Below are 57,671 nucleotides of genomic sequence, written 5' to 3'. Positions count from 1 at the left end.
AAAGAATTGTTTTGACGTAGCAGTGCTACGTCTCTACAAGGTTTCTGGGTAACGCATATTTCATTTCTGGAGATGTCTATTTTCATTTTGACGGTTGGAGAGACGCGATAAATCGCCGTCTCTACAAGGAATCTATCCATCAATTATTTATTGTCTTTTACCAATGGTCTGCGATCGCCTCTTTAAAACTAGCTAGGCAATATTAGCGAGTCGGAGTACCTTGACCTCATACTACGATAATTCGATCAACATATAGTATGATATTTGCATTTATTTGTACTAGAAACAAAAAACTCTTATTCCTCCGTGTCCTCTGCGCCTCTGTGGTGCGATTTTCCATGACCTCTGCGTAAGTCTTGAGGTCTGATGATGTGTTGGCCTAACTACTATCGCTTGTCAGGAGGCAGGTCTGTTGAACAGAAAACGAAATTCATCATTCATTCAAAAAGTCAAGCAAAAACTTGTTTCACCCATCGCTTGGTTAGCAGTGGTTGCGTTTAGCATTTTGCTAGTTATTAGCACAACGATCGCTAGCAGTTTCGCCCAGAACCCTGCTCAGGAAGCAGGTGATACAAGTACACAAGCCTATGCGGGATTTAAAGGCAAAATCGGCAGAACTTTGGCAGAATCAACACCTTGGTGGACTCCACAACCGCCATCAGCCAAAACATCTCTAGCTTCATCCTCTACCACCGCAGCGCCAAAAGAGGCCCCCAATATTGTTGTTTTCCTAATTGACGATCTGGGGTTTTCCGATTTAGGCCCCTACGGCTCAGAAATTAGTACACCGAATATTGATAAATTAGCAGCTAACGGACTGCGGTTTAGCAACTTTACCACCCATCAGCTTTGTTCTCCTACAAGAGCCTCCTTACTGACAGGATTAAATGCCCATTCTGCGGGTGTCGGTTGGGTTGCTGAGGGACACCCTGGTTTTCCCGGTTATGCGGGTGAAATTCAGAGTAATGTTGTGACTCTGGCAGAAATTTTACGTAGCAACGGCTATTCTACCCTGCTGACCGGTAAGTGGCATTTGACTCAGACTTACGATCGCACCGCCACCGCTTCCTTCAATTCTTGGCCGTTACAGCGGGGGTTTGAACATTTCTTTGGTTTCTTAGATGGATTGGAACATCCCCAGACACCCCATATTCTCTACGAAGACAATACACCGATTTCAGTCGATCGCTATCCTGAGAATTTCCTCACCACCGATTACTGGACAGAAAAAGCGATCGCATTACTCAAAGATGCAAAAACGAAGTCTCCAAACAAGCCATTTTTCTTGTATTTTGCCAATAATGCTGTTCATTCACCGTTTAATATTCATCCAGCAGACCTCACCAAATATCAAGGCAAGTATGATGCTGGCTGGGACGTGCTACGCCAGGAACGCTATCAGAAGCAACTGACATCAAAGCTAATTCCTGCTGACACTCAACTACCACCCCAAAATCCAGGGGTTAAAGCTTGGGATACACTATCGACTGAAGATAAAAAGCTATTTGCTCGTTATCAAGAGGCCTATGCAGCCTTCGTTGATAACTTAGATCAAAACTTTGGCAAACTCTATGATTATCTAGAGTCAACCAAGCAACTCGACAACACAATTATTATTGTTGCTTCTGATAATGGCGGTTCTGGAGAAGGCGGGGCAAATGGTACAACGAATGTAGCTCGTCATTACTCCGGTTTACCAGACGATAAAGCCCTAGATATCAGTCGGTTTGAGTTGATTGGTAGTCCTCAGACTGCGCCTCACTATCCCATTGGTTGGGCAACGGTTTCTAATACACCCTTAAAGCGTTACAAGTTCTTTACTCTTGGGGGCGGTAGACGGAATCCATTGATTGTTTCCTATCCAGCAAAAATCAAAGATCAGGGCGCTACCCGCACACAATTTACGCACATCACAGATATTACACCTACCATCCTGGAATTAACGGGGATTAAGCATCCTGACAAGTTTAACGGCAAACCCACGAAACCTCTGGAAGGTATCAGCTTTGCCTATCTCTTAAATGATGCCAATGCGCCGGAACAAAGAACTGAACAATACTATGAGAATTCCGGTAATCGAGGGTATTACAAAGATGGTTGGTATGCTGTCACCGAACATCAGACTGGGAAACCATTTAGTGATTCCGAGTGGCAATTATACAACCTGAACAAAGATTACTCTGAAAGCAATAATGTGGCGAAGGAGTATCCAGAAAAAGTCCAAGAACTGGCAGCAGCCTTTGATGCGGCAGCATTTAAGTATCAAGTTTATCCCCTGTTAGAATCCCCCCAACATGGAGGAGTACCGCCTTATATCAAGGAGAAAGTCAAACCGAAGACATTCCATACAGGTGACTCGGTACTGGAACCGGATATTTTGCCCTTGGTGAGCGATCGCGATTATACCATCCAGGTGCAGGCTCAGTATAAAGCAGGCGATCGCGGGGTGATTCTGGCCCACGGTGGACAGGAAGCTGGTTACATTTTCTATATTGACAATGGCAAGCTGTTCTATGAACACAATAACTATGGTCAGTCGATTAAATTTCCCCCAGTCTCGTTACAGCCAGGTAAACTTAATATCAATTTGAATTACGATGCACTGGGCAAACGCCAGGGTTCTGGAACACTCTCTGTCAACGGCAAGCAAGTCGCAGCAGGTAAGCTGGGACTAACCTTTGGTGGCTTTCCTTATGAAGGATTGGACATCGGTAAAGATGCCCGTAGCCCCGTATCATGGGATCTCTACAAAAAATATGGGGTCTTTAAATACACTGGTGCGATCGAGCAAGTCAAATACGTACCGGGTTCCCCCGCGCCTGATGCCAAAGGGGAGTAGGGGTTAACAATTCAAAATTCAAAAATAAGTAGCGTCTCTGCTTCTCAACTAGTTAGAGTTATTTTTGTTTGTAAAGTGCGCTTCCATTGGAAGCGCACTTTTGTTTAGCTTTTTTAACTTGTAGTACATTAACTCGTTCTATATAATACAATAACCTCAGCTTGACAGTGAGAAAACTAAAGTAGGTTTCAATACGGTTCGATTAAAGTTTTTTGATGAGAATTATAGATCGCAAAGATACGATAAATCGTCATCAAGACGAAAGACTGATTATTGTAAAGACGGCGATTCATCGCGTCTCTTATCTTAACCGAACAGCATTGAAGTAAGTTTCTCGCTGAAGTTTAGATTTAAAATTTGAAATTTTGTTGTTAAAAGTTAAAGAGGATATTTTAAAAAGCAATCATTGACAATAAATATCAACTTAAGATAAAAGCCAGTCTAGAACCCAACTTTAGCAAATAATTGGAGGTAAAATGGTTTCTAATCAAAATATAACTGATGTAACTGATGATGATTGGAATTTAAGTGCAAGTAGGACACTAATTCAAGCACTGATCAAAGATTTTTACAAGAATAATTTAAATAGTTTTACAGATCCTCTTAAACAAGAAGGATTAATCGCAGCAGGAAAAGAAATATCTCAAATAATTATCTTGTTTAATCGACTGCAAAAACTCATCAATAGAAACGCACCACAGAATATTTGGTGGGATAGAATACCGAGGCTATTTATACCCGACAATAGGGATAAAACTCAAAGAGAACTGACTGAACTATCTAAAGCTTTAATATTTGCCATAGAAGCTCTGCGCGAATCATCATCGAATATAAATATTGCTCAAGCTATTAGATTTGACGTTGAACAAATCGTTTGCAAATATGAACATCCCTTGACAGGATTTATTATTAACCCATTTCTATCAGTCCACCGTTCACCATCAACGACGACTAAAGTAATTTTTGGACTTATAAGTGCCGTTTTCATCTATGGAGGAATTACTTCTTCTTCTATCGCCGGACTTTGGATTTTTTCAGAACTTGTTAATTATTATAATAACAATAATTATAATATCAATAGGAAAGTATTACAAAATGAAATAAAAGAAATTCAAAAATATACAGATAACCGAGTAGAGCAAATTCAAAATAATGCTGAACAAAAAAGTCAGCCAGAAAGCACAAATCCGACTTCTGCAAATGATATGAATAAATTGAAGCAAAGTAAAGAAGAAATTAAAGAGTTAAGTATAATATCGCAAAAAAATGCAGAATTTAAGAGTACAGAACTAACAACACTAAATAGTAATCTTGCTGAATTAAATGCACAATATAGCAAAAGGCAAGCTGCAAACGAGAAGTATAATGAATTTCTTCTCCAACTAAGTTTAGCTATTTCGGCAGGAACATTAGGTAGTATTATCAGTATTTTAATCAGGATTGAAGAATTTCAGAAAAAGAAATATTCTGATCCACTAACTCCATTTCTTGTTGGTGCTTTTAAACCAATGATTGGAGGAGCATTTTCTGTTTTATTTTTAGCCTTAATTAACTCTGGAATAATCTTAATGTTTATTAATCCAAGTGTCTTTAAGCTCAATCCAACTACTAATCAAGAATCATCTCAAGACCAACAAAGGTCTTTAATTTTTGTAATAGCATTCGTTGTTGGTTTTAGTGAAAGACTTGCGAAAGATTTCATAGGTAAAGCAGAAGAAATAGCAGGTGCTAACCGAGATAACCCTGAATATAAACCAGTTACTCAGGAATTATTAAGCGATGTAGATAGTTTAAATACGTTGCCAATAAAAGCAGCTAATAGTGCAGTTGCTTCAAATAAACTGCCAAATAAAGTAGATGGTAATGATTTGCTAAATATTGCAGATGATTTAAACTCTAGCAAAGGCGATCGCTAATCCCAATTTGAAAAATAATTGCGACAGATAGATTAAATAAATTTAGGGGCTTGTATCCTTTTCGTTTTCGGTCAGAATCAATTAGGTGACTGAATTAAGCTCCAGGTTGTCTGATTATAAAAGACAACCTGGAGCGATGCTAATTGCTAATGTGGATTCAAGACTGGCGATAGCAGGCAAACTCCATTGAAAAAGTAGCCATACCAGAAGTAAGCGATCGCAATTCTGTAGAATACCCAAACATTCGCGCTAGCGGCACTTCTGATCGAATCACCGTGTATCCCTGCATTGTCTCGGAACCCAACAACAAACCGCGACGGGACGATAAGTCACCTTGAACCCTTCCCATAAACTCGTTAGGTGTTTCCACCTCTACAAGCATAATGGGTTCGAGGATGTAGGGTTTTGCTTTAGCGATCGCACCTTCAATTGCTTGATGGGATGCTGATCGGAAAGCCAATTCTGAAGAGTCAATTGGGTGATATGAACCACCATCCAAAACGACTTTCACCCCAGTTACCGGATAGCCTTGCAGCTTTCCTGATTGCATCGCCTCACGGAAACCCTTCTCACACGCCGGGATATATTCTTTGGGAATCGCACCCCCAACCACCCGATTCTCAAAGACAAACGACTCATCTGTAGGTTCAATCCACCCAGTAATATGGGCATATTGACCAGGGCCGCCTGACTGTTTCTTAAATCGGTAGTCAAAGGTAGCTTGTTGTCCAATGGTTTCGCGGTACGCCACCGCAGGAGTACCAATGAAAACCTCGGCATTATATTCCCGTTGGATGCGTTCGAGGTAGATTTCTAAGTGGAGTTCGCCCATCCCAGAAATCAGAGTTGCTCCCGATTCGGGATCGATGCTTAACCGAAAGGTGGGATCTTCCCTTTGAAAGCGATTGAGTGCCTTGGAAAGGCGATCGCTATCTTCCTGTTTCTTGGGCGTAATTGCCAGCGTAATTACTGGTTCCGGTACAAACATCTTCTCTAGAGATACCAGTGGTTCCTCAGAACAGAATGTATCACCAGAAGCACAATCCACACCCAACAGAGCCACAATATCCCCAGCCACGGCAACTTTTAGCTCTTCTCGCTTATTGGCGTGCATTCTCACCAAGCGACCGATTTGCACTCGCTGTTCAGTCCGCGAGTTGTAGACGGTATCGCCGGGTTTGAGTGTCCCAGAGTAAATCCGGGTATAGGTCAACTGTCCAAAGGATTCAACGGTGAGTTTAAATGCCAATGCCACCAAGGAAGCATCGGGGTCAGGGGAGAGAGTGATTAGGGATTGGGTACTGGGTACTGGGGATTGGGAATTGCTTGTCCTAGTTCCCAGTCCCCAATCTCCAGTCCCTAGTCCCTTGACTTCTCTATCCACAGGAGATGGTAGATAGAGCGCAACTGCATCCAATAAGTTTTGCACTCCTTTATTTTTGAATGCCGAACCCAGCAATACAGGTGTGAATTCGAGGCTCAAGGTTGCCTGTCGAATGGTTTGCCAAATTAATTCTTTGGGAATCTCCTCACCTGCCAACAACATCTCGGTCATCGATTCTGAGAACAGTGACAAAGCATCTAGTAGCTTATCGCGTGCCTGTTGCGCCTCATCCCTAAGAGGTTCGGGAATTGCCTTTTTCACCAAGTTTTCCCCATTTTCGCCCTCAAAGTAGTCGGCGGTCATTTCCACCAGGTCAATTACTCCCTGGAATTGGTCTTCACTGCCGATAGGATACTGGAGTAATACCGCATTTAGTTGCAAGCGATCGCGTATTCCCTGTACTACACGAAATGGATCTGCCCCCGTCCGATCCATTTTATTGATGAACGCCAAACGCGGCACACGGTAGCGCTTCATTTGCCGATCCACCGTAATTGACTGGGACTGCACACCCGCCACAGCACACAGCACCATCACTGCCCCATCCAATACCCGCAGGGCGCGTTCTACTTCAATTGTGAAATCTACGTGTCCAGGTGTATCAATCAGATTAATTTGAGTATCGTGCCACTGGCAGGTGGTAGCAGCAGAAGTGATGGTTATACCATGCAGCTTTTCTTCTGGCATAAAATCCATCGTTGCACCCTTCCCGCCTCCCCGCACTTCCTCGATAGCGTGGATTCTGCCCGTGTAGAAGAGAATTCGCTCTGACAGCGTAGTTTTACCAGAGTCGATGTGGGCAGAGATACCAATATTTCGGATGCGTGTTCGGGGAATCATAAAATTTCCTTTTGTTCAAGCGACAAACAGTCACCAACTGAGTGGTGACATATTTTGTATTATACATGTAGTACAATTAAAAGACAAGACTGATAATACAGAAAAACCGTTGATTTTTGCCCTAGCTGACGTTTAAAATAGGTATTCAAGCGGAGGAAATGAAAGCTTGAAATTGATATTGGTAGCTCCCGACTCTTTTTTGTGTGCAGCCTTTCAACAGCATTTTAATTATTTACCCAATGTAGAAAAGGTGAACTTTTTTCTGACTTTTATACGCTAGATGGGAGTGATGCTAATAAACAAAGCATTAATAGTCCCTGAAAAAGTTCGTTTTTTGTCCCTTTCAAACCGAATTTATCAGCATAAATGCTTATTGACATAGGAAGTTTGAGCTTAACTTGACACCTATGCCCACCCCACAAGAGTTAATTGAATATTTTTTTATGAAGAAGGGGAAGGGGGAAAGGTAAAAACCTCGCCCGAAGTCAAGCGAAATAATCCAAATTTTATGAGGAAGGTAAAACCCTCGCCCCTTGTGGGCGACCTGCTCATCCCTTTCCCCTTTAATCCTTTTCCCTTTTTTTATTTGGAAGTCCCTAACCTCTCCCCCAAACCACCCTACGGTGTACACAGAAATCTGAAACAATTTATTCATCTGGGTTTAAGCGTAGGCTTTAAACCTAACTATGTAACGAAAAGTAAAAGCGCTGAAAATCTTGCGATTGCAACTCTTGGAGACGCTACGCGTAGCAAGCAAGATCCCCGTAGGGGTACACTCTACTTAGTTACGTACCCTGCGGGTCACCCAAAGTATTACGTGATAATACAGCTATAAATTTTACTCACCTACGTAGATGAAAAGAATAGAAGTTGAGCAAAGAACTATTTTAATTGGTTTGGCTGGTAGCCACGGCTATGGTTTAAATCGTCCTGATTCAGATTTTGATTATAGGGGAGTATTTATCGCACCCAAAAGGTACTACTTGGGATTTGACCACATAGAACAAAAAGATGCTGGTTGGGATGAACCAGGAATATTTCCATTCGTCGATGGTAACAAAGACACGGTTATATATGAATTAAGAAAAATCCTCCAGTTATTAGCGGGCGCTAATCCCAATGTTTTAGAATTACTCTGGTTAAATAATTATCCTTTTTTAAGCGTAGTCGGACAGCATTTAATCGATCATAAACAGCTATTTTTGAGCAAAAAGGTAAAACATACTTACACTGGTTATGCCTTTGCCCAAATTAAAAAGATGGAAACTCATCGTAAATGGTTGTTAAAGCCACCGCAAAAAAAGCCAGTACCATCAGACTTTGCTATAGAAGACGAAGCACCCCTCAGTAAAGATGAGCTAAATGCTTTTCTGGAGTATCTTTATAACTTAATCAGAGGACGGATTGAATTTCTAGAGGAGGCGGAACAATTATATCAATTGTTGACAGCAGATATTGATTTTAAAGGAGTGCTAAAACAATATACTTTACCCGATGAAACTTTAGAATATACCCAAAAGTTAACCAATAGCCGTAAAGATTTTATCCGTCTGCTTCAGAAAAGCCAAAGCTATCAAATAGCTTTAAGAGAATGGAAGGCTTACTTATCTTGGCAAGAGAATAGAAATCCGGCTAGGGCAGAAATGGAAAGAAAGTCGGGTTTTGACCTCAAACATGGGATGCACTGCATTAGATTGTTACGCAGTGGAGTAGAAATATTGCGCCGAGGTGAAGTGGTTGTAGATAGGAGAATAGCTGGTGATGTTGAAGATTTAAAAGCTATTTTAAAGGGTGAGTATTCTTATGAGCAGGTGATGAAAATGGCAGAAGATTTGGTCGCCGAAATGGAAGTTGTTTGCGAACAATCTGCTCTACCTCATAAATCTGATTTAGAGAAAATTAATGAGTTGTGTATGGAGTTGGTGGAAATGCAAAAATGGAGTCATTAGTCATTGGTCATTGGTCTATTGGTGCTTATAACTCAACACAGTTCAGAATTAGCAACAAAATCCTCATGTAGAGACGCGATTTATCGCGTCTTCAAATACCAATTACCTACACCAATTAAACCTTAACTGAACCGTATTGGCTTATAACTAACAAAGGACAAATGACTCATTTTAAAGAGTGTACATTAAATCAGCAAAGCCATAGAGGCTGATGATGAGTAATAGAGATGCTGTTAGTTGGGTAATTCGCGTCTGTGGTGAGGGGGCGATCGCTTCCCGCACTAAGATAGAAACAGATGCTCCAACTACTAAGCTCAAGCCTAAGATTAAATAGGGTATATCGGGTAAAATACTGGCTATTGCCAACATGGCGATCGCTAATAAGAGCATCAATAATTCTACAAACCTGGGCGGGTTGTATTGGCTAGATAAAACAAAGCTGTTGAACCAAAAAGACCAAAATCTCATATTTTAGTGCTGAGTGCTGAGTGCTGAGTTAGGAGTTAGGAGTTATATACCCAGTTCTGAGTGAGGAATTAAAGTTGTGAGTTATATACTCAGTGGTGAGTGCTGAGTTAGGAGTTATATAGCCAGTTCTGAGTGCTGAGTGAGGAATTAAAGTTGTGAGTTATATACTCAGTGCTGAGTGAGGAATTAAAGTTGTGAGTTATGAAGCAGCTTTCTATTCAAAACTCTTAACTTCTAACTCCTCACTCCTAACTTCTAACTCCTCACTCCTAACTTTTAACCCCTAGCCCCTAACTTTTGACCTGTGCCGTTTTTTTGTACCGTGTCACTTTCTGGTAGTTCGACGCCAAAGACGCGGCTAAAAACTTTGGCGACTTTGTAGCCAGAATCAATCGATTCTAAGGGGTCTTTCCGCAGTCTGTGACGCAAGCATAGCGTAATTACGCGATGGATATCATCAACTGTAACTTCAGTGCGTCCTTCATAAGCTGTTAAGGCTTTGGCGGCGCGGTTACTAACAATGTCACCCCGTAAACCATCTACATCCAGTTCTGAGCAGACTTCAGAAATTTTCACCCGCAAATCGTAGTCAATTTTCACTTCTGGTAAAAGCTGTTGAGCATTGACAATTTGCTGTTGTAATGCTTCTTGCTGGGGTTTGTAGTTTTCGAGAAATACTGGCGGATTTTGGTCAAAATCTGCTCGTTGTTCTACGATTTGCACCCGCAAGGTTGGTTCTTTGACCGTGTGAATTTCAGCGTGCATCCCAAAGCGATCTAGCAGTTGGGGGCGTAGTTCGCCTTCTTCGGGGTTTCCAGAACCCACAAGCACGAAACGCGCCGGGTGACGGATAGAAATGCCTTCTCGTTCTACAGTGTTCCATCCACTGGCAGCGGAGTCGAGTAACACGTCTACAAGGTGGTCATCTAGTAAGTTGACTTCATCTACATAGAGAATGCCTCGGTTAGCCTTTGCCAGTAGTCCCGGTTCAAAGGCTTTGACACCTTCAGATAAAGCTTTCTCGATGTCGATTGTGCCACAAACTCGGTCTTCTGTAGCTCCTAGCGGCAGGTCTACCATTTGGACTTTCTTGTGAGCTACGGGAATTTCTGCCCCTTGTTCTAACAGTTGGCGGACTTCATCGCTCATCAAGTCGGGGTCGCTAGGATCGCTACTAAAGGGGTCATTGGCAACCACAGAAATTTCTGGCAGCAGATCCGCCAGCGCCCGGATAGTTGTGGATTTTCCGGTGCCGCGATCGCCCATAATCATTACACCCCCAATTTTGGGGTCAATCACGTTCAATAGCAGCGCCAGTTTCATTTCTTCCTGGCCCACTATTGCCGTAAAAGGAAATACTACGCGACGCGCATTTGCCGTGGATTGAGCAGTTGGACTCACTAAATTACCTTAACAATATTTTTCTTATTACAATTCTTTATTGTGACACAGGTGGGACGTGGGGGAATGTGAAGATCAGGGAGATGAGGGAGAGAATAAAATTACCTCTTTCCCCTCTGCACCCTGCTCCCTGCCCCTCTACCTCTTTTCATTTACTGGGCACTAATGATTACTAAATACGTCAAGCACCTTATAGTTCTGCCTTGGTTATTCTGGTGCAAAAGTTCCATAAGCAGGGAACAAAAAACTACCAACTTATCAATCCTGTAGTAAGCATAAATACTGTGTAAACTATATATGCTTAGTAGATTCATTTATAAAAACGAGTAATGGCGTGTGTGGGTAGTTAATGCATCATTCAAATCTATGAAATCATCTTTTAGTATTCAAAATTGGCGGCGTAGATGCCTAGCAGTTTGTCGTCAGACATCGCTCAAATATCTTTTTCCCTTTCTCATTTTAATATCCTTTGTTACGGTATTGTTAGTAGACAGTTTCACTCCTGCCATCGCACAGATACCCCGTCAGGAAATTCGCGGGGTTTGGATGACCAACAATGATTTTGACACTCTCAAAAGTCGCGATAAAGTACATGATGCCGTGAGTCAACTGCGGCGGCTAAATTTCAATACAATCTATCCTGTGGTATGGAACTCTGGCTATGTAATGTATCCCAGTGCCCTAGCGCAACGTGCAGGTATTCAACCTTTTGTCTATAGGGGTTCAGATGGACATGATATTCTTGCAGACCTCATTACTCAAGCCCATCGCCAAGGATTGCTAGTAATTCCCTGGTTTGAATTTGGTTTCATGGCTCCCCCAACCTCAGAACTGGCACTAAATTATCCCGATTGGTTCACACAAAAGCGAGATGGTAGCCAAACTTCAATCAGTGCGGCAGGTGAGGTAATGTGGCTGAATCCGTTTCATCCACAAGTGCAACAGTTCCTTACCAATCTCGTGCTAGAAACTATCACCCAATATGATGCCGATGGCATTCAGTTTGACGATCATACAAGTTTGCCCTACGAATTTGGCTACGATAAATATACAGTTGCCTTGTACACCCAAGAAACTAATAATGCTCCCCCCAGTAATCCTCAAGATGAGAGCTGGGTAAAGTGGCGAGCAGATAAAATTACGGCGTTCATGGTACAACTTAACCAAGCTGTAAAGCAGAGAAAACCGCAAGCGATTTTCTCAATTTCTCCCAATTACTATGATTTTGCTTACAAGTTTCAACTGCAAGACTGGCTGACTTGGATGCGGCAAAATATTGTAGATGAGTTAATTGTGCAAGTTTATCGTCCGAATCTGCAAAGTTTTATAGCCAATATTTCCCGCCCAGAAATTCAAGAAGCGCAACAAATAATTCCAACTGGAATTGGCATTATGACAGGGTTAAGAAATAACCCAGTTCCCATGCAGCAAATTAAGTCTCAGGTGCGGGCTGCCCAAGAACGCGGTTTAGGCGTAACCTTCTTTTATTATGAAAGTCTTTGGAACGATGGCCAAGAATCTTTAGAAGAGCGACAAGCTGGATTTGAAAATCTTTTTCCATCTCCCGCACTCCGCGCCAGAGTTGAATAACTTTTCTGTTGAACGTGAGTTCAACAGATGGTAATAACTCTTAATACGGTTCGGTTAAGGTTTTTTGATGAAAATTATAGATCGCAAATACGAGATAAATCATCACAAAGACGCGATAAATCGCCGTCTCTACAATAGTCAGTCTTTCCTCTTGATGGCGATTTATCGCGTCTCTTGCCTTAACCGAACAATATTGAATAACTCCCAATACTTGTCGGTTAAGGGGGAAAGGGAAAGGGGAAAGAAAAAACCTTTAACCTTTAACCTTTTCCCAAAACCAAATTCCGAGTTAAAAATGCTTAACCGAGCAGTATTGGAATAACTCCCTACTCCCTACTCCCTACTCTTAACTCAGCCTGACAACTTTCTACCGAAGTGCCTTGTCGCATGGCATTAACTAAAGCCTCATAACTAGACCAATTTTCTTGGAGTAGGGTTTTTGCCTGGAGGGCATGAAACCGTAGTTTCTGCTGATAAGCTGATTCAGAAAAGCCCAAAATTGTCAAGACTCCTATCAGCTTGCTTTTATCATCACTTCCACCCTCAGCATTATTAAAAACTAGGGTTTCAGCAGCAATACCCGCCATCCAAACAGTGCAGTAGCGGTCTAACATTTGGGCACTGATTTTACCTATTTCTAGTTGAGATGCTAATTCGCCATCATCAAAGCTAACGCCGCCTTGCCCAGGTTGACCCTGTTTCCAAGCTTCCCAAGCGCTGAGTGTGTACCCAGTAACGGGAATATCCAATAGGTAAGCAACCAAAAAATGCCCTGCTTCATGGTGGACGATGCGATCGCGATGTTCTTTTGAAAAACCAGCAATCCAATCTAAAAAAATAGTACCACCCTTGCCTTGCAAGCTGAAACTATCTAATGTCGCTATGCCTAAGATAGTGAAGGTAGCAAGTGCCGGTACTGCCGGTGATAAGTTTAAGAATGGCCCCAGCAATACCGATAGGGTCATCAGAAAGATAGATATTGCAACTAAATTTAGGCTAGTCTGGCTCATTGAAACTTTTCTGATAATTAAATTGTGCCAATTACTAGCAAGATATGTTGCTGATATTTGACACAATCGGTGTCTGAATATTCTGTAACTATTAAGCCAGGAAACCTGCAAAAAAGTCCAGAGTTTCTTTCAGTGCTTTAATGAAAATATCAATTTCCTCGCGGGTGTTGTAGAAAGATAGACTCGCTCGTGCGGTTGCAGCAAGACCTAAGTAACGGTGTAATGGTTGAGTACAGTGGTGTCCAGAACGGATGGCAATGCCTTCTTGATCTAATAATGTAGATAAGTCGTTGGCGTGAACTTCTCCGGCGGTGAAGGATGCAAGAGCGGCTCTACCCTCGCCTTTCACATTTGGTTTGGGGCCGTAAATTCTAATTTGGGGAATTTGCTCTAATTGTTGGAACAAATAAGCCGTTAATTCTGCTTCGTAGGCGTGGATTTTATCCATGCCGATACTGCTAAGATAATCTATCGCAGCCCCAAGTGCGATCGCTTCTCCAATTGCAGGTGTACCAGCTTCAAATTTATGCGGTAATTCTGCATAAGTGGAATGGTCTAAATATACCTCTGCAATCATCTCACCACCACCAAAAAATGGCGGCATAGATTCTAACAATTCCAACTTGCCATACAGAAATCCTATCCCAGTTGGGGCGCACATTTTATGACCGGAAGCTACCAACCAATCACAATCTATTTGCTGTACATCTATGGGGAAATGAGGAACACTTTGACAACCATCGACTAAGAATTTAGCACCGTATTCGTGAGCGATCGCACCAATTTCTTGCACTGGATTAATACAACCCAAAGCATTAGAAATATGCACCACTGATACTAATTTAGTTTTGTTTGAAATCAGTTTTTTAAACTGCTCCAAATCAAAAGTTTCTTCTGGTGTCAGTTTTACAAATTTCAGGACTGCACCTGTTTTTTGCGCCACGAATTGCCAAGGTACAATATTACTGTGGTGTTCCATCACCGACAGAATAATTTCATCCCCAGGCTGCAAATTGTTCATTCCCCAACTGTAAGCTACTAAGTTAATCGCCTCAGTTGCGTTACGGGTATAGACAATTTCCTGACGCGATGCAGCATTAATAAATTTGGCAACTTTATCTCTAGCACCTTCGTAAGCATCGGTAGCTCTAGCACTCAGAGTATGGGCACCGCGATGCACATTAGAATTATATTGCTCATAATAATCCCGTAGGGTATTTAAGACGAACAAAGGCTTTTGCGATGTCGCAGCATTATCGAGATAAACCAGAGGTTTATCGTTAACTTCCTGATGCAAAATTGGGAAGTCAGCGCGAACTTTATCAGCAAGGGTTTTGGTAGTGGTGAAAGTCATTGGTAGATTAGTCAAACAATTTTGGATTTTGGATTTTGGATTTTAGATTGGAAAGTTTCATCTAAAATCTAAAATTTGGTCAAGAGTCAAGCGATATGGACTTAAGATTATTGACTGTGTTTAAAAGGATTTCTCGCAGAGAAGGAACTGGTATTTGGTTGATGATTTCGGCAGCGAAGGCGTTGATTAACAACTTTCGAGCATCATTTTCATCAATTCCCCGGCTTTGCAGATAGAATATTTCGTCATCTTCCAATTGGCTGACGGTAGCACCGTGAGCGCATTTGACATTATCGGCAGTAATTTCTAATTGGGGTTTAGTATCAACTCTGGCTTTAGATGATAGCAGCAAATTCCGATTCAACTGGGTTGCATCTGTCAACTGCGCTCGCTTGGGAACTAAAACTTTACCATTGAAGACTGCGTGAGCGCGATCGCCTACAATACACTTATGTAGTTGCTTACTCGTACTGTGAGGATAATTGAGTGCGATCGCACTATGAGTATCCGCCAACTGCTTACCAGAAATTATCGTCAAACCGTTGAGAGTAGTTTCAGTCTGCTCACCAGTTTGCAAAATTTCTAAGTTGTGCCGCGACAACTTTGCACCTAAAGTTATGGCGTGACTTGTATATCGACTATCACGAGATTGTGCGATCGCAGTCTTCCCAATATGAAAAGCCTCTGCACCTTCACGCTCAACCCTAGTGTGACTCACTTGGGCATTGTCACCAACCCAAATTTCCGTAACCGCGTTAGTTAAGTAAACTTCTTCCTCTGCGCTCTCTGCGCCTCTGCGGTTCGTATAATCCTCAACCAACGTCACCTGTGAACCACTTTCCGCCACCACCAAACAACGCGGCTGCGAAATCGTCAGCGTCTCACCTGAAATAAATACCAAATGAATTGGTGTCTCAACTACCACATTCTTCTTCACCCACACCACAGCAGCATCAGTTATTCCAGCCGTATTGAGAGCCGTAAAAACTTCCTGCGCTCCCTCAGCTTGAGCTAAATACTGCCGTATACCCTCCTGCTCATCCACAGGTAAGCCAGCCAAATTACTCACCACAATACCAGATGGTAAATCTGAAACTGCTGATAACTCCGGCGCATAAACGCCATTAACAAATACCAAACGACTATTAGCTGCTTCTGGCAAAATATCAAATTCTAGAGACGCAAAATTTCCCGTCTTTACATTAAATTGCAGCTTTCGCAGAGACGACAAATCAGTAAATCGCCATTCTTCCTCGCGAGTGGTGGGAATAGTCGAGTGGCGTACCCAACTAGCAGCACCTTCACGTAATTCCTGTAACCATCCCTCTGTTTTGGATGCAGTTACCTGATTTAACAATTCAGTTAGATAGACATCTTTATCTAACAGAGTCGATGTCAAATTGACTAAATTCGAGTTAGGTATTGGACTAGGAGATACTTGAATACTCATTATACACCCACCTCAGCTGCAAACTCTTCCAGCACCCAGTCATAACCGCGAGACTCTAATTCCAGCGCCAGTTCCTTACCACCACTGGTAATAATTCGCCCTAGTGCCATCACATGCACAAAATCAGGCACAATATAATCAAGTAACCGTTGGTAGTGAGTAATCAAAATTGTGGCATTTTCTGGACTTGCCAGTTGATTTACGCCATTGGCCACAATTCTGAGCGCGTCAATATCCAAACCCGAATCAGTTTCATCCAAAATTCCCAACTTTGGTTCTAGCAAAGCCATTTGCAGAATTTCATTCCGCTTTTTCTCACCACCAGAAAACCCTTCATTCAAACTGCGACTGAGAAAACTGGGATTCATCTTCACCACATCCAGCTTTTCCTCAATCAAATCGTCAAAATCAAAAGCGTCTATTTCCTCTAAACCTTGCGCCTTGCGCCGAGAATTGTACGCCACCCGCAAGAAATCCAAATTGCTCACACCCGGAATTTCTAACGGATACTGGAACGCCAAAAATACACCACTTCTCGCCCGTTCCTCCGGTTCCAACTCCAGCAAATTCTGTCCCTGAAAAATCACCTCACCGCCAGTCACCTCATACGCCGGATGCCCAGCCAACACCTTAGAAAAAGTACTCTTACCAGAACCATTCGGCCCCATGATCGCATGAATTTCACCCGATCGCACCTCCAGATTCACACCCTTCAGAATCGGTGTCCCATCAACATTAGCCGTCAGATTCCGTACCGACAGCACAACTTCACTATTTTCAATAATCATCTTCTCTCTTCCCTCTCTGCGCTCTCTGCGCCTCTGCGGTTCGTTATTCTTCCAGATAAACACAGAACGCAAATATATCTGTGTTTATCCTTGCTTCCACTTATCCAACACTGCCTTCCAACTTCAAACTCAACAACTTATCAGCTTCCACAGCAAACTCCATCGGTAGCTGATTAAAAACATCCTTACAAAAGCCGCTAATCATCATCGAAATAGCATCTTCAGAAGAAATACCCCGTTGAGCGAAGTAAAATAACTGATCTTCCCCAATCTTAGAAGTAGAAGCTTCATGCTCCACCTTCGCACCGTTATTTTGTACCTGAATATAAGGGAAAGTATTAGCATGGGCATTATCCCCAATCAACATTGAGTCACACTGAGAATAATTTCTCGCCCCTTTTGCCGTCGGATTTATTTTCACCAAACCCCGATAGCTATTACTAGATTTACCTGCCGAGATTCCTTTAGAAATAATTGTGCTGCGGGTATTCTTACCAACGTGAATCATCTTACTACCCGTATCAGCTTGCTGCATGTGATTTGTCAGCGCCACCGAGTAGAACTCACCCACAGAGTTATCACCCACCAAAACACAGCTAGGATATTTCCAAGTAATTGCCGAACCTGTTTCTACTTGAGTCCAGGAAATCTTGGAATTTACGCCCTGACACAAACCGCGCTTGGTGACAAAGTTGTAAATACCGCCTTTACCGTTAGCATCTCCAGCGTACCAGTTTTGGACGGTGGAGTATTTAATTTCAGCATTATCGAGGGCGACGAGTTCCACCACAGCAGCGTGCAACTGGTTGCTGTCATACATCGGTGCAGTGCAACCTTCCAGGTAAGAAACATAACTACCTTCTTCGGCGACAATCAAAGTCCGCTCAAATTGTCCCGTGTCACCAGAGTTGATGCGGAAGTAGGTAGATAGTTCCATTGGGCATTTTACGCCCTTAGGAATATAGACAAAAGAACCATCGCTAAATACGGCGGCGTTCAAGGCGGCAAAATAGTTGTCAGCGATAGGAACAACGCTACCCAGGTATTTTTTGATTAATTCTGGGTGTTCCTGCAACGCTTCCGAAAATGAACAGAAAATAACGCCATCTTCCGCTAACTTTTCTTTAAATGTCGTAGCGACAGAGACGCTATCGAAAATCGCATCGACAGCGACATTTGCCAGTCGCTTCTGTTCAGATAGGGAAATGCCTAACTTTTCAAAGGTTTCTAAAAGAGTTGGATCAACTTCATCCAGACTGTTTAGTTTTTCTTTCTTGCGTTTCGGCGCTGAGTAATAAATGATATCCTGATAATTTATTGGCGGATACTTGACATTCGGCCAAGTTGGTTCCGTCATTTTTTGCCACTGGCGATAAGCCCTGAGGCGAAAGTCCAGCATGAACTGCGGCTCGTTCTTCTTAGAGGAGATCAAGCGGATAACGTCCTCGTCTAGTCCACGCGGTATGGTGTCGGACTCAATGTCGGTGACAAAGCCGTACTTGTAAGGTTGGTTGACTAAGGTTTTGACAGTGGCACTCATCAGTAATAATCTCTCGTGTTCTGAACTTGAATCTCTATAAGGATGGGAGTCGGACTTTTCTTTAGCCGATTCCCCATATCGCATTACGGAATGGTTACACGGCTGCTAGAATAGTGGTGGAGAGCAAAACAACAGCTATGTTGTTTAATGTATCTTCATTTTACGCTAAATTAACAACAACAATGTTGTCAAAGTCAAACAATTTTGGATTTTAGATTTGCAACTTTGGATTCAAAGAGACCACAAGGGTACTTGGCTCAAGGATTTTAGATTGACGATCGCGTAGTGGGGCATATACCAAAAAACTTTTTTAATCCAAAAAAATTCAAAATCCAAAATCGGCACGGTCAAATTTTCAAAGAAATTTTTGGGACGTTCGCTGAACGTCTCGCACCAAATGAAGATGGCGACTACTCACCAGTCCTCAACCAAGCAAGATATCCTAGAGTATCTGCACAAACACGAAAAAGCAACGGCTTTGGAGCTAGCTGAAGTTTTAGACGTTACCCCCCAAGCGATTCGTCGCCATCTCAAGGATTTGGAGACGGAAGAGCTAGTTTTGTATGCGACATCGGTACAGGCGGCGGGAATGGGGCGGCCACAGCACGTTTATCAACTGAGTCGTCAAGGACGTGATCGCTTGCATCGCACAATGAGCGATCGCTTTGGTGATGGACACGGCAATTTTGCGGTTTCGCTGCTAGACACCTTAGCCGAAACGGTAGGACACGATCAATTTAAATCGATTTTAGAGAAACAGTGGCAACGCAAAGCTCTAGAGTATCGCGATCAGGTAGGTAGCGGTTCACTGCGAGAACGGGTAGCCAACTTAGTAGAGTTGAGAAAAGCGGAAGGCTTCATGGCAGAATATCACCCCGTTGATGTGAATGACAGCTTTGAGTGCGATCGCTTTATTTTTATAGAACATAACTGCGCCATTTCTAACGTTGCCGAATCTTTCCCCAGCATTTGTGGTCACGAATTAGAAATGTTTGCGGCTGTATTACCTGATTGTACCGTAGAACGCACCCACTGGATTATCGATGGCGAACATCGTTGTGGCTATTTGGTACAAGTTCGTCATTAGTCATTAGTCATTAGTCCTTTTTTTAATACCCAATGCTCAATGCCCAATCAAGTTTAAAATAGCTTTTATGGACGTACTACCACAGCAACCATCAGCACAATTTTTAACCCTGGAAGAGTCAGCAAAAGTAGACGCAGCCTTGTTGTCTTCCCCAGAAAAGTTTTTAACAAGATTGACAATTTCATCACTGAAGCTTTTAAAGCATATTGCCCAAGAATATGATGTTGCAATTGAAGATTTGACAGCACAGCAATTAATTGCTTGGTTTGAAGAAGATGGCAAAATTCGGCGTGAGCAGGGAATTGAAGCTTCATACCTGAAATGGTGAACTAGATATAAACTAATACCCAGAACCCCGACTGATCATCAAAAGTCGGGGTTCTATTTTATTAGGCAATATGGTTCAGAGTTTTTGAACCGCGATCAATCGCCGTCTCTACAAGTGTTTTGGGCTTATCTGAACTGTATTGCGTTATCAACTTAACGTTGGAAACCGCTAGATGTTAATGTTTCCTTAAAGCTCTAATAGTTAGTGCTTAAACCTATATGAGTATTTTTGTGAGGCTTACAATCATTTTGTAAAAATCAATGCAACTACAGTTATTTAAGTGGGCGATTCTTCCCGTTGCGTTTGTGGCTGCGAGCCTCCTTAGCGTACACGCAGTAGTGGCGGAAAAGGGTGAAAGCGTTGGAAGGTTTGAGAAGGGCGAAAGGTTTGAACCAGGTGAAAGGGGCAGAAGGATCAAACATCTCTTTGTCATAGATATGGAGAACCACAACTTCACGCAACCTAGCAGCGATACAAGTGCGCCCCACCAGATATTTGGCAATCCCGCAGCCCCGTATCAGAATAGCCTCATTACCCCCGGAAATCGGGATGCCGCTCAGGTTTCCTATGCTGGTGCTTACCATAACGTTCTGGCTACACCATCCGGCAATAATCCGAGCATCCACCCGTCCGAGCCAAACTATATTTGGCAGGAAGCCGGCGATAACTTCGGCGTGTTGAACGATAATGATCCTTACAAAAATCCTGGGGGCACTAACCAGAATACGACACTCCATCTCAGTGCTTTACTTGAGAAAGCTGGTATCTCTTGGAAATCCTACCAGGAAGACATTGACCTGACAAAAAATGCTAATGGTCTGCTTACCAACACGGTTCTACCTAGAAACCAGTGGACTGTCCCTCTGAGCAGCTTTAGTGGTACATCACCTGATTACACTAACCCTTACAACGGTAGTCATCAATATAATTTCGCTACTAAACACGACGGTCATCTGTTTTTCACTGACACCAACGGTGGTAATGACCCAACACCAGCAAATCCTCTAGCAACTAAATATGCACCATTGCAACAATTAAAGGAAGACCTAGCTCATAATAGAGTTGCTACTTACACCCTGATTACACCAGACCAATTCAACGATTCACACACGGCGTTGACTAATGGCTTTGACTATCATGGAGTGCATTACACAGGCGATCAGTCCGCAATTGCCCAGGGTGACAATTTTCTTGCCACGATCATTCCAGAGATCATACGCTCCGATGCTTACAAGGATGATGGTGCGATCGTAATCTGGTGGGATGAGAGTGAAGGCACTAACGCCAACGACTTCAGCCACACCATAGAGGAAATCGTAATCTCACCTCTGGCCAAAGGCAACGCCTATGAAAGCTTCGTAAATTACACTCACTCGTCCGACCTGAAGAGTTGGGAGGAACTATTCGGTGTATACGCACCAGGCGGCGGATTTTTGGGTGATGCAAACTCACCGAACACCAACGACCTCTCGGATCTCTTTAAGAAGGGCGCACTCACCTCGAAGGGGCGGAGGGAATGGACAAATAAACACGATTAATTCGCGCCTTAGAGGATTACTTTAAGGCAACAACAGTTCAACCCAAAAAGCATCCGCGTTGACATCAAAATAAAACCCTTGAATGATTGTTTTTAGTTGTAACCAAATATTTTCTTATTGTTGTAAGCCGCCATATTCACCACTGCTGGGCAGTTTGTTTAACTATCTCCACAAGCCTCAGCACGGTTGGGGATGTCTCATTTTTTCGCCAAATCATCGCGATCGCTACACCAACGTCTGCAACGAACGCTACTTTTGGACTAGGTTCTTGTAATGTTTTATAAACTACGCCAATCCGTTGCAGGTTTTGCAAAGATGCTGGCACGATCGCAATGCCCATCTCGGCTGCTACCAAACTAACAATCGTTTGCATCTGAATGGCTTCTTGAACAACCTTCGGACTAAAGCCTGCTTGCTGACACAGACTGATAATTAAGTCATAAAGCCCTGGTGCTAATATCCTGGGAAATAAAATAAATGGTTCATTGACTAGCGATCGCCAACAAACATCAGATTGATTCGCTAACAAATGTGCTTCAGGTAATGCCACCATCAGAGGCTCTTGAAAAATTGTTTCGCAACTAAATTTATTGTCTTCCACAGGTGGACGTAGAAATCCCACATCCATTCGACCTTCTCGCAACCACTCTAACTGTTGATCTGTAGTTAGTTCATGCAACTCGATGCTTATACCAGGAACGTGACTACGAAAAGTTCGTAGGATCGTTGGCAAAATATTATATGCCGCCGAACTGACAAAGCCGACCACCAATTGTCCAATTTCGCCCCGACTGGTTTGCTGCCCGACTTGTATTGCCTGTTGTAATTGCCTCATAATTTGCTGAACTTCACCCAGAAATATTTGCCCCGCTTCTGTTAACTGTACATTTCGTTTCGTGCGGTAAAACAGTTCAAAACCCAATTCCTTCTCTAGCTGACGAATTTGTTGACTTAGGGGAGGTTGAGCAATATGTAATCGTTCTGCTGCCTTTCCAAAGTGTAGTTCCTCTGCCAAGGTGACAAAGTAGCGCAGGTGTCTTAGTTCCATCTGTTTCTTGAATTCATATCTTTAAAATATTAGTTAATGTGAAAATATATATTGGACATAATTAAAAATCTTTTTTACTGTGATGAATAGGCGGCGATCAACCGAAGGCACATGGTTGATGATCGGAAAATCAACACTCTGTAATTTCACCACTTATGAACAATCTATCGATAGCTAATAATTGGGATACTGCTCTTTATGAAGATAAACACACCTTTGTCTGGCAGTATGGCGAAGACTTATTGCAATTACTCAACCCTCAGCCAGGAGAATCCATTTTGGATCTCGGCTGTGGTACTGGAGTGCGATTCGTTTAACCTAAATGAGTAGAAATACTCAGGGACGGTTAGCTTGGTTCATAGAACCATGACAACTGAATGACCATGTAGGTGTAAATCCTACCCCGCAGGTGCAGCGGTGACAGCATCTTCCCTACGGTAGCGACTAGCCATCAATCCGTAAAGCGGGAAGAAAAGGAGTCCTAACTAGCAGCCTAAGCTGGTTCCCTCCAAGCAAGAATCCATGAGTAGCGCAAGCGAAGATACGTTTTAACCATCGTCACGCACAACCAGCGAAATAAGGCTATATGCGCTGGAGCCAAAAGGCAAAGGATAAAGGGACTGGCACTTTCCCGTGTTTGACCAGTAAGCACTCCCAAATAACCCCGGTGGAGAGTATCAACTCTAAAGATTCAATCAATGGTCATTCGGAACGAAGTAACCTATCGTCCTCTCTCAGCCAGGTCGATAACTGAGCAGGTGCTAACCGCATGAGGAGATAGGCAGGATTGAGTCAGAAGCGAATGCCGCACTGTAATGGTGAGGATATGCTGACGGACTCACGATGAATTGGATTGTAAAGTCACAGTAGCAATAAATATGTCTAAAACGCGACCAGTCAATCTTAAACCAGCAGAAAAAGCAATCCACCAGGATTTGCCAACCCTGATGTTAAAGAAAGACAAATCGACGGTGGAATGGAAACACATTAACTGGCGAAAGTTAGAAAAACGTGTTTACAAGTTGCAAAAAAGAATTTACAGAGCCTCATCTCGTGGTGATGTCAAAGCAGTACGCAGACTCCAGAAGACACTGATGAAGTCTTGGTCAGCAAAGGTTTTATCGGTCAGAAGGGTAACACAAGACAACCAAGGCAAGAAAACGGCAGGTGTAGATGGCATTAAAATGCTGACTCCAAAGCAACGTTTCGACTTAGTTGCCAAAATAAAATTAGGCTCAAAATGTCGCCCAACTAGGCGGGTATGGATTCCCAAGCCTGGAACAGAAGAGAAGCGACCATTGGGTATCCCTACAATGTACGACCGAGCCTTGCAAGCACTTGTCAAGATGGCGTTAGAGCCAGAATGGGAAGCGCGATTTGAACCTAACAGTTATGGGTTCAGACCAGGACGCTCATGCCATGATGCGATTGAAGCAATATTTATTGCAATTAAGCAAAAGCCAAAATATGTGCTGGATGCTGATATAGCAAAATGCTTTGACCGTATCAACCATAAGGCACTGCTAGAAAAAATAAATACATTCCCCACCATTCGCCGTCAAATACGAGCCTGGTTACAAGCGGGAGTGATGGATAAATTGCAGTACCAACAGACATCTGAGGGAACGCCGCAAGGTGGGGTCATTTCTCCACTACTTGCTAACATCGCCCTCCACGGAATGGAAAATCGGGTAAAGCAGTATGCTGAAACACTGCCAACCAGAGCCGGCTACGGTAAAAAAGTTAACCGTGCAAGCCTAAGCCTAATCCGATATGCCGACGACTTCGTAATTCTCCACGAAGATATAACCGTTGTCCAAAGATGCCAGAGCATTATCTCTGAATGGTTAAAAGGCATGGGTCTTGAACTGAAGCCAAGCAAAACACGCCTAACCCACACTCTAAACAAGTATGGAAATGAAGAACCTGGATTTGAATTTCTTGGTTTTAATATTAGGCAGTTCCAGGTGGGCAAAAACCACTCAAAACTAGGCTTCAAGACAATCATCAGCCCAAGCAAAGAAAAGCAAAAGATACATTACAAACGAATAGCTAGTATCATCGATGACCATAAGGCAGCGCCACATTCGGCGCTAATCAGCCGACTAAATCCGGTAATAAGAGGATGGTCAAACTACTATTCAACAGTGGTAAGTAAGAAAATTTTTGCCACAATAGATAACCTGATGTATCCAAAGCTAAAGTCTTGGGCAAAACGCCGCCACCCCAACCAATCATGGGAATGGATGTCAAATAAATATTGGCAAACCATTGGCGGGGATAATTGGGTATTCGCAAACAAGCAAGAAGGTAAAAACCCAATGCGATTACACTCACACACGGAAACAAAAATTATCCGTCATGTGAAAGTTAAAGGCGAAGTCAGTCCTTATGATGGCAACCTAATTTACTGGAGTTCAAGAATGGGTACACACCCAGAAGCAAATATAAGGATGTCCATACTCCTTAAAAAGCAAAAAGGGAAATGTACTCACTGCGGACTGTATTTTCGAGATTCGGATGTACTGGAGATTGACCACATAATTCCTCTCAGTAAAAAGGGAAAAGACGAATACAAAAATCTCCAGATTCTACATAAACACTGCCACGACATAAAAACAACCGAAGATGGTTCGGTTGGAGGTACGCATGACAAGTGCCAATTCATTGAGGAGCCGGATGAGGTGAAAGTCTCACGTCCGGTTCTGAAGACGAGCGGTTCTCGTGAGGGAATCGCTTAGTTTACCCAACTCACAGATAAAATTGCCCAAGCTGGTGCTGAAGTCTGGGGAATTGATAGCGCACCTGCGATGATTGAAAAGGCAAGAGAAAACTATCCCCATATCCGCTTTGATATTGCTGATGCAAGGAACTTTCAAGTAGATAAGCCATTGGATGCTGTGTTTTCTAACGCTGTACTACATTGGGTGAAAGAAGCAGATAGCGCGATCGCTTCCATACATCAAGCACTAAAACCTGGAGGACATTTTGTCGCAGAATTTGGTGGTAAGGGAAATGTGCAAGCGATCGTCACAGCTTTATACAGCGCTTTAGAATCCATTGGTATCCCCCAAACACAAGTAGAGAATCCTTGGTATTACCCCAGTATTGGTGAGTACACCACTCTACTAGAACAACAAGGCTTTGATGCCATTTATGCTATCCTCTTTCCTCGTCCCACTCCCTTAGCAGAGGGAGAAGCTGGCATCGCAAACTGGATTAAAATGTTCGCCGGCTCTTTCTTCGCCGGACTTTCACCTGAGCAACAAATAGAAATAATTCCCGTCATTGAGGAATATCTGAAGCCAACACTATATCAACAAGGAACTTGGACAGCAGATTATCGAAGAATTCGCATCGTTGCCGTTAAACTTTAATTTGTGCGAATTTTAACTTATACCTTCATCACAAATTATGAATTAGTATCAGTTATGTATATACCCAAATTGTGCGATCGTCTTTGGCTTTGGTGCAGCCATCGCCAGATATCGTTTTCATTACTACTAACCATTAGCCTTACCACTTTGCTAGTTCCACCCTCACTAGCACAAACGCCCCTAATACCGTCACCTTCTAGTGCGCCTTTAGAACTAGACTTATTGACCAAGCCAAAAGACTATGTAATCACAGCTAACACCATTCATCCAGAACGATTAACCGTTCCTAGTTTATGGTGGGCACAACAAAACTCTGAGAAAAAGCTATTGGATAATTGGATAGCATATCCAGCTTCAGACAAAGAACCTGCACGAGTAGACTTGATCGTGAATCAGCAAATTTGGAGTTTACTAGAGTATGTAGAACGCTATGACTTTGTAAATCGCTTGGGTAGTGCTGCCCGAAACTTTGGTTACAACGTCCGGGTATTTAATTACCAAAAAGAACCCTTGGCAACCTACACTTGCAACTTTAGTGCAAGTCCAGCTTTATGCAGTATCCAAACGACTGTCAAGAACAAGATAGGATTCCAGCGTTCTTTTTAGGGATTGGGGGACTGGGGATTGGGGACTGGGGATTGGGGATTGGGAGCAGGGAGAAGAATTTTCCCCTCCGCCCCCTGCCCCCTGCCCCTCTGCCTCTTTTCAATGCCCAATTCCCAATTAAACCTTAATTTTGGCGAATAAAGACTCGTATTGTTTTATTGCTGATGGTGGTAAGGGAAGTAAAAATTCGCTTTTATCGAAAACATTGCGATCGCTCTCTAACAAACTCCATAATGGTTCTTGAATATCGGAAGCACTAATATTTGTAGAAATTGGCGAATTACTTTTAGTCAGCACCGAAATTTGTTTAGCTGTGCTTGGTTGCCAACAAAAATCAATCCATTGATCTGATAAAGTACCTTTAGCAATCCCTGCGGGACGTACCCATAAATCTGCCCACATTGCTGTTCCTGACTGGGGGATCACAGCGGCAAGTTGCGGATAACGTCCCAAGACTGGCAACACATCGCTTGACCAACCAACCGCTAGCCAAGTGTCTTCCATAATTAGAGGTTCCAAGTAGTGATTGGAACTGTAGAACTTTACTTGTTGATTTAATGTCTGTAATTCCTTTTCCAAGTCTGGTACTTGGTCAAGATTGTCTGTATTATAAGATTTTCCGAGCTTTTTTAAGACCAAGCCAATAACTTCTCGTGGTTGATTGAGTAGGGAAATGCGCTGCTGCACTCCATCTCGCCACAAATCACTCCAATCCTTGGGCGTCCATCCCAACTTTTGCAACTTGTCACGATTATAAATAATCACTGTGCTACCCCACCTATAAGGCGCACCCCACACCTTCCCTTGAGTATCCAAATTACCTTGGTCGTTGCGCGTTACTAATTTCTTCCACCTTTCATCTAAAGTAGACCACTGTTTTAATTGGTTTCCTTGTACTTCTTGGAGTGGTTGAATCAATTTCTGCTCAATAGCTGCTGTTAACCAGTAATCTCCCAATGTTACTAGGTCTGCCTCAGCTGTTTTTTGACCTTGCCTAAAGGGTATAAAGCGACTCCATCCCTGCTCATCGCTGGTCTTGGGTTTTTGCTGCCAACTTTGTAATTGCTGAAATAAATCCTGTATCCGCTCAACTGGAGCAAACTTTAACTGCACCTGTTGCTGCAAACCTTTGTGGAACTGATTCACCACCTGACCAGGTATAGAACCTTTTAATAACTGTACTTTTAGTTGCGTCTGGTTGTTTCCACCACAGCCAAAAAGCAGTTGTGAAAGTGCCAGTGTGCTTGTACCTAGCAAAAAAGACCGTCGATCCATTGATTTTGGATTTGAGATTTTTGATTATACCTAATATTAAGCAGAGATTCACCAGTGGCTAACTAACCGAAAAAGTAGAGTTTGAAAATTATCGGTATTTTTTGTCTATAATACCGATAATTTTGCATATTTGACTCGAATGAGCGAGTTTTTTGGCAAAAAGCTACCTAAAAACTAATTTTTCACCATAAATTTCCTTAGTGGTACTTATAGTGAAAGTGGACTTGTATTTAGATTTCCATCAAAAATTATCAATACTTAAATAATCCATAAGTATCGTTAAGGTTGGGAGTAAATTGAATAACATAGAGAAAATGTACGGATAAAGGTATTAAATGGAGCTATTAGAGCAGCAAATCCTGACTTTAAGCCAAAAGCTGGATGCCCTATGCCAAGTAATTGAGCAGCTTGATGGTAAAGTCACTCAAGCTTTTTCAGAGTGTTCTTTAGCGAATACACAAGCAAAGGATAATTATCAAGGAAATGGGGCGGCTGGGGGCTATCAGTTCAAAGGACGTAATAATTTAAATCCAGAAATGGAACACAAGGATGTATTGACAGATGGTATTTATCTAGACATGCATCGTCAAAGTGGAGATAACATCACACCAGAAATTCAAATACAACGACTGACAGCACAATTAACAGCAGCATACAATCGCATTGCGGCTTTAGAAGAACAATTACTTAGAGAGAGAATTCATTAAATTTAACCTGAGTTCAACGAATTAAAAAATGGATTGAGGTAGGGAAGACAAGCCTTTAGGTTAAATATCGAGTGATGGTTTTATAGGCATATACTTAGATACAAGTAATTAATCCAGCCATCAACATAGATAAAAAACTTAAAAACACTATTGCATATATCTACGTAATAGTGTGATATATCTACCTGTAATCTTTTAGTGAGTCCTCACTATGAAACCAAAAAAGAATAACCCTAAGATTGGTGTTTTTAGGGTATTGTATGGTTCAAAAACCAAGATTTTCTTATTAATTTGCATTTTTATCATTAGTGTTTTTGCCATCTTGTTATCAAATTGGTTGATGACAAGCCAAACAGCTTTTGCAAAAATTGATCTTTTGCAACCTGCTCCTACTCAACCGCTAGGCGATTACGACTATTTTGGCAAACTGCTGAGTCCTCAAGAAGCATCACAACTAGTTGTAAATAAACGACTCAACCCTAATGACCCTATTTCTTATCAACGGGTAGGGGCAGTTAAAATTACTAAGGAATTAATTGCAAAAGGAGAAGATATATTCTTCAACCGGAAGATTGGAGACACATTTGGTTTGCAAGGGGTATTTGGTTTTGCACTGGGCTTCGCTAAGATATCGAATGAATTAGGTGTAGCGATCGCTAGTTTACAAGGTCAGCCAACGACAAACCTAAAAATTACTCTCCAGAAAGATTTAACCGTAGGTAGTCGAACTTTTCCCAAAGGGACTGTTATTCCTACAGGTTTAAAAGTTCTCAAGGGACAGAGTGTTGCACTAGGATTGACACCTAGCTTTAACATTACTTGCGCGCTTTGTCATGCAACTCTTTCTAATGATAGTAAAGTCATTCCAGGAGTACCTAATGGAGAATTAGCAAGCCCTTTGTTGATTGCTTTAGCACCAAATACAGCCGCAGGGTTTGCACGGTTAAACTTCAACCCCTTAGACCCACAATATAAAGGCAATGGTAAAACTATTATTGATAGTAAAGGTCATCAGGTAGAACTACCCGATCCTGAGAAGTTAGAAAAAGCCTTTGACGATGCAGTGTTAGATGTACCTTTCGGTCATTTCGAGAGTTCACCTGATGGTATCAGAGATAGTACTCAAATTCCCAGTCTCTTCACGTTTAAAAATCATCCTTATGGAGCGTCAGGAGAAGGAGCCAGTGGCCCATTTGCTGGACTAAGCGCTCTTAATAATGGTGTTCACTCTTCAGAAATAAATCTGTTGGCAGCCGCTCAACTCAGTGCAGATACTCTCGGTATTGACCCAGAGGTTTATATTGGTACATTTCTGCAAAATGCTGCCGTTCCCAGCCTACGTTTACCAGAAGGAGTAATAGTAAAACCCTCTGAATGGCTGCGGGGGGTAATTGCACCCAATCCTACACAAGCAGAATTAGAAGACCAAATTCCTGCCCCTGGCACAGGAACTTATCCAAAACTGCGTCCCAGTTTGTTTAGTTTAAACGGTTTGGTTTTCAGCCCAAATACTGGAAAGCCAGGTGATATTGCCAGTGGCTCTTTTTTATTTGCTAGCAACGCCATGTCTGCTTTTCAAAATAGCTTAGTGCCACCTGCCAACCAGACTCCAGAAAACTGGCAAGCTTTGACCAGCAATTCTGTTAAACGTGGCGCAAAAGTATTTGAAAAAGCTAATTGTGCAACTTGCCATATTCCACCATTTTTCACCGACAACAAAATTCATCCAATTGATGAAATTCATACTAACCCAGCCCGTGCCCAGTCTCACTTAGCGCTGAATAAATTGTTAGTAGCACCCAAGTTATACACTTTTAACACTCCTGTTCCCATACCTGCTAATGCTGAAGTGTTGGATGTACCGACGCAGGGTATCTCTGATACTCCCACAACTCTACCTAAAGGAATATTACCCAAAGGTGGTTATAAAACTACTACATTACGTGGTCTTTATGCAAGCGCACCGTATTTGCACGATGGTGGTGCAGCAGTACGGGCAGGAAGCCTAAAATTTGACTCAAATGGTTGTTTTACGGTTGTTAACAAGAGTGGCTTAGGGCTATCTGGCACTCTAAGCCTTGGTATACCTGCCGATCCTGCTAGCAGCTTGCGTGCTTTAGTCGATCGCGATCTTCGTGCCTTAGTTATAAAAGCCAACAAAGCTAACCCTAGTTTAGTGCGTAGTAATCTTGATGGTACAGGTCATTACTTCTATGTAGATAGACAAGCTGGGTTTAATTACAACCAGCAAGCAGACCTGATTAATTTCTTGCTGGCACTTGATGACAATCCTGGAAGTTTTTAATCAAGCTACGACTGATGTCATATTTTAATACCAAGTCGTCTAGTGATACATCATGAAGGCGACTTGGTATTACTTTAAGCAAGAGTAAGATAGCAGGCGCATTTTAACGCAATCAAGATCGGAGATGCACTACGAACCTTATAGGTAGATTCCTCTATGAGGCTTTTTCTGGAAAGCTACTGCTTGCTTTCGCTTTGTCCACCAGCCAAAACCAAGGCTCAGATCCCCGATTTCTTCAAGAAATCGGGGGTCTTTTTGCTCATAACTTATTGAATTGCTAAAGATGCTCTTACGTATAGACACGCAGAAAATACCTCTCCTCCGTATTACATAGTACAACTATCTTTCTCCGACTTTAACTTTAGTTCAAGGCAGTACTTAGTCGTTCAAATTGGGCTTCAATGGCTGCCAAAAGTTGATGTTGCTGCCAATCTTGGCTGAGATGGGCGGCTATGCAGGCGGCTCCAGCACCTATACCTTCTTTCACAAAGCCCTGCTCATAAGCTCTCAGTTGGGGATAACGAGAATCAGCAAAGCTAAGATGAGTTGCTAATAAGGGAGGAGTTCTTCCACTTTCGGTTAAGCTGGTTTTTCCTAAGTTGAGGGCTAAGTCAACTGTAGCGCCGGTAGGGTCTTCTGCTACCCAGCGAGTTGTGCCTACAACTATTTGTTCTGGTTGCCATGATAAGGCGTAAGCTTGAGCGATCGCACTCATCAGTGCATAAACCGCTAACATTTGCGTCCCTCCAGCCAGCATTACACCACAACTACGACTAGCTGCGATCGCCATCCCAGCTACCACTACTTGCATGGGATCACCCACGGCGGCTACAAGTTCTAGAGGATCTACAGAATTTTGGATTTGAGATTTTGGATTTTGGATTTGAGATTGGAAGTTTATCTTCTCCAGTCCAGTTTGCACTAGTGACCACTTTTGCGCGTGGTTACAAACAGGGTGGCTACTGTTAACTTTTCCAGCAGCATCTATACCCAAACCAGTTAAGATTGCTAGGGCAGTTGTAGTGCCTCCGACGACGCACTCACCAATAATCAGATATCCCTGTTGGATATTAGTAGCAAGGCGTTCTCCCCAAAGTAGCCCTTGTTCAAGTAAGTGGTGTACAGTTGTGATTTCCATAGCAGCACCTCCACTTAAACACTTAGCAGGAGCGCCATCCAAATCAATTACTGGCACGGCAGGAGGCTGGGGTAAACCAGCATTAAATAAATGAACTGGTATTTTTAGTGACTCAAAGACGGCGCGAGAAATCAGCACAGGTGAAGCCCCAGCCGCTAATGGTGGTAGGGGGTATTGGGCTTTATGTTCTGGCCCGTAATACAAAAACTCGGCATCAGCACAAGCGGTATATTTCCGATCCTCTGGAGTGCGACCGGCTGCTGAAATTCCTGGAATTAAACCAGTTTCAGTAAATCCTAAAACACAGGCAAATACTGGTAGACAACCACGATATTGTCGTAGCCATTCTTCAGCTTGTTCTTTTTGGGTATAAATACGAATCATTTGGAAAGTTAGGAGTTAGGAGTTAGAAGTTTAATTTATAACTTTTAACTCACAACTCCTCACTATCCCTCATAATCCATGAGGACTTGTACCCAGTGGGGTGGGCGGGGAATGGGGTTGCCCAGGCGGTCAAAAAGCAACCATGCTGCCAGGTGTACTACAAAAAGGTAGATAAAGTTGTTGAGTAGGATTAAAGCGATCGCTCCTACTTGAATCAAAAACACACTGGGACTCGCCAACAAACTCAGCTTCAAAAATACCCACTCAATGAACTCTGTCACTTGGGTAATCACATAAATCCATAGGTCTTCACCTGACAAAACAGACAGCAACCATAGCCGAAAAAAAACTCCCAAAGTACCCAATAGCGTACCCAAGGTGATAGAAACAATCCAGGGAACACGACGACGATACCATATCGCTCCTAATAGCACGCCCATGAACCCGTAGGGCATAACAAACAGCAAACTGCGGGCTGGCCCCATTAGTACTGTCAGCAGTAATCCACAGGTGAGTGCTGCCATCCATGCCGCACGTTTACCCCAACGTAGATAAACTAAAGCGATCGGCACCGGAAAAAATATCCGCAAAACTGGCCCCAAGGGGAAGTAAAAATTAATAAACCAAATTAAGCTAGCGGTACTAGCTAAAAATGCCGTTTCTACCATTCTTAAAGGCGCATCAGCCTTGAGTTGAGGAGGCATTAACTGCTGTTCTTTGTCTAACCAATGATTCTGAGGAGTTGGAGATTCAGGGGATGGATCTTCCTCTGGCTCATTTGGGAGAGAATCTAAAATACTCATATCTCACAAGTTCTTAAACTGGGGATTTGGGGACTAGTACCGCTAGGCGGAATTAAAAATTAAAAATTAAAAATTAAAAATGAATACAACGTAAAGTATTTTATTTATGCTGTACTGGACTTGAGACTAGTGGTCTATCGCATTAATTATGATAGGTGAATCAAATTTCAATTTCTCTTCTTTCCCTCTTCCTTTGCGCTCTTTGCGTCCTTCTCCCAAGGGGAGACGCTGCGCGAATGCGGTTCGTTCTTTTATCCCTCAAATTTAATGCGATACACCACTAACCTCTCAAAACTTTTGGGACAGACTACTAGTGACTTGGAAAAATTGGATGGGGATTTATGCCCCAACCAAATCTTAAAAGAATTTCTTTTGCAGTACCCAGTAACCATTTCTCGACAACTTTTCTTAGCTGTTCGCATAGCGTCTCGTAGAGAAGTTGAACAAGGAAAGGGCGTTACCTGCTAAACGATCATTCTTTCTAAGGCTGACAAATCGGGAATACAAATAGTATCTTGATCCCGTTTAATCAAGCCTTTTTTTTCTAGCCTTGTCAAGACTCGCGTCACCGTTTCCCGCGCCAGTCCGCTCAAGCTACTCAATTCCCGATGAGGTAAATTGGGGATTTCGGTTCCTGTTTGCCCTTTTTTTCCCTGTCCTTCTGCCAAAAATAACAATGTATCTGCTACCCGTGACTGGCTATCAGATTCCCGCAACCGCAATCGGCGATTTACTTGCCGCAAACGTCGGGCCATTAATTGCGCCAATCGAACTCCTGCTAAGGGTTCTATCTGAAGCAACTTGACAAAATCCTGAGCAGGCATACTGCCTATTACCGTTGGCGCTAAGGTAATCACATCTGTAGAGCGAGGCACTTCATCTAGCGCCGCCATCTCACCAAATAATTCTCCTTTGCCAAGAATATTCAGCGTTACCTCTTTCCCCTCCAGATTGTAGGTGCGAATTTTTACCCATCCGTCCATAATAAAATACACAGAACCGCCCCAGTCATTTTCCAGGAGAATTACCTGATTGGCTGGGTGAGTGCGGGTGACAAGATGGATGAGGGCTGATTCCACAGCACTTTCTGGCAACCCTTGAAAAAAGGGAGCGGAGGTGATCATCCAGGGATTAGCCTGTGCTTGCAAGCTATATCGATCTTCCATTACAACATCTTTATTCAAGCTGCTATGTACACACAACAAATAAGAGCGCCATTTTTAGCCTCAGCTATCATTGCACAGTTCCCTTTCACAGAGAAAACTAAACTATGCTACACAAGAAAGCGACAAGAACGTTTTTCTAAATAATCTTCACCTATAAGTTTAAACGGAGTAAAAGTTTTGCAAAAAGTAGTTTATAGCCGGCGGTTGTATTGCTTAGGGGCTAGCTGCACTGCAAACTTGATTAGTTCAGAATATAGGCAAACAACATCAATGATACTAAAGGGAGTAAATTATTGCTCAGGTATTTTAGCGATTTTCAAAAATAGGCAACTAATGACCTCTAAAACGAAGCTTCTCGAACAAAGACTGACTGAAGATTGCCACGGCTGCCAGTAATCCATAACATAATGACAGTCACAAATCCAAGCAGCAGTTTTTGCCACTCAAAACTTCTCTGATGGGAGACGCTGCGCGAATAGTGATTGTAAAGTACTTGTTATATTAGTTGAGACAATTTTCTAAGTAAGGTAATAAAAGTGACTTCTAGCACTGATGAAATTCAAAAGCTGATCGCAGACATTGACAATTTACTTGCCAGTGGTGGCAAGCGCCTGTCTAGATTTTTTTCTGGTCAGGCACAAGAGCCTAAAGAAGTTTTAGAACGAATTCGCGACTTTTTGGTGAGATTACAAGAAACAGAAGCATTAGAAAACGGCATCCCAAATCAGTCTTCTGAAGAATCGCGTTCGCCTTTGTTAACAAAATTTATTGATCGCGATCGCAACCAGTATCCACTACCGCAGCTCGCACCCAGTCAGGAACAGAGTCCTGTTGACGCTGGACAATTAAAAAATGAATTTTCGAGATTGATTCAGCCGTTGCGATCGGAATTAGAATTGCTCTTGCAAGAGCGAGCCAACCTGATACAGGAAATTCGCCAGCTAGAACAAAAGCGTTTGCAAAACTATTCCCTAGCGCAGCAGTTGACTAACCAGGAGCAAATGATTACCGAGTTTTTACAGGTACTCATGAGTCGTCTTGTGCCAACTTTAACACCACTGCTTGGAAAGACGGGGGAAAATTCCGCCAGTTCTTCAGGAGAAATTAATCACACAACTTCTGCAACTCAACCTTTTTTAGAATCACCAGACAGTGTGGAGCGGTTAACCCAGCTAGCTAGGGATTTGGATCAGCGCCTATTATCACTAGATGGGACGGTGAATGTAGTCTTTGAGGCACTACAGCGCAACATTAATACTTATTACGAATCTCTGTCGCAAGCACTGGCGAGAATGCATAGCCAGGGAATGCAGGGTGAACAGTTGATGGCCAGCTTTCTCAATAATTTGACCCAGCATTTGCAGCAAGAATCCCCTAGTTCCCAGGCATCTTTCTTGGGGATAGAATCTGAGACACTACCATCATTGCCTGAACCAACGGCGATCGCTGCTGAAGTTGCGCCCCACCCCTTGGAACTGATACAGCCAGAAACTTCATCTCCACTCATTATTGATTCTGAGCAACAGGAGACTACCCTCACGGAAGATTTAGATGCAGCGCTGTTGCAGCTTGGTTTAGACTCGTCTGAATCTTCTGAAACCCCGACCGAATTACCGCAAGATATTTCGGCGTTAATTGGTGATGAAGTAGACCAACTTTACGCCAGTTTGTTTGGTGCTGGTGATGTTAATAATTCCAGCCTTGATGTTGCCACCAATGACTTATCTGCTTCCACAGACTCCCCATCTGTAACTCCAACTGGGGATTCTGCCGTTGTATTACCAGATACAAGTTTTTCAACCCAAGCAACTTTAGGAGAAACCACAGATTCATCAGAGCCGCAGGAAGAACTATTTTTTGAAGAGGATACCGAGCTAGACTCACCTCTGAGCTTCTCTACTCCACAAACAGACAGTTTACCCACGCAACTCGACACTCAGCCAGCTAGTGTTGATACAATTAATACCCTAACTGACCTATTGCCTGATACAAGTAGTGAGCAGCGATCGCTAGAAGTATTATCCTTCGTGGAGGATGTCACAACTACAGCACCAGTTACTCCAGAAGTCGCAGAAATCACGTTGGCAGATCCTTACGAGGAAGAAAACTACGCGCAACCTCCCGTTCGTGCAGCGTCTCCGACAGGAGAAGAGAAGCCTACTGCACCCCTACAGGAAAGCGAAGCAACTGCCAAAGAAGTTATCGCTACATCAAAAGTATTAATTAACGACGATCAGCCAGAACCGACTTCAGATAACTACATTGCTGCTTCACCCCAAGAAAACTTGCTTTCTATTGAGTCAAACCAGGCTCCAGCCGTACCTGATATTTCCCTAGATGAAGAACAGTTGCAGCAATTAGATCGGGATTTGGCTAATTTTGATCGGCAGCTAAATTCTGAGTCACAACCAGCCACCAATTTGGATATTTTCTCGGAAATACTTGATACAACTCAAGACACAATCCCCACGACTCCCTCTGCAAATCTCCAAATAGCAGAAAACACCTCAACTGCTGCTTTCTCCACTTTGGCAGTTCCCCAGATAGAAGCGGAGAAAAAAAAGGAAGTCGTAACTCCTGTTCAAGAAAGTTCTTCGGCAACAATTTCCAACTCCATAAATAATCTAGAAGTTGCGCCTAATGTTATAGAACCAGTATGGTATTTAGGAATTGATTTAGGTACAACAGGAATTTCTGCCGCTTTATTAAATCGCTCGACTTTTGTTGTACATCCTATCTACTGGTCAGCAGAAAATCCACCGGGAACAAGTTCCTTCCAACAATCGTTTCGTTTGCCAACAGAGGTTTATCTGCCTACAGCTTCTATACCCCACGGTGAAAATGAAAGTACCGAAACACATGAGCAGACTGCACCTGCGGCTGTTGCTCAAGATAAAGTGCCTGAACGCTCCCCCAACACTCCTGGAACACCGAGATCAACAGCAGATTCCACGATCAATAATCTCTACTCGGCGCAGTTGAAGCCCTATTTGCAAGTAGCTATTCCCTACAAGAGTGAAAGACATAAATGGGAACCTGTTTTGCAATTAAATGAATTTTCAGCAGGCCCTTTGATTTGGATTGTGCGATCGCTCTCTAAGCTACTATTAACCCTCAAATCTGAAAAAACAAGTACCACTCCTAGTTTAATGGCTGCTGCTGCTGGGATCAGCGAACAAAATTTTCCCCAGATTATCAATAATATTGCGGGTGTCATTTGCACCTGTCCATCTAGCTGGTCGGAACAATACCGCTTTAACGTGCGGGAAGCTTTACTCACTAGTAAGCTTATTCAACATCCGCAGCAAGTCTTTTTTGTCGAAGAAGCGATCGCTAGTCTACTCCCAGAACTCGATGCCGCTAACGGTGAGCAAGTAAAATTAACCGATGGTCAAGGCGATCGTCCAGCAAAAACCAGCGAACAGCCGATTATTGGCAACACCCTGGTGATTAACATTGGGACAACTGCCACAGAAATGCTGCTGGTGAATGTACCAGAAAACTTGGTGCAATTGACATACAATGATTTTATGCTCCATAGTTTTGCTTATGCTGGTAAAGGAATTGAACAAGATATTATTTGCCAGCTGCTATTACCACCGAAATCTCGACAATCACGCTCAGAAACACCAAGCGAGCGCAAAATTACTACTAGTAATCCTTGGCAATGGCAACCGTCAATTCCCGGTTTAGATCAAATGCGTTGGCAGACTTTAGGGTTAGAAGAATTAGAACTACCTAGAGTCGGAGAACCAGATATCACCGCTCGAATTCGCCTCCAGCAACGTCTAGAAAGTTCTCTACTGGGACAGGCTGTATTAGATGCAGCACTAGCACTAAAGCTGATTTTGCAACACCAAGACTCTTTTACCCTAGAATTAGCCGATCAGCAGTGGATTTTGCAGCGACGAGACTTAGAAAGCCAGGTATTTATCCCCTTTGTGCGCCGCCTAAATCGAGAACTCAACAAGTTATTGGTAGCTCGTGGCATTCCCACAGAAGCCATTAATCAAGCGATCCTAACTGGAGGAGTGGCTTGTGTCGCCACTGTGAACCGCTGGTTACGCCAAAAACTCCCCAGCGCTAAGATTATTCAAGATTCATATCTCGGTGAAAATGGCGCTCCTAATTGCAGTCGGGTTGCTTATGGTTTGGCGATGCTGCCTCTGCATCCCCAAATTTTAGATATACCCAGGCAACAATACACTGATTATTTCTTATTTACAGAATTGCTGCGGCTGCTACCAGATCGCCCCTTATCTTTCGGTGAAGTTATCCAGTTATTTGAGGGTCGTGGGATCAATACTCGCATTTGTCAGCAACGGCTGCTAGCTTTTTTGGAAGGTGAATTGCCTTCGGGTTTAATACCTTCAGTTACAGATTCAACCTGGCTCACCCAGAGTTCGCAAGAAAATCCTGACTATCAAGCGATCGCCACTGCATCACTTTTTGAAAAACAAGGGAGTCTTACTTATCGTCCAAATTCCCAACAACTGTTATCTTTGCGTCGCTATCTAGATGCGATCAAAGCTAGTAATCAGCAATCATTTGAGGAACCATATACAGAGAATTTCGCTTTAGAGGTTGCTCATTGAAACTGGTACATGACGCTAGAAATAAGAATACTACCCAAAATTCCAAATGCTCATAACATAGGTATTTGGAATTTAGTAAAGTACTAGTATTACTTCAGCACAGTAATTTTTTTGATGTGTACGATAGTAATATTTTTGTTTAGGTAATAGATAAAAATACTGTAGATTCACAATCTATGACTTTAATTGAAAGATTCTGTAAAATTTAACTTTTCGGTTTTTATATTGGTTAAAATCTGTGTATAGTAACACTCAGTAGTAGGGACAACAGCACTAAAAATCGCCCAACAATCATGTCTATGTCTAGACTACTGATGAAAAGATTCCTGTTATGAAATAAGTTAGCCCCTGTGAATAATCTTTATCTTTATTCAGTTAATTGTTCGCAACAGCCTTCACACCCGTCAACTTTGAGCGTGAGAAAACGATTAATTGACATTGTTGGAGCCATTGTGGGGCTGATAATCACATTTATGGTAGCAATTCCTGTGGCGATTGTTACCTTTATTCATGGGCCAAGTCCAATATTTTATTCCCAAATTCGTTGTGGTTTGAACGGAAAAACTTTCCGCATCTGGAAATTCCGCTCCATGATTGTTGATGCTGATAAACTTAAGCATTTGGTTGAAAATCAAGCTAAAGGTCACATCTTTAAGTCTATTGACGATCCTCGCATTACTCCTGTAGGTAAATTTTTACGGCGTACTAGCTTAGATGAATTTCCTCAATTTTGGAATGTTTTGTTAGGAGATATGAGTTTAGTTGGTACTCGTCCACCTACTCCTGATGAAGTCAGCCATTACGAGCTACACCACTGGGATAGATTACGAGTTAAACCAGGTATTACCGGAGAATGGCAAGCTAATGGACGTTCGAGCATTACAGACTTTGAAACCATTGTCAAAATGGATATAGATTATCAACGCAAGTGGTCTGTAACTTATGACCTGAGTCTAATTATTAAAACTATCTGGGTGGTATTTAAAAAGACTGGTGCTTATTGAATTTGTCATTTGTCATTTGTCATTCGTTATTTCTTCCCCTGCTTCCCGCCCCCTGCCTTCTTCACCCCTTGACGCCACTACCTGTTTCTGTGGGTACAATGTAACGTTGTAAAAACAGAAATAGTAATAATACTGGGGCGATCGCAATCACTGAACCAGCAGCTACTAACCGCCAATCAAGGGAAAATGTACCTGCTAGCTTTGCGACTCCCAAGGGAAGAGTATATAAATTTTCGTCTTGGATGACAATTAAAGGCCACAAAAAGTCACTCCAAGCACCAATAAATACAAAAATAGCTAAAGTTACCAGTGCTGGGCGAACTGCCGGTAACATAATATGCCACCATAATCCTAACTCTGAGCTGCCATCCATGCGGGCGGCTTCTTCTATTTCTTTGGGGACACTCATGAAAGCTTGGCGTAACAGAAAAATGCCAAAGGCAGAAGCTAAACTGGGAAAAATCATCCCCAAATAACTATTTGTCAAACCCAACTGGACTGTCAAAATATAGAGGGGAATCATCACGATTTGGAAGGGAATCATAATCGTGGAGACAATCGCTATAAAAATCCAGTCTCGCCCCACAAATGACAATCTCGCCAACGGATAGGCAGCTAAGGCACAAAACAGCAGATTTAAGCCTACAGTCAGCACTGACACCAAAGTACTGTTATAGAGGTATTGTCCAAAAGGTAGAGAGTTCCACACACTAGAGAAGTTATTTAGTGTTGGTTGACTAGGTAGCAACTGTGGCGGCGACTGAAAAATATTTTCCGTCGGCGATTTTAAGGCTGTACTAATTAGCCATAGTAAAGGAAAGAGCATCAACAGTGCGATCGCTCCCAACACTGCATACATTAGTAGAATCTGCGATCGTGATTTTTTCCAGTTCAACATTTTATTAATAACCTAAATACTCTAAACCTACTATTTTGCGATATTTAAACATGAATTTAGAACTTGAAGAGAAGCTTTGGAAGGCAGGAAAACAAGAACAAGCATACCGCAAAGAAATATGGTATGAAATCATCGATTCTTTGTTAGATGATTTTCATCAGTTTGTTGGGCAGGATTTTCACCGCGATCCTGAAATTCAATTAAATATTGAGAACCCGAATTGTCCATCATTTGGTCGTTGGATATGGACTGATGAAAAAGGAGAATTCCCTCTATCTTTAACTTGGTCAGCCTTAATTGGTGGCGATATCATAGGAACTGAAGAGTCGGAGGATACTTTTCATGTTAGTATTTTACTATTCTTATTCGATACTACTGGTAACAATCGGTTACGCCTAAAAACAGGCGAAAGTTTTCTTTCATTTACTTTTGAAAAACAATCCAATAATAATGGTCACTGGCGTAGTCTTGGCTGGTGTCAGGATGAATGGGGTGAATGGGAAAATCTTGGATAATTTGAAATAGTTCAATACAGTAAAACCTATATATAATTACTGCTTACATTTGGAGACTTGCAATTAAAAACAGCAAAATTATTGTGATTTTCCTTACTTTTTTAATTCAACACGAATGTAAACACTCACGCTACTTGCTGTTTATTTTGAAAAATATTTAAGGTATATCTAGCTCTAGTTTTAAGAATATTTAATTGGTCAACTTGCGCCAATAATCTGTCTAAGGTTTCGGTTTCGTCATGTGACAAATCATTCTCAGAGTTTTTAATTAATAATTCCTGTAATTGTATCTGAGCTTTGGGAGATAAATAACTTTCTGCCAAAGCTTGCAACTCATCTAGGTTTAAACCAATCAATAATTCAGAATCTACAGATAAGTTTGTTAGCTGTTGGTAAGTTTCTAAATCTAATAGTACTCCAACTTTTTCTCCCTGTGCGTTAGTGACATACTGAACTGAGTCAGACATAGCTTTACTTAAGAATTTGGTTAATTTTATCGTAACCTATCATCAAAAATCTGGTTAAAGCAATTGCCGACTTCTTCAATAAGTCGGAATCTAAATCCATATAGATAGATGTAGAGACATAAAATCTTACGTCTCTACAAGAGTTTTGGTTGCAAAACTTATAAACTTTATACATCAAATCAGCAACACCAGAAATCGTATCTAATCAAGTAGGCTCATAGCCTATCATCTTACAGTTTGAAGCCAATTCACAGTAGTTAATCTTCAACTGCAACATAAGGTTGTGGTTCTCGCAAACGTTGAGTAATTTGTTCTCGTCGATATTTTGCAAGTTCGCTATAAAGCCTCTTGCGAGAGAGATTCATACTACCAACAGGCTCATGCTCTAGTAGTGTATGCCAAGGGGAAAATAGCGAACCTTCATCTAAGCGTTTGCGTTCTTCAAAGTCAAATTTCTGACTAGGAATGCGGACAGTTGCAACTTTAATAAACGGTGAATCTACTTCTTGCCACTCTTTGATATGGTCTTCAATCGGCGTTTTTTCATCATCTACATAAAATTGAATGAAGAAGTCAAAAGATGCTTCTCGACCTTCTTCAGTCAAATATTTGACTAGCGTTTCTCGGAGGTAATTTTCCGATTCTGGAAGCGTTTCTGGTGGTTGTTCCGGCTGTTGAGATTTGACAGATAATTTGACAATGCGACTACCAAATTTAAACGGAGCCATGCTCCAATATTGAATCAAAAGCGGATTTCCTACCTTTTGGCTACCAATTTTTTGCAAGATCGCAAATGCGTAACCAAGTTCTTCCAGCCGCTCTGGGGTAAGTTGTCCACTACCTGCTTTGGAGAGATCCGCGTAATCACGAACGTCTTTAGCCAAGAAAGTAGGATAATTGTTGAGTATAAAATCTTGGGTTTTTTCTTCATCATCCAGCACTTTCTGCCCGTCCACATTCATTACCTTAATGGCAATACCACGAACATCAGGCTGGCTATCGGAGTTGAATTTACCACGCTTTTGAGGCGAACCACCGCTAGAGAACCGAATCCACGCAGGATAGGTTTGGGGCGTTTTGAATAAACCTACTCTCAGGTCTTCAGGAAGATTGGGTTCAATAATAAACTCTCCCCAAAGCAGTCCATGACTTTTGCTATGAATTTGGCGGAGGTCTGGGCCATTTTTTTGTTGAGCTTGAAGACTACTTGCGATAATCTCGTCAATTATTGCTTCTTGCTCAGTGGTAGATGACGTTGGGTTAGTCATAAAACATTTGATAATGTGTCTTCATTATCCTGAATCCTTCAGCCTTTCTGAGTCAATCCGGTTTCCGTAGAAACAGCTTGTAGTGGTTTATCCCAAAGCTCAATCGGTATTTGGGAGAAATAGGCAAAATCAAAGACAATTCCGATAGTCGGCTTTGTCTGCCACTGCGGTAAACTGAGCAAGCGATCGTAATATCCGCCACCATAACCCAAACGATATCCTTGATAGTCGCAAGCTACACTAGGGACGAGAATCAAATCTACTTCCGCAGCATCTAAAATTGGAGTGTCTGGGTGAGGTTCAGTAATGCCATAAGCGCCGCTTTGGACAGAATCATCAGGTGTCCAAATATGCCAACACAGAGATTTCTCAACGCAGCGAGGAAATCCCCAGCGATATTTGGTGTTTGCAAATAAGGGACTGAGGTCAGGTTCTTGGCGAAAGCTGAAATAAGCGAGGATTGTTTTTGCTTGGGTAAACAAAGTAGAGTTTTGTAAATGAGAGCATAAGCGATCGCTTTTTTCTCTCCATTCTCCAACGGACATTGATTGACGTGTTTTGAGTAGAGTGCGGCGTAGTTCTGCTTTATTTAATTGATGATTAACTTTGTCCATGAAAATTTATAGCTGCAAATAAATAAGCTGGGCAATGCCCAGCTTAAGTACCTTACACTTATTATCCGAATTTCTCACTCTTCAGTAGGGACGGGTTAACATATATGATCCATCATTCATGAATGTCTTGCTTAACCCGCTCCTACGACCTCTGCACTTCAGTTTGATAAATCTGGTGAGAAATCCGGGACTAGTACATCGTTATGCAGCGTGTTGACGATACCACTCAATGGTATTTTTTAGCCCTTCTTCAAAACTCACCTGGGCCGTGAAATTAAAGGCAAGATTCGCCCGTTCAGTATCTAAACAGCGACGGGGTTGACCATTAGGCTTGTCAGTTTGCCAAACAATTTCACCCTTAAACTCCATCAATTCGGCGATTAGAGTTACTAAATTTAGGATGGAGATTTCATAACCGGTTCCCAAGTTAACTGGTTCCGATTCGTTATATAATTGAGTCCCCAAAACAATCCCCCTCGCTGCATCTTCTGAATACAGAAACTCACGGGTGGGACTGCCATCACCCCAAACTGGAAGTTGCTTTTCTGCTTTAATTTGGGCTTCGTGAACTTTGCGAACTAATGCGGGAATCACATGGGAACTTCCAGGGTCAAAGTTATCTTCTGGTCCATACAAATTTACTGGCAGTAAGTAAATCCCATTAAAACCGTACTGCTGGCGGTAAGATTGCAATTGGACTAAAAGTGCTTTTTTGGCAATTCCGTAAGGGGCGTTGGTTTCCTCTGGGTAGCCATTCCAAAGGTCATCTTCTTTGAATGGCACGGGAGTGAATTTAGGATAGGCGCAGATTGTGCCAATACAAACAAATTTTTCTACTCCAGCTTGATAGGCAGCGTGGATTAGCTGGGTTCCCATAATCAAGTTATCGTAGAACAGCTCTGCGGGTTTTTCGCGGTTCAAACCAATACCACCGACATGAGCTGCTAGGTGAATAATGATGTCTTGTTGGTCAACTGCACGTTGGCTATTTTCCCATACACGCAGATCAGAATCACGCGATCGCGGTATCGTAATCTTCTCACGATCAGCCCCAGCTTTACACAGTTGATCTATCACCTGACGACCTAGAAACCCTGACCCACCGGTGACGAGAATGCGTTTATTTTTTAGTTCTAAGGCGGTCATATTTTTATCCTCTGTGCTGCGAATCAGAAGTGTAAAGCGCCCAGTTGTTGACGAATAGTCGCAATATCATTTGGAAATTGCGAACCATTACCATTGGGTGATGTGTGACCTAATGCTTGTAAGTCGGCTTCTACCATTAAGGAAACTAGTTCTTCAAAGGTTACTGATGGTGCCCAGCCTAAATTCTGGCGTGCTTTAGTAGAATCGCCAATCAACAGTTCTACCTCAGATGGACGGAGGTAACGCTCATCAAACTCTACATAATCTTGCCAATTGAGATTCACATAACTAAATGCTAGTTCCAAAAACTCCCGCACTGAATGGGTTTCACCAGTAGCAATTACGTAATCATCTGGCTGATCTTTCTGCAACATCAACCACATTGCTTTGACGTAATCCTTCGCATAACCCCAATCTCGCTTGGCATCTAGATTACCCATGTAAATCTTTTTCTGCTTACCAGCAACGATACCAGCCACGGCTCTAGTAATTTTACGGGTTACAAAAGTTTCACCCCGCCGTGGTGACTCGTGGTTAAAAAGTATGCCGTTACAAGCAAATAAATTATAAGACTCACGATAATTTACAGTTTGCCAATGGGCGTAAGCTTTTGCACAGGCATAGGGACTACGGGGATAAAAGGGCGTTGTCTCAGTTTGAGGTACTGCTTGTACTAAACCATACATTTCTGAAGAACCCGCCTGGTAAAATCGTACCTGAATACCAGTACGATGTTGGTAGTCTCGAATTGCTTCCAACAGACGCAGTGTTCCCATTCCTACAGCATCCACCGTGTATTCTGGTGAATCAAAGCTGACTCTAACATGGGATTGAGCGCCGAGGTTGTAAATCTCTACTGGCTTTACTTCTTCTAAAATACGCCGCAACGTCGTACCATCTGTCAAGTCTCCGTAGTGAAGAAATAACCGCACTCCATCTTTGTGGGGATCTTCATAAATGTGATCGATGCGGTCTGTGTTGAAGGTAGAAGTCCGGCGAATGATGCCATGAACCTCATAACCTTGTTCCAACAAAAACTCACTCAGATATGAACCATCTTGACCAGTAATACCAGTAATTAACGCTCGTTTCTGTTGCGTCATGCTCAATTATACCTTATTGTCTTTGATTAAAAAGTTACAGGCAATCTGATACAACCTAGCAACTAATTGCTCAATTGCCTAATGGGAAACCTACGAGTTATTGTTGCCATAAAAATTTTTACGTAAATAAATATACTTAATAAAAAGTAATTTAACGCGTAAGTCCAACCTTAATAGAGCAAGATTGTTTAATTATAATTATGTATTATGTATAATTTTTCTTATACCAAATAAATTAAGATTCTTTTCGTACATCTTGTTATTTTTGTCAAAACTTCACATATCTCTGATTTTGTGAAGTTTGAAATTTAGACTTTTGGTAAAAATCTAAATCAGGGCAAAAGGAGCTACTAATAAACACTCAAAGAATTCTGAGTTAAGTAGAAGTACGCAAAATATAGATAATTATATAAATAAAGATGAACAATTTTTTAGTTTTAGGGGCATTAACTGCCCCACAGAATCGACCCTAAGTAGCTACTCAGTATGCCCCGTTATTTTTGGGCAAAATGACTACATCAACAGTTTTCAAGATGATCCATAAATCAAGCCAGAAATTCCGAAATTTGACATAATGCAGGTCTATTTGGACTCGCCGAGGGTAGGGAATGTCATTACGCCCAGATACCTGCCACAAACCAGTAATTCCTGGACGGATTGTTAAAATCTCATCAATGTGACAACCGTATTTTGGCAGTTCTTCTGCTACCAAGGGTCGAGGACCGACTACACTCATGTCTCCTTTTAAAACATTCCAGAACTGGGGAAATTCGTCTAAGCTAGTAATTCGCAAAAATTGACCAATTTTGGTTATCCGGGGGTCTTGTTTTAGCTTAAAACTGCTTTCAAATTCTTGTCGCAATTCGGGCGATGTTTCCATCATTTGCATGAGGATTTCGTCTGCATTGCTTACCATTGTTCGGAATTTAATACAATTAAACGCTTTGTAATTTTTTCCTACCCGTTCCTGGACATAAAATATTGGGCCTTCTGAGCTGAAGGCAATCAGCAAAGCCAAAATTAAGTAGACGGGGAAGAACAAAATTAATACCGACAGCGAAAACACTATATCGAACAGTCGTTTGGCAAACTCTCCGTTTAAACCCTGAAAAGATAAACCTTTGGGTTTAACTTTTGGCGTCTTTGTTTTTTGACCGCGTTTTAAGAAAGTACGCGTAGACGCTTTAGTGTCTTGCCGTACGCCCCGCTTGCCGGAGAGGAGTGAGCTCTGGGCAGTCATCATACTCCTTAATAATCCACACCACACATAGTCCCAATATTAAAGCCAAAATGAGGTTCTTCTGGGGGAAATTGCCAAAAGCCTAAAAAAATAAGACGCTAACCAAGACCATCATTGCGAAAACGGTCTTTTTTCGTTGCATTTGTTTACAAAGTCTAGATAACGCTCGGCAAAGATTTGCGGTGAAAACTGTGCGGCGTGCGATCGCATATACTCGGAACTGAACGAACCCTGATATATTTCAAACTTTTCTACTGCCTCCACTAAAGCTGCCTCTGTTTGCGTCCTGAAAAATATACCTGTCCCTGTATCCACAAACGAGCGGATATCTCGCACTGTTTCTAGAGCGCCTCCTGCACCGTAAGCAATTACTGGCGTGCCGCAGGCCTGTGCTTCCACTAGGGCAATCCCAAAATCTTCACAGGCTGCATATACAAACGCCTTAGCCCTAGACATATATTTTTTTACCACATTATCAGGTTGCCATCCCAGTATTTGGATGTTGGAGTTTGCCATCTCACGAATCTTGTTCATTTCATCTCCTGTACCAATGACTACTAATGGTCGTTTTAGTTGATTAAAAGCCTTGACAATCAACGATATTTGCTTGTAACTTACCAACCGAGAAACTGTCAGGTAAAATTCCTCTTTCTCAGACAAAAATGGAAATTCTGCAATATTCACTGGTGGGTAAATGACTGTTGCTTCTCGCCGATAGCAACGCCAAATCCGCCGAGCTGTATGCTGTGAGTTGGCAATGAAGTAATCAACGCGATTGGCACTCAATACATCCCACTGGCGCAAACGATGTAATAAATATCGCGTCACCCACCCAGGTAAGCCACTACCTAGTTTGCTGTGGCGCAGATAATCAAAAGTCAAGTCCCAGGCGTAGCGCATAGGGCTGTGACAGTAGCAAATATGCATCTGTTCGGGAGTGGTCAGGATTCCTTTGGCAACAGCGTGAGATGAAGACAGTATTACATCATAATGCCGCAAATCAAGTTGTTCAATTGCCAAAGGCCACAAAGGCAAGTATTTTTGTATACCGTTGCGGGCATAAGGAAAGTTTTGGAGAAACGTCTTGCCAATTTGACGCTTATATAAATAACTTTCTCTATTGCTGGATTCAAAATCGATGAGAGCATACAAATCAGCATCAATGTGATTCAAAATTTCTCGTACAACGAGTTCTGAACCACCAGTGGCTTTGGGTGTCAGCCACTCATGAACTAGAGCATATTTCAAGGGCACAGCTAAACAATTCAAAATTGAAGATAGTTTTCTTAGACTCCGACTGAAAAGTTTCCTCTTGTGATTAATGAATGGGAAGCGCCCCAGATTAGCACAGAAGACGGTATCTTTCCCTGAGAGGTTCCAGATGGATGCTGCAACCTGATAATCTCAGATTGGGAATGGGGAATGGGGCATTGAAAAGAGACAGAGGGGCAGGGTGCAGGGGCGGAGGGGAAAATTCTTCTCCCTGTTCTCAGTCCCCAGTCCCTAGTCCCTACTCTACTCCCCAATCCCTTGATGAAAACTGATATATAAAGGGTGAATTTATGCGAATTCTGATTATGGGTGGTACTCGGTTCATTGGTGTTTATTTAACTCAACTACTAGTGGAACAAGGACATGAGGTGGTGCTGTTCAATCGTGGGAATCGACCAGCACCTTCTTTACAGGGAGTAGGACAAATTATAGGCGATCGCACAGATGCTACTCAATTAAAGGCAAAGTTATCACAAGAAAACTTTGATGTCATTTTTGACAACAACGCACGTGAACTTACTGATACTCAACCACTAGCAGAGATTTTTCAAGACCGAGTGCAACATTTTGTGTATATGAGTTCTGCGGGAGTTTATCTCAAATCTGACCAATTGCCCCACATAGAAGGCGATCCAGTAGATCCCAAAAGTCGGCACAAGGGCAAACATGAAACAGAAACTTACCTGACTGAATTGGGATTGCCCTTCACTTCGATTCGCCCTACTTATATTTACGGGCCTCGTAATTATAATGAGTTGGAAGGCTGGTTTTTTGACAGAATTGTGCGCGATCGCCCCATTCCCATTCCCGGAAATGGCCTGCATATCACCCAGCTAGGTCATGTAAAAGACTTGGCACTAGCAATGACTAAGGTTTTTGGCAATGAACAAGCCATAGGACAGATTTATAATATCTCTGGCGATCGCTTTGTCACTTTTGATGGTTTAGCCCGTGCTAGTGCTGTAGCGGCTGGTAAATCACCTGATAGTGTAAAAATCGTCCATTACGACCCGAAAAAGTTTGATTTCGGCAAGCGCAAAGCTTTTCCAATGCGGGTGCAGCATTTCTTTGCTTCGGTGAATAAAGCGCAAACAGAATTAAACTGGCATCCTGAATATGATTTGATTTCTGGGTTACAAGACTCTTTGGAAAATGATTATTTGGCTAATGCAAAAGATCAAGCCGATGTTGATTTCTCTGTAGATGAGGAGATTCTACAAGCGTTGTAACTAGCCAGGGCGAATAGAACTCGCGGCTACACTGGCATTGTCCGCCTCCGCGGACTAAGGTCAAATCAAGGGTTTGAAACCCAGGTATCGGTAGCTTTTGTTTGTGTAGACACGGTTTATAACCGCCCGTTTTGCTGATGCGATGGCGTTTTCATAACTCATCAGGGTTAACGCCTAACTCTCGCAGTTGTGCTGCTAATCTGTTAGCACGTTGACTTTCTCGTTCAAGGGGTGTGGGAAGCCAATTCCCACTGGCATCATACCAACGTAGCCATAATCGCTCAATTCCTTGGTAAGAACCTTGCCAAAGTCCTAAGCCCAGTTCTAAACCCGGCATCCACACTCGTGGGGTATTCAAGTCCAATTCGCTGTAGCGGTCTGCAACTAATTGGAACACTTGGAGTTTGTCAGTGTAGCGGTCAAATACAATGTAGTAAGGAACTCGCAAAATCCGCTCATAAACTTCCCATTTGGTAGGCGGTTGGTTTATCTCTCGCAGAGTTTGTCCTAAGTCTTCTTTTTCAGTGCCAGGAGAAAGCAATTCTACCACTACAAAAGGAGCAACTCCTTCTTGCCAAATGACATAACTCAGACGCAAGTTTTGCTGTTCGTAGAGACGCGAAACTCCCACAGCAGCAAACCAGTCTGGGCGTTTGTACCACAGTGTATGCCGGAGGTCATAATAAAGGTTTATGTCAGTGGCAACAAATACCTCCTCTGCTGGATAGTTAGGTGGATAAAAGGTTTCGCGCAGAAGTTGGGGTTGAAAAAGGTGAAATTCGTCAGGCAAACCAGAGTCCTCAGGGTATTCACTGGGAAGATCGTACATCGTGGGTAGGGTTTCTTTTGCAGGACGAGGTGGGTCTGTTTGGTACATAAGGGAAATCTTGACCGACTAACTTTAAGATAAATGATTTTTTAGTACTTATTATGTCAATCTAATAAATAAGATACCCATTTAATAACATCTATCTCTAAAATTCTCCAAGGTTTTTAATCCATATTCACCAGAATATTTTATCAGTTTAATTTTGTTATTAAATATATGAACACAACGCCCTCTAAAAGAGAAAGAGATGAAATACTTAAGTGGTTGAATCGTAACCGCCAGATGTTATTAGATTTATATAAAAATAAATATATCGCTTACAATACAAATGGAATAATTGCTCATAGCGAAAACTTACGAGAAGTTTTAGCGTTAGCTAATGCTGCAAAACAGCCTTTTTTAATTTACCTAGTTCCGCGTCGCACTGCTTCTATAGAAATTTTACCAATTCGCTTCCGCACCGTTGCTCGCCATGATTGGCAACCAAACTATAGCGTGATTTTAAAACACGGAAATATAGAATCTAATACAACAATGTTAGTAGATTCTGGTGCTGAATTAAGTTTAATTTCATTAAAAGTTGGTCAAGACTGAGGCTATGCTTTGGCTGATTCAGAATCAACTTTGTTGGCAAAAACTATAGGTGGCAGAGTTGAGTACGTTTTACGTAATGTCGAAATGACAATTGATGAACACAATTTTATTACTCCTGTCGCATGGTTACAAACCAATACAGGCGGAAAACAATTGCTTTTAGGGCGAGAAGTTGTATTTGATAAATTTAATATTGAATTTAGGCAAGCTGAGGAGCAAATTATTTTTACATGGCGTGAAGATTTGAAATTATAAAAAAGCAATACACAATAGGGCACAGCATTGCTCATTGGTGTCAACTTAAGCTAAAACTCCTTTAAAACCTCGTTTCCAGCCGGAGACTGGAAATGCAACTCAAAGGCGTCTCTGCCGCGAGTTCGAGAGGCGGAGCCTCAAAGACGAGCATTCCCAGTCTCCGACTGGGAACGAGGGAAACCTTGAGTTTTCTTAGCGCTATTTCAAGTCATCTATTACTTTTTCTAAATACTTAGTGGAAGCGGCTTCTGCTTGAGAGCGGATAATCAACTCTGGCATTGTCAATGTAGAGCGAAGGTGACAGTACAAGCGAATTGTATGTTGAAGCGATCGCGCAATTTCCTCTTGGTCATGTTTAGTGGGAATAGTTTGACGAAAATCATTCAAATAAGATGGAATTTCCATTTCCAAATTTCTTACACCGCGTGGAAGCAGTCCAGCTTGCACCTTGGCTAATGGCGCTAGAACTTGCCCACGCAGAAAAGAAAGAAAATCAATGACTTCAAAAAGTTCACCTCTTCCTAATTTAGTTGCACCATAATGTACCCACACCCAAAAGCGGTCTTCAATCCACTGGGGATCAAAGGGTGGATAGTTCCGTGGATTATCTGAAACAGCCAAGGTTAGTAGATTTCCTCGCTCCCATAGAATAATCGGATTTTCTACGCGGTCTGTTTGGAAATCTTGTAAAAGCAAAAACTTCAAATCAACGTGTATCAAAGGACTGTCATAAAGACAGATTAGCAATCTGGGTTCGCCAACGTGTTCACCGGTAAAAGCTACTAGAAGTTTCCCTAGTTTACTGGCTAAAAACTGACGCTCTTTTAAAACTTGCTCATAATGAACATTGTCTACAACAATAATCAGATCAAGGTCTGAGTACTCATCCATTTCTCCACTCAAATAGGAACCACCGATGGCTACACCTAGCAAGCGGTCATCCGTCTTCAAGCTTCCCAGAATCTTCTCTAGAAGCTCTTTTTGGGGTTCGGGAACAGCCATACTATCTTCAGGGTATTGGGCACTTGTACTGAGAGAACGCGAGTGCGTTTCTATGAGAAGCCATTGGCACAGCCTCTCATAGAGAAGTATTAGGCATTGAGCATTGATCTGACTTTTCACGGTATCTGGAAAACCTCTCTCTAAATCTCTCTTTTTTTAGGGGAGAGACTTTGAATTTTCTCCCTTCCCGCGCCGAGTTGGGGGTTAGGGAGTTAGGTCAATCGTTGGCTTTTCCACATAACGTGAAAAGTCAGGAGCATTGACAAAGAGGCTTCAGGGGCGGGATGCTGCTCTTGCAGACGGGAAAAGTCTTCTCCTTTGCCTCTTCTCATTCCTCACTCTTCTGCTTGGGGAAGCGGGAAGATTTCACCAGCCAAGTAAGCTGGAAAATGCTTTTGGAAGTATAACCAGGAAGTCATATCTTCTCCATCTATCAATTCTTTTGGGGCTTGTTTATATAGAGGAATACGGTTATTAATTTCGTCTTGCAGCACTGGGGGCAGTTCTGTTAAACCATTGACTTTGCTACCAACAGCACTGTAGATAAGTTGACCGGGGCGATCGCCCATTTTCATCCAGGGAAGCCATTGACCAATTCTATCCCAACTCAGTTTGAGTTCAGAAACCGAGGAAAGTGCTGGGTTGAATAAATCTGTGGTTGGCACTGTTAATTTAAACAATTCCGCTGCCTGATAAATTGGATTTGGGCTGTATTCGGCAAATTTGGGATCGTCTGCTAAAGGATTAGGGTAATGGGGAAATATATCAAAAACGAAGGTTGTGCTGTCACCATCTACTTGTGCGGGAAAATTTCCCTCAAACCTTCCCTGCACGGGATTATTGGCAACGTGAATCACCGGAACTGTCTCGCCTGTCCAAGGATTCTCCCATTTGGGTAAGATTTCATCTGTTTTTGGATTGAGGTAATAAGTTAGTTCCCTAGATGTAAAATCCCAGCCACCTTCTGCTGTGGGAATACATCGGCTAACACTCAATCCCAGGATTTTAAAGAGGAGTTGTCTTTTCTCACCGGGGATAAAAGCGTAAATTTTACCTTTCCAAATCAGGAAAGTGGATTCGCTAGGGTCGAGGGAAGAACGAGTTTTAACCCAGTGCTGGGCTTCAAGTTCTTGGATTTGGGCAACCATCTAAAGCATCCTTTGTGTTTGGATAACAAAAGAATAAGCTATCAGCATTAAAGTTGCATCTTTGTCAATTGAATATTTTTTTATTTGGAAGTCCCTTAACTCTTTCGCCCAGTCCCCAGTCCCCAATCCCTAATCCCTTCAAAGAATTAAACTGGTTCAGAAAATTGCTCATCCAGACGGCGAAACAAAAACACCCAAAGTGGCAGGGAACTATTAATCGCAATCAGTCGCACTAAATGACCCGTTGTCACAATTTCAACATTATGATTCAATGCCAGAGAAACCAGGATCATTTCTGCCGATCCTCCTGGTGCTGTGACTAGCAGACAGGTTAACCAATCCCAAGAGGTTAATTGCATCGCAAGTATAGCAGCGATCGCTCCGGCTACGAGGGTCATGCCTACAGATATCAAGGCGTAGCCAACAGTCTGCTTTCTAAAGTTGGGTTTATCTCCCCAATATTCACCAATGGTAATTCCTAAGAGCATTTGACCCAATAAGTTAATTAAGGGCGGCGGACTAAAGCTAATATCACCCACAAAAGGCAGCAAATGTAGCAAAGGATTAAACCCGATGCCAATCAACAATGCACCAAAGAAATCACCAGCAGGAATTTTAAATAATATCGCTGGATAAACTACTAATCCAGTGATTACCAGTACTAACAAGAGTAATTCTAGTTGAGATGGATCGAGATTGAGCCAAGTACTGTTGATTGAGAGTGTTTGAGGATAGTAACTACCAGCTGATGTCCTAGCGATGAAGGGAATTAGAACAACTACAGAGGTGACGCGAATCGCCTGAACTAGAGCAACCAAGCTAACATTTTTATTGTAATCGGCGGCGATCGCTGCCATAATTCCCACACCACCTGGAACTGTAGCCAGCATTGCTGTCAATAGGTTGGTTTTGCTGATGCGGGAGTAAATGTAACCAATACAGCTACCACTCAGCAGCAGAAACAAGGTAAGAAAAATAAAAATGGGAATACCAGAAGCAACACTAGCTAGATTAGCGTGGGCATTGGAAGCACCAACAGTTAAGCCGACAAGTGCCATTCCGACTTTTCTCGCAGTGCGGTTAGGTTGGGGGGAATATTGATAAAGAATTCGACACCCTTGAAGAACCAGTGTACCAGCGGCAATCCCGCCGAATATCCAGGCAATTCTGCCAATTTGGAACTTAGCGAGGAGTAAACCCAGAGGTAATGCCAGAAGCATTTCCAAGATCAGGACAATTAGTTGCTTTGCAAATAACTGTTGTTTGGTAACAATAGGATTTTCATGAGTATGTTCTTCCAGGTTTGGAGTCACACTTGGGCTTTGATTCATCTATACAAGCTTTCTTATTAATTTAACTTATGTACTCAAGCTAATGCGATCGCACAAGATACGGCAGTTTGCTTTTTAAGTTAGGTACAAAATACAAGACTCACGCATTAGATATAAAGAGTTTCTACCTCCTGACTCCAAACCCGTAACTTTGTACTTTATGCAATAGAAAACTGCTGTAACTACTAGTCTGTCAAATCAACAATGCCACAGTCTACTAGGTCTAAATTTATCGCGTGTTCCATTCAAACTAATAATTTTTATAAATTATAGGGGCACAACAGCCGTCGTACCCCTATAAATAATTGGTATTCCTTTCAATGGTTCAGCCGTTTAGAGAACTCCACAGAATGATTGATCCAAAAGCTGTCATTGCGTTCGCCCTTGGCGTTCCCGCAGGGTACGAAACGGAGTGTAGCAAAGCAATCCCAAGATTTTGCGGTTGCTTCATTTCGCTTCTCTACGAGACGCTACTGCGAACGCTCCATTCGCAATGACAATTGGGCATTTCTTTTTGTGGAGGTCTCTTAGGGACTTTCAAGAAATAAATTATCCAATTTAACCAAATCAAAACGATTTTCTTTCCCCCTGCTCCCTACCCCCTGCCCCCTGCCGTAAAAACGATAGGATATTTTTTTATTTGGAAGTCCCTTAATCTTCATCAAGGGCTGGGAAAGCTTCTTCAAGCTGCCACAACCGATCTTTATTTTCAACAAACCAAATACGAGTTTCTGGAGTTAATTTACTCCAAATGACTTCAACGGGGATGTGAGGAGATGCATACTGGTACTGCTGACCAAGTAATTTGAGATTATCCGCTACATCATGGGGAATTCCGAATTGTTCCCAGTCAACTGTGATATTTCTTCCCGAAACTCCAGCTGTGGGGTCGAAAACCAATTGTGCCGATCTGACTAAATCAGCAAAGTGTTTCGGTTTGAGTTTGGTGATTTCCTGAAGTTGGAGTGATTCGTTATGCTCTTGAGACATGATCGCCGCAGTGGTAAAGATTATTGGTGTATTGAACTTACTGCCAGAGATTTCTATCCCAATATTTTTTAGTTTAGCGCAGAGCCTCAGTTAATCATTTTCGATCAGAACTGTAACAGCAGCGATCGCAATCAACATTTCGTCATTTTTATCATTAAGTTCGGGAATAGCCCGCCCTTGAACTACCATCCCCCCAGATTCTACGATGAGAGTTTTTCGACCAAATGGTAGAACAGCAAGTACCTCTTCTTCCCTAACTTGTTCGGGATATGGCACTGCTACCTGAACTTCTATAATCATTTCATTGGGATGACTTAAACCTGCAACTTCCCAAACACCAGGTAAAGCATTGTGAGCGATCGCATTACGTACTGCCCTAGATGCTGCTACTGTTGGTTCTTGTCCATGCTGATCTATTAAACTCAACGAGGTTGTCACCAACCACGTTGGTCTTCAAAACCGTGCGTGAAAGTTTCCCTTCACACGGCTCCTCAATGATTTGGTGCTTGTCATGCATACCTCGTTACCCATTTATCATTAGCTTTTTCAAGTTTTCTGGTGGGCTTAGGCTCGGCACTATTGCAGCCGGATTTTATACCAGGACTGCCATCGTTGGCTGTCTTTGTGTCGTGGCAATGTCGGTGAAGTAGTTGCAAATTATCGTGAAAATCCTTACCACCTTGCGATTTTGGGATTTTATGGTCAACTTCTATCACATCGTTTTCACGGAAAAACATTTCGCAGTGGGCACACTTTCCTTTTTGCTTTTTTAGGAGTTTTGAAATCCTATCTGGCATTTCTGGATTGTTACCCATTCTTGTACTCCAATAAACCAGGTTTCCGTTGTATGGTGTCGATTCGCCTTTAACTTTTACATGACGCACTATCGGTGTGCTGTCGTGTTTTATTAACCGAAGTGGGGTTAGACCCTCCTTCTTGGTTGCGAATACCCAGTTATCACCGCCTATGGACTGCCAATACCTTCTTGACACCCATTCCCCGCTCTTGTTGGGGTGGCGGCGTTTTGCCCAAGCTCTTAACTTTTGGTACATGAGGTAGTCCATTTCTGAGTAAGCAACCTTACTTACCACAGTCGCGTAGTAGTTAGCCCATCCCCTAATAATTGGGTTTAAATGGTCGATTAGCGCCGCTTGCGGTGCTGCCTTATTAGCTTCAATAACACTAGCGATTTGGTCGTAATGTACCTTTTGCTTTTGCTTGCTTGGGGTGATGATTGTTTTAAAACCTTGTTTCGAGTGATACTTTCCTACTGGAAATTGTTGTATCGTAAAACCAAGGAAGTCAAATCCTGGTTTTTCTTGCTCATACTGTATGAGGGTGTGAGCGAGTCTCGTTTTACTGGGCTTTAATTCCAAACCCATGCCTTGTAACCATTCGGAGATTATCTCTTTACATCTTTTGACAACGGTTACATCTTTGTGAAAAATCACAAAGTCGTCGGCGTAGCGGATTAGGCTGAGGGAGTTACGGTTACTATCTTTACCATAACCACTTCGAGTAGGCAGAGTTTCTGCATACTGTTTAACCCGTTCTTCCATCCCGTGAAGGGCGATATTTGCCAGTAACGGGGAGATGACCCCGCCCTGTGGCGTACCCTCAGATGTTGGGAACAACTGCTTACCATCCATCACTCCCGCTTTTAACCATGCACGAATTTGTCTGCGGATGGCGGGGAATGTATTTAATTTTGTTAGCAGTGCTTCTTGGTTGATGCGGTCGAAACATTTGGCAATGTCGGCATCTAAAACGTATTTCGGTTTTTGCCCCTAGCTATCTAATTGGTATACAAAGCAGGTAAGCTGAGGAAAGCACCTAGCAGCAGTAAAAAATTAGTGATAGTAAAGTTGCCTCGCCATCGC

The 57,671-nt window shown here is 42.4% G+C and carries 47 protein-coding genes and 2 pseudogenes (1 of these 49 running past the window's edge); 19 read left to right on the top strand and 30 right to left on the bottom strand.

Annotated features, from left to right (window positions below; translation table 11 throughout):
• Window positions 1-140: the 5' portion of a hypothetical protein gene (locus V7L07_RS01140; protein WP_335054275.1), read on the bottom strand. It extends 16 nt beyond the left edge of the window; the window shows 140 of its 156 coding nt (coding positions 1-140); the start codon lies at window positions 138-140; its stop codon lies beyond the left edge, outside the window.
• Between the two features lie 272 nt (window positions 141-412).
• Here V7L07_RS01140 and V7L07_RS01135 point away from each other — a divergent pair, with 272 nt between their 5' ends.
• Window positions 413-2,839: an arylsulfatase gene (locus V7L07_RS01135; RefSeq protein ID WP_335054273.1), complete on the top strand. Its 2,427-nt coding sequence runs from the start codon at window positions 413-415 to the stop codon at window positions 2,837-2,839.
• A gap of 476 nt (window positions 2,840-3,315) precedes the next feature.
• Entirely contained in the window at window positions 3,316-4,755 is a 1,440-nt protein-coding gene (locus V7L07_RS01130; RefSeq protein ID WP_335054271.1) for a hypothetical protein, read from the top strand.
• Window positions 4,756-4,912: 157 nt separating this feature from the next.
• On the opposite strand, the gene fusA is transcribed toward V7L07_RS01130, so the two are convergent.
• Window positions 4,913-6,979, bottom strand: a complete 2,067-nt coding sequence (gene fusA / locus V7L07_RS01125) for an elongation factor G (protein WP_335054269.1) — start codon at window positions 6,977-6,979, stop codon at window positions 4,913-4,915.
• An 854-nt stretch (window positions 6,980-7,833) separates the two neighbouring features.
• Between fusA and V7L07_RS01120 the strand changes: the two genes are divergently transcribed.
• The gene (locus V7L07_RS01120; RefSeq protein ID WP_335054267.1) at window positions 7,834-8,928 is read left to right on the top strand and encodes a nucleotidyltransferase domain-containing protein; all 1,095 of its coding nucleotides are present in this window, start codon (window positions 7,834-7,836) and stop codon (window positions 8,926-8,928) included.
• Between the two features lie 171 nt (window positions 8,929-9,099).
• Here the strand turns inward: V7L07_RS01120 and V7L07_RS01115 are convergent, their stop codons facing one another.
• Together V7L07_RS01115 and bchI are read right to left on the bottom strand one after the other, a co-directional pair.
• Window positions 9,100-9,396 (bottom strand): hypothetical protein, encoded by a 297-nt coding sequence (locus V7L07_RS01115; protein WP_334696389.1) that lies wholly within the window; start codon window positions 9,394-9,396, stop codon window positions 9,100-9,102.
• Between the two features lie 276 nt (window positions 9,397-9,672).
• Window positions 9,673-10,797, bottom strand: coding sequence for a magnesium chelatase ATPase subunit I (bchI, locus tag V7L07_RS01110; protein WP_335054265.1), 1,125 nt, complete (start codon window positions 10,795-10,797; stop codon window positions 9,673-9,675).
• Window positions 10,798-11,163: 366 nt separating this feature from the next.
• Between bchI and V7L07_RS01105 the strand changes: the two genes are divergently transcribed.
• Window positions 11,164-12,387: a glycoside hydrolase family 10 protein gene (locus V7L07_RS01105; RefSeq protein ID WP_335054263.1), complete on the top strand. Its 1,224-nt coding sequence runs from the start codon at window positions 11,164-11,166 to the stop codon at window positions 12,385-12,387.
• A 326-nt stretch (window positions 12,388-12,713) separates the two neighbouring features.
• Here the strand turns inward: V7L07_RS01105 and V7L07_RS01100 are convergent, their stop codons facing one another.
• From V7L07_RS01100 to sufB, 5 genes are all read right to left on the bottom strand, one after another.
• Complete coding sequence (locus V7L07_RS01100; RefSeq protein WP_335054261.1) at window positions 12,714-13,397, bottom strand: ATP-dependent Zn protease; 684 nt, start codon at window positions 13,395-13,397, stop codon at window positions 12,714-12,716.
• A gap of 91 nt (window positions 13,398-13,488) precedes the next feature.
• Window positions 13,489-14,751: a cysteine desulfurase gene (locus tag V7L07_RS01095; RefSeq protein ID WP_335054423.1), complete on the bottom strand. Its 1,263-nt coding sequence runs from the start codon at window positions 14,749-14,751 to the stop codon at window positions 13,489-13,491.
• A 79-nt stretch (window positions 14,752-14,830) separates the two neighbouring features.
• Complete coding sequence (gene sufD / locus V7L07_RS01090) at window positions 14,831-16,201, bottom strand: Fe-S cluster assembly protein SufD (protein WP_335054259.1); 1,371 nt, start codon at window positions 16,199-16,201, stop codon at window positions 14,831-14,833.
• A complete protein-coding gene (sufC, locus tag V7L07_RS01085; RefSeq protein WP_335054257.1) occupies window positions 16,201-16,989 on the bottom strand; it encodes a Fe-S cluster assembly ATPase SufC in 789 nt (262 codons plus the stop codon). Before sufC ends, sufD begins: the two co-directional genes overlap by 1 nt.
• 100 nt (window positions 16,990-17,089) lie before the next feature.
• Entirely contained in the window at window positions 17,090-18,529 is a 1,440-nt protein-coding gene (gene sufB / locus V7L07_RS01080) for a Fe-S cluster assembly protein SufB (protein WP_292853504.1), read from the bottom strand.
• 403 nt (window positions 18,530-18,932) lie between these two features.
• Between sufB and sufR the strand changes: the two genes are divergently transcribed.
• Window positions 18,933-19,616, top strand: coding sequence for an iron-sulfur cluster biosynthesis transcriptional regulator SufR (sufR, locus tag V7L07_RS01075; protein ID WP_335054254.1), 684 nt, complete (start codon window positions 18,933-18,935; stop codon window positions 19,614-19,616).
• Window positions 19,617-19,683: 67 nt separating this feature from the next.
• Window positions 19,684-19,944 (top strand): hypothetical protein, encoded by a 261-nt coding sequence (locus V7L07_RS01070; RefSeq protein WP_335054252.1) that lies wholly within the window; start codon window positions 19,684-19,686, stop codon window positions 19,942-19,944.
• A gap of 272 nt (window positions 19,945-20,216) precedes the next feature.
• Here the strand turns inward: V7L07_RS01070 and V7L07_RS01065 are convergent, their stop codons facing one another.
• Complete coding sequence (locus V7L07_RS01065) at window positions 20,217-20,528, bottom strand: hypothetical protein (protein WP_335054427.1); 312 nt, start codon at window positions 20,526-20,528, stop codon at window positions 20,217-20,219.
• Between V7L07_RS01065 and V7L07_RS01060 the strand changes: the two genes are divergently transcribed.
• Window positions 20,436-21,482 (top strand): alkaline phosphatase family protein, encoded by a 1,047-nt coding sequence (locus tag V7L07_RS01060; protein WP_335054421.1) that lies wholly within the window; start codon window positions 20,436-20,438, stop codon window positions 21,480-21,482. The two genes, V7L07_RS01065 and V7L07_RS01060, sit on opposite strands and share 93 nt — an antisense overlap.
• 136 nt (window positions 21,483-21,618) lie before the next feature.
• Here V7L07_RS01060 and V7L07_RS01055 read toward each other — a convergent pair whose 3' ends face one another.
• Window positions 21,619-22,530 carry a LysR family transcriptional regulator gene (locus tag V7L07_RS01055; protein WP_335054250.1) on the bottom strand — a complete coding sequence of 304 codons (912 nt, stop codon included), beginning with the start codon at window positions 22,528-22,530 and terminating at the stop codon, window positions 21,619-21,621.
• Window positions 22,531-22,685: 155 nt separating this feature from the next.
• Here V7L07_RS01055 and V7L07_RS01050 point away from each other — a divergent pair.
• The 4 genes and pseudogenes from V7L07_RS01050 to V7L07_RS01035 all read left to right on the top strand — a co-directional run.
• Window positions 22,686-22,832: pseudogene (locus tag V7L07_RS01050) on the top strand (SAM-dependent methyltransferase); the annotation flags it as partial.
• A gap of 576 nt (window positions 22,833-23,408) precedes the next feature.
• On the top strand, window positions 23,409-25,271 hold the full coding sequence (ltrA, locus tag V7L07_RS01045) for a group II intron reverse transcriptase/maturase (RefSeq protein ID WP_335054248.1): 1,863 nt from the start codon (window positions 23,409-23,411) through the stop codon (window positions 25,269-25,271).
• 6 nt (window positions 25,272-25,277) lie between these two features.
• A pseudogene (locus V7L07_RS01040) lies at window positions 25,278-25,907 on the top strand (class I SAM-dependent methyltransferase); the annotation flags it as partial.
• A 54-nt stretch (window positions 25,908-25,961) separates the two neighbouring features.
• Window positions 25,962-26,513 carry a hypothetical protein gene (locus V7L07_RS01035; RefSeq protein ID WP_335054246.1) on the top strand — a complete coding sequence of 184 codons (552 nt, stop codon included), beginning with the start codon at window positions 25,962-25,964 and terminating at the stop codon, window positions 26,511-26,513.
• A 117-nt stretch (window positions 26,514-26,630) separates the two neighbouring features.
• Here V7L07_RS01035 and V7L07_RS01030 read toward each other — a convergent pair whose 3' ends face one another.
• Window positions 26,631-27,788: an extracellular solute-binding protein gene (locus V7L07_RS01030; protein ID WP_335054244.1), complete on the bottom strand. Its 1,158-nt coding sequence runs from the start codon at window positions 27,786-27,788 to the stop codon at window positions 26,631-26,633.
• 335 nt (window positions 27,789-28,123) lie between these two features.
• Here V7L07_RS01030 and V7L07_RS01025 point away from each other — a divergent pair, with 335 nt between their 5' ends.
• The gene (locus tag V7L07_RS01025) at window positions 28,124-28,495 is read left to right on the top strand and encodes a hypothetical protein (RefSeq protein ID WP_335054242.1); all 372 of its coding nucleotides are present in this window, start codon (window positions 28,124-28,126) and stop codon (window positions 28,493-28,495) included.
• Between the two features lie 340 nt (window positions 28,496-28,835).
• Window positions 28,836-30,800 (top strand): di-heme oxidoredictase family protein, encoded by a 1,965-nt coding sequence (locus V7L07_RS01020; RefSeq protein WP_335054240.1) that lies wholly within the window; start codon window positions 28,836-28,838, stop codon window positions 30,798-30,800.
• 361 nt (window positions 30,801-31,161) lie between these two features.
• Here V7L07_RS01020 and cobT read toward each other — a convergent pair whose 3' ends face one another.
• The 3 genes from cobT to V7L07_RS01005 form a co-directional block, all read right to left on the bottom strand.
• Window positions 31,162-32,322, bottom strand: a complete 1,161-nt coding sequence (gene cobT / locus V7L07_RS01015; protein WP_335054238.1) for a nicotinate mononucleotide-dependent phosphoribosyltransferase CobT — start codon at window positions 32,320-32,322, stop codon at window positions 31,162-31,164.
• Between the two features lie 62 nt (window positions 32,323-32,384).
• Complete coding sequence (locus tag V7L07_RS01010) at window positions 32,385-33,125, bottom strand: DUF2232 domain-containing protein (protein WP_179065485.1); 741 nt, start codon at window positions 33,123-33,125, stop codon at window positions 32,385-32,387.
• A 464-nt stretch (window positions 33,126-33,589) separates the two neighbouring features.
• The gene (locus V7L07_RS01005; RefSeq protein WP_335054236.1) at window positions 33,590-34,291 is read right to left on the bottom strand and encodes a Crp/Fnr family transcriptional regulator; all 702 of its coding nucleotides are present in this window, start codon (window positions 34,289-34,291) and stop codon (window positions 33,590-33,592) included.
• A gap of 536 nt (window positions 34,292-34,827) precedes the next feature.
• Between V7L07_RS01005 and V7L07_RS01000 the strand changes: the two genes are divergently transcribed.
• Together V7L07_RS01000 and V7L07_RS00995 are read left to right on the top strand one after the other, a co-directional pair.
• Window positions 34,828-38,886, top strand: coding sequence for a hypothetical protein (locus tag V7L07_RS01000; RefSeq protein WP_335054234.1), 4,059 nt, complete (start codon window positions 34,828-34,830; stop codon window positions 38,884-38,886).
• Window positions 38,887-39,236: 350 nt separating this feature from the next.
• Complete coding sequence (locus tag V7L07_RS00995) at window positions 39,237-39,890, top strand: sugar transferase (protein WP_335054232.1); 654 nt, start codon at window positions 39,237-39,239, stop codon at window positions 39,888-39,890.
• Window positions 39,891-39,951: 61 nt separating this feature from the next.
• Here V7L07_RS00995 and V7L07_RS00990 read toward each other — a convergent pair whose 3' ends face one another.
• Window positions 39,952-40,788: a carbohydrate ABC transporter permease gene (locus tag V7L07_RS00990; protein WP_335054230.1), complete on the bottom strand. Its 837-nt coding sequence runs from the start codon at window positions 40,786-40,788 to the stop codon at window positions 39,952-39,954.
• A gap of 50 nt (window positions 40,789-40,838) precedes the next feature.
• Between V7L07_RS00990 and V7L07_RS00985 the strand changes: the two genes are divergently transcribed.
• The gene (locus V7L07_RS00985; protein WP_335054228.1) at window positions 40,839-41,303 is read left to right on the top strand and encodes a hypothetical protein; all 465 of its coding nucleotides are present in this window, start codon (window positions 40,839-40,841) and stop codon (window positions 41,301-41,303) included.
• 125 nt (window positions 41,304-41,428) lie between these two features.
• Here V7L07_RS00985 and V7L07_RS00980 read toward each other — a convergent pair whose 3' ends face one another.
• The 7 genes from V7L07_RS00980 to V7L07_RS00950 form a co-directional block, all read right to left on the bottom strand.
• On the bottom strand, window positions 41,429-41,770 hold the full coding sequence (locus V7L07_RS00980) for a hypothetical protein (RefSeq protein WP_099099383.1): 342 nt from the start codon (window positions 41,768-41,770) through the stop codon (window positions 41,429-41,431).
• A gap of 257 nt (window positions 41,771-42,027) precedes the next feature.
• Window positions 42,028-43,038: a catalase family protein gene (locus tag V7L07_RS00975; RefSeq protein ID WP_335054226.1), complete on the bottom strand. Its 1,011-nt coding sequence runs from the start codon at window positions 43,036-43,038 to the stop codon at window positions 42,028-42,030.
• 38 nt (window positions 43,039-43,076) lie between these two features.
• Window positions 43,077-43,652: a 5-formyltetrahydrofolate cyclo-ligase gene (locus V7L07_RS00970; protein ID WP_335054223.1), complete on the bottom strand. Its 576-nt coding sequence runs from the start codon at window positions 43,650-43,652 to the stop codon at window positions 43,077-43,079.
• Between the two features lie 201 nt (window positions 43,653-43,853).
• Window positions 43,854-44,798 (bottom strand): GDP-L-fucose synthase family protein, encoded by a 945-nt coding sequence (locus V7L07_RS00965; protein ID WP_335054221.1) that lies wholly within the window; start codon window positions 44,796-44,798, stop codon window positions 43,854-43,856.
• 23 nt (window positions 44,799-44,821) lie between these two features.
• Window positions 44,822-45,901, bottom strand: a complete 1,080-nt coding sequence (gmd, locus tag V7L07_RS00960; RefSeq protein ID WP_334774759.1) for a GDP-mannose 4,6-dehydratase — start codon at window positions 45,899-45,901, stop codon at window positions 44,822-44,824.
• A gap of 481 nt (window positions 45,902-46,382) precedes the next feature.
• On the bottom strand, window positions 46,383-47,141 hold the full coding sequence (locus V7L07_RS00955; RefSeq protein WP_179069115.1) for a sugar transferase: 759 nt from the start codon (window positions 47,139-47,141) through the stop codon (window positions 46,383-46,385).
• 111 nt (window positions 47,142-47,252) lie between these two features.
• Complete coding sequence (locus V7L07_RS00950; protein WP_335054219.1) at window positions 47,253-48,395, bottom strand: glycosyltransferase; 1,143 nt, start codon at window positions 48,393-48,395, stop codon at window positions 47,253-47,255.
• Window positions 48,396-48,703: 308 nt separating this feature from the next.
• On the opposite strand from V7L07_RS00950, the gene V7L07_RS00945 reads away from it, so the two are divergent.
• Window positions 48,704-49,642 (top strand): NAD-dependent epimerase/dehydratase family protein, encoded by a 939-nt coding sequence (locus V7L07_RS00945; protein WP_335054217.1) that lies wholly within the window; start codon window positions 48,704-48,706, stop codon window positions 49,640-49,642.
• 151 nt (window positions 49,643-49,793) lie between these two features.
• Here the strand turns inward: V7L07_RS00945 and V7L07_RS00940 are convergent, their stop codons facing one another.
• Window positions 49,794-50,519 (bottom strand): Uma2 family endonuclease, encoded by a 726-nt coding sequence (locus V7L07_RS00940; RefSeq protein WP_335054215.1) that lies wholly within the window; start codon window positions 50,517-50,519, stop codon window positions 49,794-49,796.
• Between the two features lie 168 nt (window positions 50,520-50,687).
• Between V7L07_RS00940 and V7L07_RS00935 the strand changes: the two genes are divergently transcribed.
• Both V7L07_RS00935 and V7L07_RS00930 read left to right on the top strand, forming a co-directional pair.
• Window positions 50,688-51,065 (top strand): DUF5678 domain-containing protein, encoded by a 378-nt coding sequence (locus tag V7L07_RS00935; protein ID WP_335054212.1) that lies wholly within the window; start codon window positions 50,688-50,690, stop codon window positions 51,063-51,065.
• 9 nt (window positions 51,066-51,074) lie between these two features.
• A complete protein-coding gene (locus V7L07_RS00930) occupies window positions 51,075-51,320 on the top strand; it encodes a hypothetical protein (protein ID WP_335054210.1) in 246 nt (81 codons plus the stop codon).
• Between the two features lie 198 nt (window positions 51,321-51,518).
• Here V7L07_RS00930 and V7L07_RS00925 read toward each other — a convergent pair whose 3' ends face one another.
• The 6 genes from V7L07_RS00925 to V7L07_RS00900 form a co-directional block, all read right to left on the bottom strand.
• Window positions 51,519-52,442 (bottom strand): nucleotidyltransferase domain-containing protein, encoded by a 924-nt coding sequence (locus V7L07_RS00925; RefSeq protein ID WP_335054208.1) that lies wholly within the window; start codon window positions 52,440-52,442, stop codon window positions 51,519-51,521.
• A gap of 215 nt (window positions 52,443-52,657) precedes the next feature.
• Window positions 52,658-53,470: a DUF1838 domain-containing protein gene (locus V7L07_RS00920; RefSeq protein WP_335054206.1), complete on the bottom strand. Its 813-nt coding sequence runs from the start codon at window positions 53,468-53,470 to the stop codon at window positions 52,658-52,660.
• A 146-nt stretch (window positions 53,471-53,616) separates the two neighbouring features.
• Entirely contained in the window at window positions 53,617-54,801 is a 1,185-nt protein-coding gene (locus V7L07_RS00915; protein ID WP_335054204.1) for an AbrB family transcriptional regulator, read from the bottom strand.
• A gap of 651 nt (window positions 54,802-55,452) precedes the next feature.
• The gene (locus tag V7L07_RS00910; RefSeq protein WP_335054202.1) at window positions 55,453-55,791 is read right to left on the bottom strand and encodes a hypothetical protein; all 339 of its coding nucleotides are present in this window, start codon (window positions 55,789-55,791) and stop codon (window positions 55,453-55,455) included.
• Between the two features lie 90 nt (window positions 55,792-55,881).
• On the bottom strand, window positions 55,882-56,229 hold the full coding sequence (locus tag V7L07_RS00905; RefSeq protein WP_335054200.1) for a Lin0512 family protein: 348 nt from the start codon (window positions 56,227-56,229) through the stop codon (window positions 55,882-55,884).
• A 71-nt stretch (window positions 56,230-56,300) separates the two neighbouring features.
• Window positions 56,301-57,524 (bottom strand): group II intron reverse transcriptase, encoded by a 1,224-nt coding sequence (locus V7L07_RS00900; protein ID WP_335054419.1) that lies wholly within the window; start codon window positions 57,522-57,524, stop codon window positions 56,301-56,303.
• Between the last annotated feature and the right edge of the window lie 147 nt (window positions 57,525-57,671).

Source organism: Nostoc sp. (assembly GCF_036916985.1).
GTDB lineage: Bacteria > Cyanobacteriota > Cyanobacteriia > Cyanobacteriales > Nostocaceae > Nostoc.
Note: the sequence above shows the minus strand (reverse complement) of the source record. Positions and strands in the feature narration are given on the sequence as shown.

Excerpts from the sequence above, each read along its gene's own strand:
- V7L07_RS01130 (WP_335054271.1), top strand. The coding sequence starts at position 3,316 with ATGGTTTCTAATCAAAATATAACTGATGTAACTGATGATGATTGGAAT.
- fusA (WP_335054269.1), bottom strand. The coding sequence starts at position 6,979 with ATGATTCCCCGAACACGCATCCGAAATATTGGTATCTCTGCCCACATC.
- V7L07_RS01120 (WP_335054267.1), top strand. The coding sequence starts at position 7,834 with ATGAAAAGAATAGAAGTTGAGCAAAGAACTATTTTAATTGGTTTGGCT.
- V7L07_RS01115 (WP_334696389.1), bottom strand. The coding sequence starts at position 9,396 with ATGAGATTTTGGTCTTTTTGGTTCAACAGCTTTGTTTTATCTAGCCAA.
- V7L07_RS01105 (WP_335054263.1), top strand. The coding sequence starts at position 11,164 with ATGAAATCATCTTTTAGTATTCAAAATTGGCGGCGTAGATGCCTAGCA.
- V7L07_RS01100 (WP_335054261.1), bottom strand. The coding sequence starts at position 13,397 with ATGAGCCAGACTAGCCTAAATTTAGTTGCAATATCTATCTTTCTGATG.
- V7L07_RS01095 (WP_335054423.1), bottom strand. The coding sequence starts at position 14,751 with ATGACTTTCACCACTACCAAAACCCTTGCTGATAAAGTTCGCGCTGAC.
- sufD (WP_335054259.1), bottom strand. The coding sequence starts at position 16,201 with ATGAGTATTCAAGTATCTCCTAGTCCAATACCTAACTCGAATTTAGTC.
- sufC (WP_335054257.1), bottom strand. The coding sequence starts at position 16,989 with ATGATTATTGAAAATAGTGAAGTTGTGCTGTCGGTACGGAATCTGACG.
- sufB (WP_292853504.1), bottom strand. The coding sequence starts at position 18,529 with ATGAGTGCCACTGTCAAAACCTTAGTCAACCAACCTTACAAGTACGGC.
- sufR (WP_335054254.1), top strand. The coding sequence starts at position 18,933 with ATGGCGACTACTCACCAGTCCTCAACCAAGCAAGATATCCTAGAGTAT.
- V7L07_RS01070 (WP_335054252.1), top strand. The coding sequence starts at position 19,684 with ATGGACGTACTACCACAGCAACCATCAGCACAATTTTTAACCCTGGAA.
- V7L07_RS01065 (WP_335054427.1), bottom strand. The coding sequence starts at position 20,528 with ATGGTAAGCACCAGCATAGGAAACCTGAGCGGCATCCCGATTTCCGGG.
- V7L07_RS01055 (WP_335054250.1), bottom strand. The coding sequence starts at position 22,530 with ATGGAACTAAGACACCTGCGCTACTTTGTCACCTTGGCAGAGGAACTA.
- ltrA (WP_335054248.1), top strand. The coding sequence starts at position 23,409 with ATGTCTAAAACGCGACCAGTCAATCTTAAACCAGCAGAAAAAGCAATC.
- V7L07_RS01035 (WP_335054246.1), top strand. The coding sequence starts at position 25,962 with ATGTATATACCCAAATTGTGCGATCGTCTTTGGCTTTGGTGCAGCCAT.
- V7L07_RS01030 (WP_335054244.1), bottom strand. The coding sequence starts at position 27,788 with ATGGATCGACGGTCTTTTTTGCTAGGTACAAGCACACTGGCACTTTCA.
- V7L07_RS01025 (WP_335054242.1), top strand. The coding sequence starts at position 28,124 with ATGGAGCTATTAGAGCAGCAAATCCTGACTTTAAGCCAAAAGCTGGAT.
- V7L07_RS01020 (WP_335054240.1), top strand. The coding sequence starts at position 28,836 with ATGACAAGCCAAACAGCTTTTGCAAAAATTGATCTTTTGCAACCTGCT.
- cobT (WP_335054238.1), bottom strand. The coding sequence starts at position 32,322 with ATGATTCGTATTTATACCCAAAAAGAACAAGCTGAAGAATGGCTACGA.
- V7L07_RS01010 (WP_179065485.1), bottom strand. The coding sequence starts at position 33,125 with ATGAGTATTTTAGATTCTCTCCCAAATGAGCCAGAGGAAGATCCATCC.
- V7L07_RS01005 (WP_335054236.1), bottom strand. The coding sequence starts at position 34,291 with ATGGAAGATCGATATAGCTTGCAAGCACAGGCTAATCCCTGGATGATC.
- V7L07_RS00990 (WP_335054230.1), bottom strand. The coding sequence starts at position 40,788 with ATGTTGAACTGGAAAAAATCACGATCGCAGATTCTACTAATGTATGCA.
- V7L07_RS00985 (WP_335054228.1), top strand. The coding sequence starts at position 40,839 with ATGAATTTAGAACTTGAAGAGAAGCTTTGGAAGGCAGGAAAACAAGAA.
- V7L07_RS00980 (WP_099099383.1), bottom strand. The coding sequence starts at position 41,770 with ATGTCTGACTCAGTTCAGTATGTCACTAACGCACAGGGAGAAAAAGTT.
- V7L07_RS00975 (WP_335054226.1), bottom strand. The coding sequence starts at position 43,038 with ATGACTAACCCAACGTCATCTACCACTGAGCAAGAAGCAATAATTGAC.
- V7L07_RS00970 (WP_335054223.1), bottom strand. The coding sequence starts at position 43,652 with ATGGACAAAGTTAATCATCAATTAAATAAAGCAGAACTACGCCGCACT.
- V7L07_RS00965 (WP_335054221.1), bottom strand. The coding sequence starts at position 44,798 with ATGACCGCCTTAGAACTAAAAAATAAACGCATTCTCGTCACCGGTGGG.
- gmd (WP_334774759.1), bottom strand. The coding sequence starts at position 45,901 with ATGACGCAACAGAAACGAGCGTTAATTACTGGTATTACTGGTCAAGAT.
- V7L07_RS00955 (WP_179069115.1), bottom strand. The coding sequence starts at position 47,141 with ATGACTGCCCAGAGCTCACTCCTCTCCGGCAAGCGGGGCGTACGGCAA.
- V7L07_RS00945 (WP_335054217.1), top strand. The coding sequence starts at position 48,704 with ATGCGAATTCTGATTATGGGTGGTACTCGGTTCATTGGTGTTTATTTA.
- V7L07_RS00940 (WP_335054215.1), bottom strand. The coding sequence starts at position 50,519 with ATGTACCAAACAGACCCACCTCGTCCTGCAAAAGAAACCCTACCCACG.
- V7L07_RS00935 (WP_335054212.1), top strand. The coding sequence starts at position 50,688 with ATGAACACAACGCCCTCTAAAAGAGAAAGAGATGAAATACTTAAGTGG.
- V7L07_RS00920 (WP_335054206.1), bottom strand. The coding sequence starts at position 53,470 with ATGGTTGCCCAAATCCAAGAACTTGAAGCCCAGCACTGGGTTAAAACT.
- V7L07_RS00915 (WP_335054204.1), bottom strand. The coding sequence starts at position 54,801 with ATGAATCAAAGCCCAAGTGTGACTCCAAACCTGGAAGAACATACTCAT.
- V7L07_RS00910 (WP_335054202.1), bottom strand. The coding sequence starts at position 55,791 with ATGTCTCAAGAGCATAACGAATCACTCCAACTTCAGGAAATCACCAAA.